A 46,468-nucleotide genomic window follows, 5' to 3' on the forward strand; every position below is an offset into this window, starting at 1 on the left:
GGATCGAAGGGATTTCGATGGCATAGTCCCGCTCGCCACACCCAAGCAGATAGACCTCGGGCTCGGGATTTTGAAGTATGGTGAAGCCCGCGCTTCGAAGCATCGCTTCCGCTGCCGCCTTGTTCGGAATGAACCAGTTTGTCGGGTCGCCCGCATAGCGGCTCTCGATGAAGAACAGCTTCGGATAATCGGGCCGGTCGAAGATACTGCGCTCGGAAAAATCGTAATCGTTCGCCAGTTCCGGAATTGTTTCTGCACCGCGCTGCATGCACTGAAAGAGCATGAGATCGCGGACGACGTGCTCACGAAGCAGGTCCAAAGCAAGAAGAGGATGGCGCAGGTGATAAAGGACACCCATGAAAATCACGAGATCGAATTTTTCCTTGAGCTGGGCGATGTCGTAGACCGACATCTGGCGAAGTTCGATATCGACGCCACTTTGGGCCGCCACGAACTCCGCCTGGCGGAGATAATGCGGATCGGTATCGATCGCGACCACACGGTCGGCGTTGCGCCGCTTCATTTCCAATGAGTAAAAGCCTGCATTGCAGCCGATATCGAGAACGCTCCAGCCTTTGAGATCTGCCGGCACCACGTCTTTGAAATGCCGCCACTTGAAACTCGGATAATCGCCAAGAAAATGGTCGGGCGCGGTCTCGATGCCTTCGATCCGAAGGTTGTGAAACCAGGGGCCGAGTTCCGCAATTCGTCGGCGCAAATCTCCGTGCTTTTCCGCCTCGATGGTCATCGTCACGCTCCGAGCGTTAATCCAGTCGAATCCTTGATCGCCATGCGCCGACGGTTTGCGCGCTGAACGACCGGCTTTTCGGCAAGCGTGTGGCTGAACCAGGCGATCGTATGCGCCAAGCCCTCGGCCAGGGCAACTTTCGGCTCCCAATGCAACAACTGCTTCGCCCGTGAAATGTCCGGACGCCGCCGCTGCGGATCGTCCTGGGGCAGCGGCCTGTGAACGATCGTCGAACGGGTCGGCACCATCGTCAGGACCATTTCCGCCAGTTCGGCAATGGTGAATTCGCCGGGATTGCCGAGATTGACCGGCAGGCCGGCATTCGGTTGGACATTCATCAGCCGTATCAGCCCGTCGACGAGATCGGAGACATAGCAGAAGGATCGGGTCTGCGCCCCGTCCCCATAGATCGTCAAAGGCTCGTTGCGCAGCGCTTGCACTATGAGATTGGAAACGATGCGTCCGTCATTGGGCTGCATGCGCGGACCGTAGGTATTGAAGATGCGGACGACGCGCGCATCCACCTGGCCCGTGCGAAGGCTATCGAAGCAGAGCGTCTCGGCCGCCCGCTTTCCTTCGTCGTAGCAGGCGCGGGGTCCGATGCAATTGACATGGCCCCAATAGTCTTCCCGCTGCGGATGCTCCTCCGGGTCGCCGTAAACCTCGCTCGTGGACGCCTGCAGAAACGACGCGCCGTGACGCGCTGCGAGCCGCAGCAGATTGCCGGTGCCGGTAACGCTCGTCATCATGGTGTGGATCGGGTCTGCCTGATAAAAAGGCGGAGATGCCGGGCAAGCCAGATTATAGATCTGGTCGATCGGTTGGCGAATATCCAGCTCATCGCAGATATCCTGCTTGATGAAGGTGAAATCCGGATGGTTCTGCAGCGCCAGTATATTGTCGGGCGAACCCGTCAGGAAGCTGTCGACACAGATTACCTTGTCGCCACTGGCAAGCAGCGCATCGCAAAGATGCGAGCCGACAAATCCCGCACCACCGGCAACGAGAATGTTTCTTTTGGTCCCATGCCGCATGCGATTTCTCCTTTGTACCGTTACGCGGAAATACCTTGGGCCGACCGATCGGCTCGCTGGCGGCTAATGACGAGCGCCGAGACCAATTGCCTTGCCCTGGCGCGACCCGTGTGGTGGTCATGCACAATCCGATAGGCGGCATCCGCCATTCGCTGCCGCTTTTCGGCTGGCAGGCAAATCAAGGCTTCGACGACCTCGGAAGCGTCACGAGCGATGATGATGGCTTCGTCTTTCGCAAACAGCTCATCCAGGCCTCTCCAAAAATCGCTGATAATCGGAGTGCGGCAGGCGGCGGCTTCGAAGAGGCGAACGCTCGGCGACCAGCCGGCTGCGGTCATCACGGCACGCGTCAAATTGAGCGTGAATCGCTGTCGGCTGTAGAAGGAGGGATGATCAGCCGGCGGAAGATGCTCGATACGGGCAACATTGGCGGGCCATTCGATATAATCCGGATATTGCGGGCCTGCAACGACGAAACGCATCATCGGCAGTTGACGTGCCGGCTCGATCAGCAATCTTTCGAGCATGGGCTGGCGGTCCGCACTATAGGTGCCGAGGTAACCGAGGTCCCATTCGAGGTCTTCGCGCGTATTTCTATAGCGCTCCGCATCGACGGAGCAATAAAGGGCTGTGCCCTGCGACACGCCGTAGCGCGTTTCAAGCCGGTCGATCACCTCTCCGCCGGAGAAAGAGAAGTAGATATCGAACAACGACATCTGGCGGAGCGCGACATATTCCTCATCGTTTCGATCGAGTTTTGCGAGCGTCACCGGCGTGTCGATGTCATAGAAACATAAAAGACGGGGGCGCAGAGCGGCGACGGCATCGATGACCGCAACGCCCTCCGGCACGTAGGAGCCGATGATGACGGCATCGGCCGACGTCAGGCGGCGCCGGTAGCGCGCAATGAGCTCGTCGACGGCATGATAATATGAAAGCTCGCAGAAATCCGGATCCGGCAGGTCGCGCTCCGCCGCATACCAGGGAACATCGCGTTCGAGGAAGAGGACTTTATGGCCCTCCTCCTGCAAACCTCTCAAAAGCGCGCGGAAGGTGGTGGCATGACCATTGCCCCACGAGGAAGACAGCGAAAGGCCGAGAACGACGATATCGAGAGGCCGGTTCATTCCGCCGCTTCCTTCCTGCCCGAATGCGACCGGAACAGGCGGTCCACTTCGACGGCGCGATGCTGATAGGTATGTTCACGAAGGACCCTTTGAAGCGCGCTCCTGCCGATGTCAGCCGCACGCTCGATTGTCAAACTGGCGAGGATGTCTTGGACATCCCGTCCATCCCGGGCGACCAGGATCTCCTCGTCCGGCTTCAGGAAATGATCGATGCCTTCCCAATGGTCCGTGATCAAACAAGCGCCGGCACCGGCGGCCTCGAAGACGCGGGTAGCAGGTGAAAAACCGTTCTGGGCCATGCTCTCGCGGGAAATGTTGAGGACGGCCTTCGGGGTCACATTGAAAGCATTGTGATCCCGCGTCGAGACGTGGCCGATATAGTTGACGTTCGGCGTCATCGGCTTGTCCTGCCATCCCGAGCCGCCAAGGAGGAAGCGAAGGTCGCTTGAGTTTGCGGCCGGTTGAAGAAAGAAGGTTTCGACCCGCGCTTCGCGATCGGGAAGCCGATTGCCGAGAAAGCCGAGATCCGCTTCGAAACGGCGATCGCTGGCAACGGGATGATGGGTTTCCGGATCGAGCGCATTGTAGATTGGTACACAGCTTGCCGCTCCGATCGCGCGATAGGCCGCGACAACGGGATCGCCGCCGCCATAGGTCAGAACTAGGTCGAGATCGGCAAGCGCTTTTCGCAGGGGATGTTCGGAGGATTCCTTCAGTTCGGCCAGCGTTGCCGGCGCGTCGACATCCCAGAATATCTTGAGCGCCTCGGGGCGGGTCGCCTTCATCACCTGCTGCAGGAGCAGGTCGTCCTCAAAGCCGACGCCGCTTGCCTTAACAACGATATCCGCAAGTGCTGCCTCGGCGGCGACGTTTTTCAGCGCTTCAACCGTGCCTTGATAGACCACCACATTGCACCACTCCGGCGGATCGATGTCACGATTTTGCTGCCGCTGATAGACATCCGGCTCGTAGAAGGTGATCTGATAGCCTCTTTGCGCAAGGGCGCGCAGCAGGCCCCGATAATATGTTGCCGCGCCGTTCCAATAGGCGGAGAGGAGGCTGGATCCATAGAAGGCGATCTTCATTCCGCCACCTCCCTCTGACCGAGCACGCCATGCCGCTCGAGGATGCCGAACAGTTCATCGACGCGATGACGGCAGGTATGGCGCGTGCGAATGGTCTCCAGTCCGCTAGCTGCGAGGTCCGACGCGAAGGATTGGTCGGAAAGAACCTCGCGCAGCAAGCGCGTCATCTCATTGCCATCCCTGGCAAAGAGGAAATCCTTGCCGGCCCGGAACAGGCCTTCGACGTCATTCCATGGCGCCGATATCAAAGGGATGCCGCAGGCGAGCGCCTCGAACATCCGGATGGTGGGTATGCCGGGCAATGCCTCGACATAAGGCCGCCTCGGAATATGCATGGTGACCCGATTTTCCGCGAAAGCGCGCGGCACCTCTGCATTGGCGATCCAGCCGCCATAATTTATGCCGGCTTTCTGAAGAGCTTCCAGTGCCAGCGCGGGATAGCGCACTCCGCGAACGGTCGTGACGGTATTCGGTCCAAGACGGCGGCTCGGATCGATCAAGAAAGATGCGATCTCAGCGCTGCGCTCGCCGTCACCCCAATTGCCGATCCAGATCAGATCGCCCTTCTTCTCGACATCGGGCACGGGCTTGAAGAGCGCATCGTCCGCAGCCTCATGCCAGGTGAAGACATTGCGCCCCCACCCGGCCCGCAGATAACGTTCTCTCAGCGTCTCGCCGAAGGTCAGGACAATGTCGTAGTCCTCGAGAGCGAGGGCTGCTATGTCTCCTCGCGCCGACACCGCCCGATGATGCGTATCGTGAAAGACGAGAGCGAACCTGCCGCCTTGCCGTCTCGCCTTGCCCAAGCGTGCAACCAGCGCCGGATCGGTCCATTCATGCACGACGACGACATCGGCCGCGCCGACCGCCGACTCGTGGTCGAAGCCGTCGTCATACGAAGTCGAATGCAGCCGCGGAAAGGCGCGGTGGAAAGCCACGATCGCGCCCTGCCCCTGGTCTCTCAACAGGTTGGCTCGGCTCCACGATCCCGCCGGTTCCAGCGCGACGGTATCATGGCCGCGCCTGATGAGATCGCGCATGACCCCACGCAGAAAATGTGCGTTGCCGTGATTCCAGTCGGACACGAGAGAATGAGTATAGAAAAGAAACTTCATAGTTTGCCCCTTTGCCGCAGGCCGCAGGATCGCTGCATGGCGCGCGAATAGACATTCAGAAGCGACAGGCATTGCGCTTCGACGGAAAAGTCGCGCGAGCGCCGCTGCGCGAGGCCGCCAAGGGCAGTTCGCATCGCGGCATCATCCATGAGCCTGTTGATCGCATCCGCAAATGATTGCGGATTATGCGGATCGGCAAAAAGCGCCGCGCCGTTCCAAATCTCGCGGTAGGTGGGAATATCGGCCAGGACCAGCGCGGCGCCGGCGCGTGCTCCTTCGAGGGCGGCAAGGCCGAATGGTTCATAAATGGAGGGAGAGACAACGATCGCGGCTTTTGCCATGAGCGCCATTATCTCCTGATGCGGCAGCTCGCCGAGGCAGGTCGCATTGCAGATGGCGATGTGCTGGCCGGCGGGTCCGTCGGGCGGCCCCGCCATTAGCACGCGGGCGCGACAGAGGCTCGCGGCTTGATCCAGAACGGCGCCGTTCTTGCCTTCGTCCCACCACCGGCCGGCAGCCAGAACGAACTCCTCTTTCGGCACCGGCATTGGTTCGAAACGGCAGGAATTGTAGACGATCTCGATATTGTCGATCGGCCCGTAGCTGCGGCGAAGAGCGTCCGCATGGCTGCGGCTCGGCGCCATGGCGGCATCGGCACGATCGAACCCAAGCCTGTTCCGGCGCTCCTGCCAGAGCCAACCGGCGGGAACATTGCAAGCCCTGACAGTCTCGAACCAGGTAACGACGCAGGAATGCGAGACTACGATCACCGGCAAATCGATATTCAGGCCTGCCGCCTGCGACGGCAAATTGAGATGGAGCAAGTCGATGGAATGCTCCGCCGCAAGCCCCGCCAGGAGATCGGGGATGACATCGAGCCGCTCTTCACTCTCCGTCGTCCAATCGAGCGGAACGTTAAGCCACGTCAAGGTTCCGGTCTCGCAGGCTTCCCGCGATCGCTCGGCGGATGGTGGCGGTCCGAGACCGGCAAAGACCGTCTGCACACCGCAATGTCTGAGGGCCCCGGCGAGATCCATCGCATAGCGCCAGACTCCACCGACGGCGTCGAGTGTCATCAGAACGTTGCGCGGCCGGCTGACTTGAGTTTGAAAAGAAGCCGGCAGCGAAAGGCGATCCTGGTTCACTCCGAGCGCGCCGTTCATGCCGTCACCCTCCTCGGCTGGCGAACCTGGGAAGCTGCAAAACGATTTTCGACCAGCCAATCATGCAGGTCGCGGATACCGTCGCGCCAGCTTATTTGAGGCACCCATCCGACGGCGCTTTGCAGCGCTCGCGTATCGGCGACGAAATAAAGCTGGTCGCCGGCTCGCCAGTCGCCCTTTGCCGTTTCGACAGCGCGGCCGGTCAATCGGTGGATCTCGTGCAGCGCCATGTTGATACTGATTGCGTTTTGCGGACCGCCACCGAGGTTGAAGGCCTTGCCCTTCAGGCTATCGATCGACCGCATGACGGCTCGGTAGGCCGCGACGGCATCGTTCACGTGCAGAATGTCGCGGACCTGTTTTCCGTCGCCATAGATCGAGATTCTTATGCCTTGCAATGCACAGGTGAGAAAATGGGCAACCCAGCCCTGGTCCTCGGTGCCGAACTGCCGTGGGCCATATATGCAGCTCATTCTAAGCGCCGCCGTCGGCATGCCGAAGGACTTGGCATAGTCCAACACATATTGATCGGCGACCCCTTTCGAGCAGCCATAGGGTGTGCAGAAATTCAGTTTCCGCCTTTCGTCGAAGCCATGCATACGCAGCATCTCGTCGGCCGGAACGTACCGGTCATCGAGGTCTTGCATGGAAATGTCCTCGATATCGCCATACACTTTGTTGGTGCTTGCAAAGACCAGCGGCGCATTGCGTCCCGCCTTGCGCACTGCCTCCAGGACGTTGATCGTTCCGCGCGCATTGGTTTCGAAATCATCGATCGGATGAACGAGGCTCGTCGTCACCGCTGTCTGAGCAGCAAGATGAAAGACCGCCTTCGCATCCGAAAAAACCGGCTCTATGGCGCTGAGGTCGCGGATATCAGCGAGCACCGGATGAACGCGCTCTCCGTGATTTGCCTTGAGCCACCGGAGGTTCGCGTCGACTCCGGGACGGCTGAGATTGTCGAGAATGACGACCTCCTCGCCATCCTTCAGATAGCTGTCGGCGAGATTGCTGCCGATGAAGCCGCTGCCTCCGACGACAACGATGGGCGCGCTTGCCGGTCTCATGACATAAGCCCTCGCTCTTGAAGGTGCTTCGTCATCTCGGCGTTCCGGTCAACCGCGCCGGTGGCGAGAACCCATTCGGCAAACGGGGCGAGCGAATTGTCGAGACGGTGCCGCGGTTCAAAGCCAAGCAGTTCCCGGGCCTTGGAAATATCGGCGAAACAATGCCGGATGTCGCCGGAACGGGCTTTGCCGGTGATGTCGGGTCTGATGTGGCCAAGGCCCATCGACTCCGCCAGCAGCATGGCCACCTGGGAAATTGTATAGGCCTGGCCGCTGCCGATATTGATGACATGACCGGGAGCCCGAGGCTGCTCCAGGGCAAGGCGGAAGGCACGCGCGACGTCGCGCACATGCACGAAATCCCGGCGCTGCTCGCCATCCTCGAAGATCATCGGCGGGTGGCCGTTGGCGAGGCGGGAGGCGAAATTCGCAAGGACGCCGGTATAGGGATTGGAGAGCGCCTGGCCGGCGCCGAAGACGTTGAAAAGCCGCAGTGCCACGGCTTCTACGCCGTAAGCCTCGCCGAAGATGAGGAACTGACGCTCCTGTGCGAATTTAGTGAGCGCGTATATCGATGCGAGATCGACCGGCTTTTCCTCATCGGTCGGAGCCGGAACAAGCGCCTCACCATCCGGACTCAGCGGATCCCATTGTCCTTGTCTGATGCGAGTGCCGTTGCGGCGTATGAAGCCGAAATGCTCTCCCGCGCGCGATGCATACATCCCCTCGCCGTAGACGCTCATAGAAGAGGCAACGACGGCACGCTTGATCGGAAGGCCGATCATCGCTTCAAGGAGAACCGCAGTGCCGAGATCGTTGCCGCCGACATAGCGAGCGATCTCGTACATGGACTGTCCGACGCCGACCTCGGCGGCGAGATGGACGACGCCATCGACATCCTGCAGCGCCTCCCGCACGGCGTGTTTGTCGCGCACATCACCACGGATAAGCTCTGCAGCGCTGGACAGATGAACTTCAGCGTCGCCATGCACCTGATCGATCAACGCATCGAGGACGCGGACCTCATATCCATTTTCGAGAAGTTCTTCCGTAACGTGACGGCCAATGAAGCCGCAACCACCGGTAACAAGAATACGTGACATCATTCACCTTGAGCTGTAGATTGGATCGCCTTTGATCGCCTCCGAACCATGAGCCCTAAGGAATGTTCCTCAAGCTATGACATCTTTGTCTCCTGTGACATCATCAATGATGCCGCCATGCAGTGCACCACAGCGGTGCCCTTCTTCATCAACAACTTCTTCAGGAACAAGCCTGTTCCAATAAAGTTAGGCGAGCTTCGAGGCGCTGCTGGCGTGGGGCGCTTGATCGGCGACACCTGCAGGAGGAAGCAATGAACCTACTCACACCGGTGGAAATAGGAACCATGAGGGCCGCCATCGTAACCGGAGCCGGACGGCTGCGCGTGGAAGACATACCCGTTCCGCAACCTGGTCCGGGGCAGCTCCGCGTCAAGCTCGAAGGTTGCGGGGTCTGCGCGTCCAATTTGACGCCATGGGCAGGTCCCGAATGGATGCGATTTCCGACAGAACCAGGAGGGCTCGGTCACGAAGGCTGGGGTGTGGTCGATGCCGTCGGAGAGAATGTTCAAAGCGTCGCCATCGGCGACCGCGTGGCGTCTCTCGGTCAGCACGCCTATGCCACCCATGATATTGCCGATGAAAATGCCGTCGTCCGTCTGCCCCCTGAATTCGACGGCGAACCCTTTCCTGGAGAACCGCTGGGCTGCGCCCTGAATATCTTCAAGCGCAGCGACATCGTTGCCGGGCAGACTGTCGCGATCGTCGGCATCGGCTTTCTCGGCGCCCTGCTGACGCAGCTCTGCGTGGCGGCCGGTGCGCACGTCATCGCCCTTTCCCGCCGGCCATTTTCGCTCGACCTCGCAAGGCGTTCGGGTGCGAGCGAGACGATTCCCCTGGATGATCACTGGCGGATCATCGAGCATGTTAAGCAGATCACCAATGGGCGCTTCTGCGACAGGGTCATCGAGGCTGTCGGCAAGCAATGGCCTCTCGATCTCGCCGCCGAACTGACCCGTGAACGTGGCCGCCTCATTGTCGCCGGCTACCACCAGGATGGGCCGAGGCAGATCAATATGCAATTGTGGAACTGGCGCGGTCTCGATGTCGTCAACGCGCATGAGCGCGATCCCGCCATCTATATCGAAGGCATTCGCGATGCTGTCACGGCGATCCGCGCTGGCCGCCTCGATCCATCGCCGCTTTATACTCACCGCTTCCCCTTGGAGCGCCTCGATGACGCTCTGAACATGACGCGAGACCGCCCCGATGGTTTTGTCAAAGCTTTGATTGTCTACCCATGAGCGAACTTGATCTCGACATTGGAGAGCACAGCGTCCTCCGTCCTCCCCGGATCGGTTTCCTGGGTGTGGGCTGGATCGGGCGGCACCGGATGAAAGCCGTTTTGGACACGGGGCTGGTCGAAGCGGCTGTTATCTGCGATCCGTCGCCGGACATGGCGGAGGCAGCGCGCGAACTCGCGCCCGGAGCGGCCGTCGTGGCCTCCTTCGAGGCGCTGTTGAAGGAGGACCTTGACGGCATCGTCATTGCGACCCCCAGCGCATTGCATGCGCAGCAATCAATCGAGGCCCTGAAGCGCGGCATTGCGGTTTTCTGCCAAAAGCCGCTGGGCCGCACGCGGCGGGAAGTCGACCGCGTCGTCGAAGCAGCTCGGGCAGCAGACAAGCTCCTGGGTGTCGATCTTTCCTACCGCCAAACAAAGGGCATGCGCAGCATCCGCGATCTCGTCCGCAGCGGCGAACTCGGCAATATCTTCGCGGTGGACATGGTGTTTCACAACGCCTACGGACCGGATAAGGCCTGGTTCTACGACAAGGCCCTCTCGGGCGGGGGATGTGTCATGGACCTCGGCATTCATCTGGCGGACCTTGCGCTCTGGGCGCTCGACTTTCCGGCCGTGACGAAGATGGAAAGCAGCCTCTTTCGGCAAGGCGCTCCGGTTCGGGCCGACAGCAACGAGGTCGAAGATTTCGCTGTCGCAACAGCCACCCTGTCGACCGGCACCGTCTTGCGGCTGACGTGCTCATGGCGGCTGAATGCGGGTTGCGATGCCATCATCAGCGCGGACTTCTATGGAAACGAGGGCGGCGCGACTATGCGCAACGTCAATGGATCGTTTTACGATTTCATCGCCGAGCGCCATCGCGGAACCCGGACGGGGGTGCTTGCGACGCCGCCGGATGAATGGGGCGGTCGCGCCGCCGCCGAATGGGCGACGCGCCTCGCCGCCGGCGAAACCTACGATCCCGAATGCGAGACGTTGATTGCTTCGGCAGCATTACTCGATGCCATCTACGATCGCTGAAATCCCTGTTTGCGCGTCTCGTGGACTACACCTGTTACCATTTGATGCGATAGTCGACCCGCACATCGCCTGCCGGCGTCAACGTCAGGGGATCGGTAAATGAAGCGGTGAAATTGAGATTGGGCGCGATCGCTTGGTTGAAGGCAAACGTGCTCGAGAAGGCGCTGGTCGTGTCCGTCAGCTCTCCGCTCGCCGAGATCGACGTTCCAGTCCAAGGAAAGATCATCTTTACCCCATGCGAGGCGGTGATGGAGGCCGGCGCGGTCTGCGTCGTCTCATAGCTGACGTTCAACGATCGCAACGTCTGGATATCGAGATCATTCGAGAGGCTCCAGTTTCGCGACCGACCAAGATACAACATTCCGCTGCCCGTCAGCGTGTTCAGCCGCACCGCAACTTCGCGCCTTGAACTGCTCGCAAAATTGCTGCGATCGTCCACCGCTCTTCCCCAAAGCGTGGCGAGTTCGGAACCGCTCAGGATCGTTCCGCCGGGTGCGCTACCAAGACCGATATCCGCACCCGCGCTCATTTCCCACGCCATGGGCAGCCGAAAGCCGATCGTCGTGTGATAGGTCTGGGGGGCAACCTTGACTGGCGACCAGATTACTAGATCGCCGGCATAAGCCTTATGCGAAAGCGGCACAGCACCTGCGAGGACCCCAAGAAAAATACCTGTTGAAACGAATCTCATCACAAAAGCCCAATTGCATTTGCACCGAGGCCAGCGCGCCAGAGCGCTGCATCGTCAGCCGAAGCCAATGCGAAAACGCATTTTGGCCTCAGATTGATTTGGTTGGTAAGAGCCAATCCAACGATGCGTTGCCTGTCATTTTGACAACCGCACCACTGTCACGAGGCAACGCGCTGCGCGCCTCAAAACAACTCTCGATGAGCAGAGTCCCATTCAAGGAACTGCTTGTAAACCCCTCGGACCGAAGTTTTTTGCTGCGATGCACATGTGCCGCACCTCTGCCCGTCGATCAGCCTCTGACGGGAACAACTCCGACCGGTTGAGGTTCGGAGCTACCAACCTATGGAGGACACCATGGCAGACAACGAAATCCGCGACGTCTTTATCGCCGGTCTCAGAAATGCACACGCGATGGAAAATCAGGCGCTCAGCATTATGAAGCCGCAACTGTCGCGCATCGAAAACTATCCGGAAGTGGCCGCGAAACTCGAACAGCACATTCGGGAAACCGAGGGCCAGATCACACGCCTTGAGGAAGTTCTCGACGGGCTGGACGAAGACCATTCGACATTGAAGGATATGGCTTTGTCGTTCACCGGTGCGATGGCGGCCATGGGCCACACGATGGCGGGGGATGAGATCCTGAAGAATTCCTTTGCCAACTTCGCATTCGAAAACTTTGAGATCGCCGCCTACAAATCCCTGTTGACCGTCGCCGACGCCGGCGGCTTTGCTGCCGCCACGACCGCCCTGCAGTCCAATCTTGCCGAAGAGCAGGCAATGGCAAAATGGCTCGACACCAATCTAGCCGCTGTCACCCAGAAATTCCTGCTGCTGCGGGAAGGTGGAGCGACCGCCAAGGTCTGACGGAACCGTCCTATGCGATCGATAGCGGACAATCTCGGGAAGGTCATTCGCAAAAAGGAACGGATGGCCCGATTGTCAGTTCTATGGGAGCGCCACAACTCAAGCTCCGCCGGATCGGTCGATAGAACCATGCGCATTCTGATTTGGCTGTGCATCGCCGCCGCAGTGGCTGTCGCCGCGATCTGGTTCTTGACAAAACCGACCGTACCTTTTGCTGCGAATGATCCGCGCCTTCAAGGCAACGGCGATCCGGCGCGGGGGCAGCTTATCTTTGCCGCCGGCGACTGCGCCTCCTGTCACGCCACTCCTGGCCAGCAGGACCGGCTAAGCTTGGGCGGCGGCATCGCGCTCCCATCCCCCTTCGGCACGTTCCGTGCACCTAATATCTCATCCGATCCCGTCGATGGCATAGGCGCCTGGAGCACGGTCGATCTCGCCAATGCCATGATCGGCGGCGTTTCTCCTCGCCATCAGCACTATTATCCCGTGTTTCCCTATACGAACTATACCGGCATGCGGATTGAGGACATCAAGGATCTAAGGGCCTATCTGAAAACATTGCCTCCGGTTTCCGGCCGTCCGCCCCCGCATGACCTGTCTCTTCTGTTCCGTGTACGCCGCATGTTGGGCTTGTGGAAGCTCCTGTTCTTCCGGGTAGGGCAGACGCAGGCGCCCCTCACTGCCGATCCCGTCCTCGCCCGCGGCGGCTATCTGGTCGAGACCGTTGGCCATTGTGCGGAATGCCATTCGTCACGCAATTTCTTCGGTGCCATCAAGGCCGAAACGCGGTTTGCCGGCGGCATCGACCCTGAGGGCACAGGCTTCGTTCCCAACATCACACCGAGCCGGATTGGACATTGGTCCGAAGCCGACATCGCGGAAGTGTTGAAGAGCGGCAACACACCGGATCACGGCCGCGTCGGCTCGTCCATGGCCGAGGTCGTCACCAACATGGCGATGCTGCCGCAGAGCGATCGCGAAGCTATCGCCCACTACATCAAGACGCTACCCGCCCGTCCGACGCCGCGCCCTTGAACAGATTAATGCGTGTAAAGATAGGCGGCGACATCGCGCGCCTCGGCCTCCGAAATCCCGGTTCTCGGCATGGCGGACCTGGGCGAGAAATCCTGCGGCGACACGATCCAATGCACGAGATTGTCGCCTGTGTTGTTGACCACGCCCGCGATATAGACCCGCTGTTGAAGACCCGACAAGGCGCCGCCCACTTGACCGTCCGCTCCGGGAATTCCGGGGATTTGATGGCATCCGGTGCAGCCGTATCGGCGGAAGATCGGCGGCGCGCGGGAGGGATCGCCGCCTCCGGCGAGCACGCGCGCAGCCTCTCGGCGCTCCTCCGAGTTCTTTGCCATGTTCGTGCCGATCAGAGCGCAGAGCAACGCGATGGCTGCTGCGCCCACCCAGGCATTGCGATATCTATGAAGGGCGGATGCGCTGAACATGCTCCACTCCCCGGCCGGCATTCGCGATCCACAGCGCAGCCATTGCGAGTGCCGCACCGGCATAAATCGTCCCGGCTGGAATCCACATAACCATGCCGGCGAGCTGCTGGTCCTCCAGCGGCGTGAGCCACCATGTTGCCGCAGCATGCGTCTGCTCGACATAAAGGACGCGCGGCGCAAGCGCCATAAGGGCGCCGAGAGCGCCGGTGTGTAGCATGGTCAGGAAAAGATGCCACGCCGCGACGCCGTGATTGCTGCGCCAGAAGATCGACCACCAGAACAGGACGGCAGTGGCGAAAAAGCTCAGGTGCTGCAGACGATGCAACGTGACATCGCTGACGGCGGCATCGAACAGGACCGGCGCGTGCCACGCCCATATAGCGACGGCATGCAGCAATGTGGCGTTAGTTCCTCCGCTCAGCCAGCGCCAGGTGCTCCGCACGGAGCTTCTTCTCATCGTCCTCCCCGTCGAGCGCCTCAATCGGTCCGGCAGGCCCCACAGGAATATGCCGGCGGGTCGCGCGATGACAATCATCGGGGCGGAGATCGCCATGATGATTTCATGCTCGATCATGTGAAACGTAAAAAGTTGCTCTCCGAGCCAGTGCAGCGGAGATATGAGTGCGCCGGCGAGCGTCAGCCAGCCCGCCCAGTAGCAGAGGGCGCGCTTCGCCACAACGGGCCGGCTCGTTCGGGCGCGTCGCCACAGTCTCCAGGAACCTCGGCCATAAAGAAGAGCAGCGATCGTCAAGGGCGTGACAATCCACGGATCGATCGTCCATTCCGAATGAAATAGATGTGCCTCTGCGCCGTGCGCAGCAGCCTGTTCGGCCGTCATCAGCAGAAATATGAAGGCGCCTAGTGTTCGCATGCGTTCAAGAGCCATGTGGCTCCCCCCTGCAGCAGGAGCGCGAAGGCAAAGACGAGCCCGACCAGGACGCTGAGATGGCGGATGAACAGTCCCGTTCGGGCCTCCTCCGGCGTGGAACCGGCCTGCGGCACCACTGCACTGGCGACTGCAAGCACGATAGCAACGGCAGATGTGAGAAGCGACCAATAGGTGCGACGGCTACAATCGACATAGGGCAGGATTTGGCCGAGCTGGGTGTTGATGGCCCATATAAGAGGGGCAAGGATCAATCCCCCATATTTTGTCGCCGCGGTCATCATAGGCGTGGTACCCAGTAAATGCATGCGTATAAGGGAATCCAAGCCACGACGACAAAGTTCCAGTACATCGCATTATCCTGCACATCGCCGAAGCGGCGCGGATTGTCGGCATGCCCCGTGAACATCAGACAGGTCAGAACTATCGTATCTATCAGGTCCGTGATGATGTGGGTCGTATGAAGACCCAACATGGTCCATATGATCGTGCCATAGGCATTGTCGTCCCAGCGCACGTGAAGGACTGTGAATTCGAAAGCGCGCAGGACCAGCGGTACCGCCCCGAGCACCGACATGACGATCAGCCCGATCCGCACCTTCAGCAGATCTCTTTGCCGCGCCCAGCGAGACAAAAAGATATTCGGCACGACACTTACCAACAATATAGCTGTCAGGGCCGTTCCGGGAACAAGCCCCGGCGCTGGCGCTTTGATAGGCCATTGCGGGGCGATGCTCATCAGGTAAAAATACACTGCGATCGCCAATGCGAAGCCCGAACCTTCGATGAGCATGAAGGCGCAGGTTCCCCACCAGGTCGGGCTCGCCGTACCCATGCCATGGGGCGGCAGCCTTGAAACATCGAGTACGACGCGCTCCTTCACGACTCATCCTCCGGCGTTTGTTTCGGCCAGAACCAACCCGTCAACGTGATGCCGATCGGGATCGATCCCCATACGACGGCCCATGGCGAGAAGATCGACCAGATCAGCATCACAGTGGTGGCAAGAGCCGCTAAGAGCGGCCAGATCGAATTTCGCGGCGATGACTCACTGGCTTCCGGTTGCGCCTCGACGACGCTGCTGACGATCAATTCTCGCCGGTCGGTGCGCAAGCCGGCCGCCACCGTGAGCTCATCCGGCTGCGCCCACAATGGATCGCGGGCGCCGACCACCGGAATGCGGCGGAAATTGAAGCATGGCGGCGGTGACGATGTCGCCCATTCGAGCGTCGAGGCGCCCCAGGGGTTCTCGCTTGCGATCTGGCCGGATCGAGCGCTGCGGAGGACATCGATGAAGAAGACCAGGAAGCCCAGCGAAAGGATAACGGCGCTCAGGCTGACGAACATATTTATGCCGGCCCAGGGCATTTCCGGCTGATAGGTGTAGATGCGCCGCGGCATGCCCTCGAGCCCTAGAATATGCATCGGAAAGAATGTCAGATTGAAGCCGATGAAGATCAGCCCGAACGCCCAGCGGCCAAGCGTCTCGCTCATCATCCGGCCGGTCATCTTGGGAAACCAGTAATAGATGGCGCCGAGCAAGGGAAAGACGGCGCCGCCGACCAGGACGTAGTGGAAATGCGCGACGACGAAATAGGTGTCGTGCACCTGGGTATCGAACGGCACCGACGCAACCATCACTCCCGTCAGGCCGCCAATGACAAAGGTCACCAGGAAGCCGAGGACGAACAGCATCGGCGTCTTGAATATGGGTTGCCCGCCCCACAGCGTCGCCAGCCAGCAAAATATCTGGACGCCGGCGGGAATGGCGATCGCCATGCTGGATGCGGTAAAGAAGCTTTCGCCGAGCCGCGGCAGCCCGACGACGAACATGTGATGAACCCAGAGGCCAAAAGCCAGTATCCCCGTGGCGATCAGCGCCATTACCAGCGGAAGATACCCGAATGCGGGCCGGCGCGAGAAGGTCGCGACGATCGTCGAGACCATGCCGACGGCCGGGAGGAAGATGATATAGACCTCGGGATGGCCGAAGAACCAGAACAGATGCTGCCACAGCAACACATCACCGCCCTCGGCCGGATTGTAGAACTGTGTTCCGATCAGGCGGTCCATGATCAGCGATGAGCTGGCGAGCATGATTGCCGGCATGGCCATGATGACGAGGAAAGCCGTGACGACCATCGACCAGACAAACAACGGAATGCGGTCCAGAGACATGCCGGGCGCACGCTGCTTGAAGACGGTAACGACAATTTCCACCGCAACAGCCAATGCCGAAACCTCGGTGAAGGTGATCATCTGCGCCCAAAGGTCGGCGCGTTTGCCGGCGCCATATTGCGGTCCGGACAGGGGCACATAAGCGAACCATCCGACATCGGGCGCGGTATCCAGGGCAAACGAGATCCATAACAGCAGGCCGCCCGCCAGAAAGATCCAATAGGAAAAGGCGTTCAAGCGCGGAAAGGCGATGTTGCGCGTGCCGACCATGAGCGGCACGAGATATACCGCCATGGCTTCCATGACGGGCACGGCAAACAGGAACATCATGTTCGCGCCATGCATCGTGAATATCTGGTTGTAGCGATCCGGACCGATGAAGCGCGCCTCCGGCCGCGCCAGTTGCAGCCGCATCGCGAGCGCCAGCAGACCGCCCATGGCGAGAAAGACGAAAGCGGTGGCGATGTAGCGGCGGCCGATGATCTTGTGATCGACGGTGGTGAAAGCTCCCCAGACGCCGGCTGGCGTCATCCAGGTCCGCGCCAGCCGCCGTTCGAGCTCGTCGTCCCCCAGCATCAAATCCGTCGGTTGCGTCGGTTTGCCGTCCTTCGTCATCGCAGGCTTTCCATATAGGCGGAAAGCTGCCGCAACTCGTCGCTGGAGAGCGGCACCATCGGCATGTTGTTTCCGGGTTTCAGCGTCTGGGGATCGGCGATCCATGCGGCAAGCGAACCGCGGGTATTGTCAAGCAGGCCGGCCGCAATCGTCTCGCGGCTGCCGACATGAGTCAAATCCGGCCCCGTCGACCCCGATGCCTCAGTGCCGCGTATGGTGTGACAGGCGGCGCAGGGCTTACGCATGAAGAGAGCCTTGCCAGCAATCGCTTCCGGGTCCCCCGGCGATGCACTGTTGGCCCGCTGTGCGGCAGCCCAGCGCTGGTAGTCGGCCATGTCCTCGGCAACGACGAACAGCGCCATGTGACTGTGCTGCAGCCCACAGAATTCCGCGCATTGACCGCGATAAACACCCGGACGGTCCGCGCGGATGGTTATGGTGTTCTGCCGGCCGGGAATGAGGTCGCGTTTGCCGGCGAGGCTCGGCACCCAGAAGGAATGAATGACATCGATACTTTCGAGCTGGATGCGAACATCCACGCCGACCGGAATGTGCATCTCATTGGCCGTCTGAAACGCCTTGGCCGGGTCGGCCTCGTTATAGAAGAATTGCCACCACCATTGCTGGCCGCGCACCTTGATCGTCAGATCGGCATCCTGAGCCGCGCTGAGACCACGGGTCGCATAGAAGCTCGCAATCGTCAGGCCGGCAATGATCAGCACGGTCGCTGCCACCGCCGCGGTCACGATCTTTCCCATTCGCCGCTCGCTCTCGGGGCTTGGATTTTGCCGCGGCGTTCTGGATCGCAGCAATGCCAGGACCAGAACGATCATGACCGCTGCCCAAACCACAGAGCAGACGATCACGATTCCGATGATGAGATGTTTGAGCTGAACGGCCGAAGCACCCTCGGCATTCAGAGCCGACTGTGCGCCATTGCATCCTGCAATCAGGATTGCGGACAGGGACAAGAAAACGGCAGCACCCGCTTTCAAGGCGACGGCCCCTGCTCGGGGTTCATCCCGACAGGGCCTTCTTCGAATAGGATTGCCGCCGGCGCGCGGTTCTCCGCCGGGCGCGTATGCGTGTCGTCATTGCGGCTTGGCGCGGTGGTTTTGGCCTTATATGCACCGATCGTCTGGACATAGCCCGCAAGCTGCCAGATCTCATCGATTGTCATCTTGTCGCGAAAAGCCGGCATTCCATGCGGGCGGCCATCGCGGATGGAGGCTGCGATCGACACCATCTCCGGGCCATAAAGCCACCAGCCATCGAGGAAGGAAGGACCGACCCCGCCGCGCCCGTCGCCGTGGCATGCCCCACAGCCGAACGAAGAATAGAGCCTCTTACCCTGGCTGAGATCATAAGCGGTTTTCTCGTAAGGCTTGCCGAGGGCGAAGTAGATTTCCGGGGGCGTGCCGCTGATACCGTTCGGCATCAGGCGGAGCTCGTCCAGGGCGGCCCCGACCGGGGGATCGGTTCGATATTGTCGCGCTTCGCGGGCACTGCCGACGAGGGCGGCCGCGCCAAGGGCCACCAGAAAGGCGCCGATTAGGAATGCGCGATCAAAGGCTTCTCTTCCTACCTCCCACGACATGTCGATGTTCCAACCTGTGCGGGCTTCAATGAGCGGTGGCTACGCCAGAGCGGACAAGACGCACCGGCAGCAGCTTGTAGGATGGCGTTTTTGCCTTGGTGTCATGATGATCCAATGGAAACAGGGGATTGGCTTCCGGATAATAGGCGCAGCAACATCCTTCCGGAAGGTCGTAGGCCGTGATTGTGAAGCCTGAAACCCGGCGCTCCGTATCCGGATCGATTGCCGTCACCAGATCGACGGCTTCACCGTTGCTGAAACCCAGGCGTGCAATGTCGGCCGTATTGACGAAAACAACGCGCCTCGTTCCTTCGACACCACGATAGCGGTCGCTGTAGCCATAGATCGTCGTGTTGAACTGATCGTTGGAACGCAAGGTGGTGAGATGAAGGACATCTGCGCTTTGTGCATCCACAGAAAACTCTGGAAACAGGCGGTCAGGGGTGATGAAATTGGCCTTGCCGTTGCGAGTGACCCACTTGCGCTCCCGTGCCGGCAGCGGCCTTGGAATGCCCCCGGGATGGAACATGCGCTTGTTGAAGTCCTTGAATGTCTCCGGATAGGTTTGCTCGATAGCGTCGCGGATCGTCGAATAGTCATCCACCCAGCGATCCCATGGCACGACCCCATTGGTGAGCGTCGCCTTTGCCAGGCCGGCGATGATTGCCGGCTCCGAAAGCAATTCCGGACTGGCGGGCTTGGCCCTTCCGCGCGAGCCGTGAAAATGCGCGACAGAGCTTTCCATCGACACAGCCTGTGGTCCGCTCGCCTGTTCGTCGATTTCAATGCGGCCAAGACATGGCAGGAGATAGGCGATTTGCCCGTGAATGACGTGGCTGCGATTGAGCTTAGTGGCGATCTGGACGGTCAGGCGCAGGTTTCGCCATGCATTCTCCATCGCAACGGTTTCGGGGATAGCCCGCAGGAAATTTCCGCCGAGGCTGACGAATGCCCGTGTCTCGCCCTTAAGGATCGCTTTGCATGTCTCGACCGTGGTGTGGCCGATCCATTCCGGGGGTTCGAATTGATAAAGCGTGGCTAGCTTGTCCAGCGGCACGAGACCCGGCTTTTCGGTGATCCCGACCGTGCGTTGGCCCTGAACATTCGAATGGCCGCGCACGGCGCAAATATTGGCTCCCGGCTTGCCAATGTTGCCGCGAAGAAGCGCAAGATTGACGACCATGTGGACATTCTGAACGCCCATGACATGCTGAGTAAGACCCATGCCGTAGACCATCAGAACCGCATTCGAGTTGGCATAGGTCGAAGCAGCCTGCTGCATCTGGGCCCGCGTCAGGCCGGAGACACGCTCCAGCTCGGCCCAATCGTATTTTCGTGCGGCCGCAGCGAATTCCTCGAAACCCGCGGTATGCTCACGGATGAAATCGTGATCGAGGACATGCTTTTTGTCGGCGGCCGCCATCGCTGCGGCAAAGGCAACCGTGCCGGCATCCGAAATATCGTCCGGGATCGCGTCCGCTCCCGCAACCTTGCTGATCCCCGATGCCTTCAGTGCATCGTCAGCCTCGATCAGCGCCTTGCACACGCCGAAAAGCGCTGCGATATCGCCACCATTCTTGACCTGGTAGTATTCCGACGAGATCGGCGTGTCCTTGCCGGTGAGCATCTGGCCCGGCAACTGAGGATTGACGAAATGCTGCAGCCCCGGCTCGTGAAGGGGGTTGAAGGTGACGACCTTGACGCCCCGGTTGACGGCGTCCTGCAGGTCGTGAAGCATTCTCGGCGAAGACGTGCCGACGTTCTGCGCAAGATAGAAGATGCAGTCGCAATTTTGGAAATCGGACAGAATGGCCGTGCCGATCGAAGCGCCAATGCTTTCCGGCAGTGCGACCGATGTGCTCTCGTGGCACATGTTCGACGAATCCGGCAGATTGTTGCTGCCGAATATGCGTGCGAACAACTGATACATATAGGCCGTTTCGAGTGATGCTCGGCCGGAGGTATAGAAGTCGACCTTCTCAGGAGCTACCGCCCTCAATTCGCGGCCGATTTCTTCGAAGGCGTTCTGCCAGTTGACAGGCACGTATTTGTCCGTTTCGGCATCCCAGCGCATGGGATGCGTCAGACGTCCCTGCTCTTCGAGATCATGATCAGGCCAGGTTTCGAGTTCGGTGAGCGTATGTGCGGCGAAGAAGGCGCGATCCGCCCGCCGATTTGTCACCTCCCAGCTAGTAGCCTTGGCGCCGTTTTCGCAAAATTCCAAAGGATGGGGCTTGGCAGGCTTGCCCCACGCGCAACTCACGCACATGTAACCATCGGGCTTGTTCTGATGCGCCAGGAGGGATGGGCCTGCGATCGGAATATGCTCCCGGAGCAGAATCTTACTCACCGATTTTGCGGAACCCCATCCACCTGCCGTGGTTTTGCGGGATGTATTCGCTGGTTCGTTTGTCGGTTGTGTAGCCATGATGAAGATCCTCGATTCCCACAAAGAACCAACAACAAGCTCTTCTGTTCCCTGTCGGTAGTGACAGCCGTCCTTAGCCGAGACCGTCGCTAAAGTTCGATGAGCGCGTAAGGCTTGCCGGTTGGTTTTTCGATATGGGCGGCGACATTGAAAACCGGTGCCCCGGCAGGAGTGCGGCCCTCATAACTGCCTCGATGCGCGTGTCCATGGACGACCGCATCGACCTTGAAACGGTCGATCGTCTCGGCAAGACGCGATGAGCCGAGGAAGGGAAAGATTTCCGGCGGTTCGCCGACGACCGTCTCGGTGATCGGCGCATAATGCAGAACGACCATGGAGCGGCTGGCGCGGACCTGACGCATGGCGTTTTCCAGCCGCATCGTTTCGTCGACGCTTTCGGCAACCATCGCCTTGATGGCAGGCTCTCCGAAGGAACTCAGCATGTAGCGGCCGAACCCTCCGGCAAACCCCTTTACACCGACGAAACCAACGTCTTCGATCTCCACGGCCCGGCCGTTTAAAAGCTTCACGCCAACATCGGTCAGAATGGCCGTCACTTCTTCGACGGCGCCGCTTTCATAATCATGATTGCCGAGCACCGCCACGACCGGCACCGTGCAGTTGCGCAGGTCGGCGGCGAGCAATTCAGCCTCTTTCGGCTTACCGAGGTCCGTCAGATCGCCGGCGATAACTAACACGTCGGCCACCGCACAGATGTCGGCGAAGAGCGCTTTGTAGGATTGTTCGCGATCTTCCTTGACATGAAGATCGGCAACGGCGGCAATTCTCAACTTACGTCGTTGATCATTGGCCATGCTTATTCTCCTCTTTGGTGCGCAATTCCCCGTCGCCGCTTACGTCGGCAAAGCCCCATTCCTCCACGTCAATTTCGAAGTCGATCCGCGAATACATCCGGCCGCGGCATATCTTCATCTGTGGCAGGGGCAGGTCGCGCTGTGCGCTCAGGCGGTCGAGCAGTTCATCCATCAGCCAATCCGGAATCTTGTCGCGCTCGGAGGGATAGATCCAGCGGAAGTTGAGAAGCTGGATCAGCAGCACTTCCCAGTGCACCTCCAAATATCCCAAGAGTTTGCGCCAATTGATCTTATCGTGCGCCTTCAGGATTACATGCGCGATATCGGCGCCATCATAGCGGTGCCGAAGCTGGACGAAGCATTTCGACCAAATCAGCTCCGTTGGTCCGACAATTCGGACGGAGCGGCCGCACATCTCGAGCTGCCGGGCATCCTCGAACCACTCATCGCCGACCGGCATCGTGCCGTTCGATGACGCAAAGATCACGTCGAAGAAGTGCCTGCCTTTCCAGATCTTCCCCAGCCAGCGTTCGTCCTCGACCTCCACTGCATAGCCCTTCTTCTGGAAATGCGCGAGGATGCGCGCATAGTCACCCGCCTTGCAGAAGACGTCGAAATCCTTGGTGGGACGGGAAATTCCGGTATAGGCGCTGACCGCGTAGGTGCCGGCGACGAGAAATGGGATCTGCGACTCCGCCAGATCGTTGACGGCAGCGGCGACAAACGGCTCCGCATCCGGATCGATCAATTGAGGCACAGCCTTCGCTTTCATCGGCAAGTTGCCTGTGCCGCCTCGATCCATATCCGTCGGAGCAATCATCTGATCACCGCTTCGCAGAAACATACAGGGATCAACACCGTCAGCAGACGGTTGTTCCATCATGCTCTCCACGGCCCGGATGACGATTTCAAATCATCGCCATCACAGGCCGTCGTGTGTCGGAGCACATGCTGCCGCGTCAGCTCTTGGACCTTGCGACGCGGTTGTTTTCCGCGGCAGAACTGGAAAGCGGGGCACGCTGGCGCTTCGCGCCCGCCTGATTGTTCGACAGAGCCGGGGGCGCCTCCGGTGTCCGCACGGCCTGCGTCGCCGATTCCGTTTCCTCGGTGTCTGAGGGTCTCGAATCCTGCTCGGCTTGCGTCTGGTATTGCTCTTGCTCGATCTCGCTATCGGCACGATGCCAATGGTCGATATCCTTGCCTTCCGGCCGTCCTTCCTGCTCCCAAATCTGGTAGGCACGAAGGCGGATTTTCTCGTCCCTTGAGTCTTGCATGTTCTTCTCCATCACTAGGTTCTTCCGGAAAATCAGTTCTTGGCAGAGCCTGGCTCGGCCATTCGGGCGTGTCGATGCGCCAGTATGCTGGCCGGCGTCACATTGGCGACGGCGGCTTGCAACTTGTTTTTCCAACCGCTGACCACATCTCCTTCGCCGTCGATCATCGCATCGAAGCCGATGCGCGCGACTTCGGCGGGATCGTCCTTTTTGGCCTGTCCGATCGCCGTATCCATAAGGCCAGCGCGCTTGAAGAATTCTGTTTCGGTGGCACCCGGCATCAGGCAGCTCACCGACACCCCGGTTCCCTTCAGCTCCTCGCGCAATGCAAACGAGAAGCTGTTGATGAAGGCTTTCGTGCCGTTATACACCGCCTGATAGGCGCCGGGCATGAAGCCGGCAATCGAACCCGTCAGCAGGATGCGGCCCTCGCCGCGGCTGCGCATCTGGCTCCCGATCTGCTGAATGAGGTAAAGAGTGCCTACAATGTTGGTATCGAGGACCTTCCTCGCCGCTGCGAAATCCTGATCGAGGAAATCCCCTCCGAGACCGCGTCCGACATTCGCCATGAGCAGGTCGACGGAGCGGCCCGACGCCGCTATGCGCTCGGTCAGCAGGTCGACGCCCGCCGTCGTCGACAGATCCGCTTCGACCGCTTCGACATTAACGCCGAATTCCATCAAACTGGCCGCCGCATCCCTGATGCGGCTCTCGTCGGCGGCGATGATCAGATCATAACCCTCTTGAGCGGAACACTTTGCCAACTCATATCCGATGCCGCTCGAAGCTCCCGTGACCACGGCAAGGCCTTTGCCAATCGCAGTTTTGGCCATCAATGCCTCCTTCAAGGTTTCAGGACGACTTTCACGCAGCCATCCTCTTTGTCGCGAAACATCTTGTAGAGATCCGGACCGTCTTCGAGTGTTCCCCGGTGGGTGATGACGAAGGACGGATCGATCTCGCCTTTCCGAATGCGTTCCATGAGCAGCGGCAGGTAGCGCTGCACGGGAGTCTGCGCCATCTTGAAGGTGAGACCGCGATTGATCGCGGAACCCATGGGTATCTTGTCGAGAAAACCGCCGTAGACGCCGACGATCGACACCGTGCCGAAATTGCGGCAGCAGTGGATTGCCTGGCGCAGCACATGCGGTCGATCGGTACCCATGAAGGTCGCGACCTTGATCCGATCCATCCGAGAATCCCAGCTTGCCGATGCATTCGCCTCGGTTCCCACGGCATCGATGCATGAGTCGGCGCCGCGGCCAGACGTCATCTCCATGATCCGGTCGTAAATATCCTCTTTCAGGAAATCGAGCGTCTCCGCGCCACCGGATTTGGCCAATGACAGACGCTCTGGAACGGTGTCGATCGCGATGACGCGTTCGGCGCCGAGGAGGAAAGCCGATCTGATAGCCATCTGCCCGACAGGGCCGCAGCCCCAGATGGCGATCGTGTCACCCGGCTGAATATTGCAAAACTCGGCCGCCATGTATCCGGTGGGAAAAATATCCGACAGGAACAGGACCTGTTCGTCGCTAAGATCCTCGGGAACTTTTACGGGACCGACATCGGCATAGGGTACGCGCAGATATTCGGCCTGCCCGCCGCTATAGCCGCCCAGCAAATGGGAATAACCGAAGAGACCGGCAGGCGAGTTCCCCCACAGCTTCGTCACCTTGCTGCGGTCGGGATTGCTGCGCTCGCAGCCGGAGAAAAAGCCGCGTTTGCAGAAGAAACACTCACCGCAGGAGATGGTAAAAGGAACGACGACCCGATCGCCAACCTTGAGCTTGCCGTTGTCCTTGCCGACTTCGACAACCTCGCCCATTGTTTCGTGGCCCATGATGTCGCCACTTTCCATGGAAGGCATGACACCGTCATAGAGATGGAGATCGGAGCCGCAAATCGCGCATGCCGTAACCTTGATGATCGCGTCGCGCCCATCCTGGATCTGCGGATCGGCAACGCTTTCGCAGCGGATATCGTGTTTGCCGTGCCATGTTAGCGCTCTCACAACAGTTCTCCCGATTGGCCGACGAGCGACCTAGAACCATCGCATCCGGCGAATGTTCCCACCTTCTTTGATTGCTGGAGTTTTTTCTTCACATGCCTTTGCGGCCGGCGCGTTCACTGCGACATTGCGTCATTCGGGATTAAATGCGAATCCTGACACGCTCTGACAAAAGCCTCGCGCGCAGCCTCGACGGTCACCTGATGCGAGACGGCGGCAAAGCATTTTTCCTTGGCCCGTGCATGGGACGCGCCTCTTTCGGACGGCCACTCGACACACAGGTAGTGGATCGCGTCTTCCGGACCGTGCACGAATGAGGCGAACCGATCGCCTGTTGTAACGCAAACCGGTGCGTTCCAGAGCACGTTGAATTTGACATCAATGATTTCGTTCATCTGCTCCTCCTTGGCTATCGGCGAGGCGAGGTTTGGCAGGCAAAATGGAGTGTGTGAGGGCGTTTTGCGCCAGTCGTTTCTGAGGATGGAGAGGTGGCTATTTCGGCGATATCAGCCGAAGTCCTCATCGAGCTGGGCGGCGAGCTGCTGGCGAGCGCGATTGATGCGACTCTTGACCGTGCCGATCGCACAGCCGAACTTTTCCGCCGCATCGTCGTAGGAGCGACCCTCGATGACTACATATTCCAGCACCGCACGATAGGGCTCCGGCAACAGGTTGCAGGCCCGTTCTAGTTCTTTCGCGCGGATCGTCCATTCTTGCGATGGCGCCTCCACCCCGAAGCCGGAGACGCATTTCTTGACGCCGGGGGACTCGCGCTTGGCTATGCGGAACTTCGTGCAGAACGTGTTGCGCATGATGGTGAAGAGCCAGGATTTTAGCCGTGTCCCCGGATCGAACTGTCCAAGATTGGCAAGCGCCTTTGTCAAGGTCTCCTGAACCAGGTCATCGGCGTCGGCAGAGTTCCTATGGAAGGTTCTTGCGAAGGCGCGAAGAGCCGGAATGAGATTCACGATTTCAGCCTGTAGGTCGGCGGATCGGGACATGTCGTGCACAACGCTCTCCTTCTAGCCGCGTCATTCGCGATTGACGCAACGTCGCACCGCCCCGCGAGTGCAAACGCCACGACCATCGTAATCGATATCCCTGCGGATGCCGATCGGATCATTCCACCAATATTGAGCGAGTTGCCGCGATTGCGCCTGAACTCCCTTCAGACTTTATCAAGCGCTCTCCGCATCCCCTAAGGAACGAACCCAGTTGCAGCTTGTTCCGTCCGGTTTCAGAAATTTCTTCGACATAACCTGAAGGCGAGAGAGGTGGACCGCGCGAGTGGCGACAGGGGCCAAGCAGGAAGGGACGAATTACACGCGATCCAGCTTCCGAACCGACATCCCGTGCTTAAGTTCCCGATCAGCTAAAATACACAGTCACCCCCGATATTTACCTTCGTTCATATCGGCAGGATCGTAGTTGAGATCCCAGTCTTTGTCCGGTTTCTTCTGGCCAGGCGGCCTCTTGTTCACCGTTGCGTCGTCCGACCCGGTAATCACCTTCGGCTTGGCGCTGGCGACGCCGTTGTTATCGCTCTTCTTGATGAGCCTGCGATATTGGCCTTTCGCATCCTTATGGATATCGGCCGCGTCTTTTCCGCCAGGATTGTCCGATTTCGACATGTCTCGTCTCCTATCGCTGAGGTTCGTTGTGACGAGGTGGGCGGCCGTTCAGCATCAAACATTCTATCCGCACCTCTTGAGCAAAGCGTTTCGCACCGATTGGTTCCGAGGCTTTTGAAGATTTCGAGGGCAGTCAGGATGATTGGAGCGATTGCGAGCACCCAAACAATCCGGCAATTGGGGAACATTTTCCGCCGCGAGGCGTTCCCTGCCGCTTCAAGGGCACGCCATTCGCGACGAGCGGATCATCGCCGCCGATTAAACTTCTGCCTGAAAATACCGCACTTAAGCTCTTGTTCCGGAGATAAAATAGGCCGGCTTGCCTAGTGTACTCCCCACGTCATGACGGCAGCCAGAAGGATTTGACCGATGGCTCTTATGCACGATGGCTCTTATGCACCATGCGAAGGATCGAGACTTCACGTCTTTTGTCGCAGTGGGTGCCGTTGCGGCGGAGCTCGCCATTATTTTCATCGGCGCAACTTTGCCGACGCCGCTTTATCCTCTCTATCGGACGGCATTTTCGTTTTCCGGCCTTGTCCTAACCCTGATTTATGCAGTCTATGTTTTCGGAAATCTGGTGGCGTTGCTGATCCTTGGCCGCCTGTCAGATCAGATCGGACGCAAAAGCATCACCCTGCCAGCGATTGCGTTCGGCATTGCAAGTACGATCCTCTTTGCCTTTGCGAGCAGCGTGACATGGCTCTTTGCTGCCCGGATCCTCAGCGGAATTGCCACCGGCCTTGCCGCAGGTGCGGCAACCGCATGGATTGCTGAACTATCGGCGGGCAAGAACAAGCTCCCCACCGCGAAAATAGCCTCTGCAGCCAATTTTGCCGGCCTGGCCGTGGCACCCCTTGCCTCCGGACTGCGGAGTTCGCCCCCTGGCCGCTCCGCCTATCCTATGTCCTATACCTCGTTCTCCTGGTCGGGATTGCTGGAGTCATTACCTTTGTGCCCGAAACCGTGGCAAATCCAAAACAGCGTCTGCGCGACATCTCGGTGAAGCCGAGACTCGGACTGCCGCAGGAGATCAGGTCGAAATTCGTGTCTCCGGCTCTAACCGGATTTGTCATATTCGCGTTGATCGGCTTTTACGCCGCCTTGATCCCGAGCCTGTTGTCGGAAAGCTTGCATCAGACCTCGCCTGCTGTATCCGGCGCTATGGTTTTCCAGCTATTTGCGGTGGCGGTCATTGCAGTCGGGGTAACCGGAAGGTTGGCTATCCGGGCGGCCATGCTGACCGCATTGTTGCTGCTGCCTGCCGGCACGTGGCTGCTCGTCACGGCACAATTGATGAAATCCTTGCCACTCCTGTTCGTCGCCACGACGCTCGGCGGCATTGCAGGGGCGCTGGGGTATCGCGGCAGCCTCGATCTGGTCAATGCGATCGCGCCTGCCAATCAGCGCAGTGAGGTTGTCTCAAGCTACCTTATCGCTGTCTACAGCGGGAACGCTCTTCCGGTTATCGGCATCGGATTGCTCTCCACTCTCACGAGTTCGATGTTCGCACACATCGCCTTCGCCGCAGTGATCACCGTTCTTGCCGTGATTGCGCTGGTGGCTGAAAAGAGGTCGTTAACCAGGGTCGAAACGCGCCAGGATCAATAGACCGGCGCTTTTTCCCCAATTCGATAGTAGCAATGGCCGCGTCCGCTCCGGCAGTGACGAATGGAACAAAGTCTGCCGCCGCTTGTTCGTTCTTCATGCGAGGGTGTGATGGCTAATCGCGATATCATCGTCATCGGCGGATCGGCGGGATCGTCGGATCCTCTAAGGACTATTCTAGCCGCCCTGCCCCGCAATTTCGAGGCAGCAGTGTTTGTAGTTGTCCATGTCCCCGCAAACAGCGCCGGCATATTCAGGTCAGTGGCTTCCGCGTCCAGCAATTTGCCCGTGAAGCAGGCCGGGGACGGCGATGTCATTCGGCCCGGCCAAATCTATATCGCTCCCCCCAACCACCATTTATTATTGACAAAGGAAAAGCTCGTCCTGGGAAATGGGCCTCGCGAAAATCTAGCTCGCCCCGCGATCGACTCGCTCTTCCGCTCGGCGGCTCTTTCCTGTGGTCCCAGAACGATCGGTGTCCTTCTCAGCGGCAAGATGAACGACGGCGCATCCGGCTTGGCAGTAATAAAGCAAGCCGGGGGCATCGCCGTTGTTCAAGCGCCGACGGATGCGATCGCGCCTGAGATGCCGATGTCGGCATTGGAAGCTACACCCGTCGATCTCAGCGCGACGTCCGTGGAGTTGGCACAGGCGATCCTTCGCTTCGCGTCGGAGCCACCGGGCCCGGCGCGGCCATTGCCGGCCAACATCAAGATTGAAGTAGAGATCGCGGCAGGCGGCCGCGCGGACACATCGAGCATCAAGGAACTAGCCGACCCTTCCCCGTTGACGTGCCCGGATTGCGGCGGGGTCTTGTCGGAGGTGCGGCATTCGCAACCGCTGCGATTTCGCTGCCAGATAGGACATGCCTATACCGCGAAGGCGTTGATTGCCAAGCAGCGCGATTTCGTGGAGGTCGCCATGCAGGTGGCCTTGCGAACCCTCGAAGAACGCGCCACTCTAGTCAGCCGCATGGCAAAGGAAGCGAGAGAGGCCAACCGCTTGAGCATGGCGCAAATGCATGAAGAGCGGGCCATGGAATACCGAAAGCACGCAGATGTCTTGCGCAAGGCCCTTCTTCAGGGCATGGAAGATGAGGCTCCTCACGAGAGCGGGTCAGAGGTCATTGACCTGGAAATGCGTACGGGAACGAAGCCGAAATCGTAATCGGCCGTCTCGGCGGCTTAAGAGCACGGAATGCCAGACGTGACAAAGAAATCTCGGGGTAAAAAGAGTGACGAGCTTTTGACGGAAGCCGAAGTTGAGACCGGGGAAGGATCTGGCTTGCGGTCACCGATCATAGTGGGGATCGGAGCTTCCGTGATGGAGACCGGCAGTCTCGAAGTGTTTTTCGAGCATATGCACTCTTCTCCCGGGGCGGCATTCGTCGTCCTGATGCAATATCGCGACGACTTCGATCTGGAATCATTCCAAGCCCGTCTGGCGACGGTCAGCGGCCGTACCGTACGGTCGGCTGCGAACGGCGAATCGATGGAGTCCGAGCGCATCTATATTGTTCCCGCCGGTATGACCGCCACCTTGAAAAACGATCGGCTGCTGACGCATCACACTCCCGACACATCCGGTGAACGCGGGACCATGGATAGCTTCCTGGTCTCGCTGGCCGAGCAGGAGCAAAAGCGAGCCATCGGGCTCGTCATGAGCGGCTGCGGCACGGACGGAACCCTTGGTATTATAGCCGTCAAGGAGCACGGCGGATTGGCGCTTGCCGAAAGCGGCCCGGAATCTGTGGATATTTCGAATCCGTCCTCACAACCGAAGAGTGCGGCTGCGGTGGCGGATTTGATATTGCCCGCCGAGGAATTGGCAATCCGTATCAAGGCGCAGATCCGCAGCCTTCAACGCCAGACGCTGGCGCAGGATTTTGACGAACTGGTCGTCCAAGCCGGCCCGCAATTGACCCGGATTGCCGCCGTACTTCGCAACCGGACAGGTCACGATTTTCACGGCTACAAACCCAATACGTTCTTGAGGCGCGTGCAACGCCGCATTCAGGTAACGCAGACCGATACGATCGAAAATTATCTGGAATACTTGCGTACCGACGCCGACGAGGCGAACAGCCTGTTCAACGACCTGTTGATCGGCGTGACGCATTTCTTCCGGGATACGAAGGAGTTCGAATATCTCGAACGGGAAATCATCCCCAAACTCTTCGAAGGCAAGGGAGCGGGCGATCACATCCGTGTCTGGGTGCTTGGCTGTGCCACGGGTGAAGAAGCCTATTCGATCGCCATTCTGTTGCGCGAACAGATGGCGAGACTCGACATCGTGCCGCATATCCAGATATTTGCGACCGACATCGACAACCGCGCGCTGGCGCAGGCGCGTGTCGGACGCTATGCGGCCTCCGCCATCAAGGACGTTACCCCAGAGCGATTGGCCCGTTGGTTCGTCAAAGAGGGCGAAACCTATTCCGTGGTCAAGGAATTGCGGGAATTGTGCTTGTTTTCGCAGCACAATCTCATCAAGGACGCACCCTTCTCAAGGCTCGACATGGTTTCGTGCCGCAACCTTCTGATCTATCTCGGGGCCGAACTTCAGAACAGAGTCATTCCGCTTTTCCATTTCGCCCTGCGGCCGGGCGGCTACCTGTTCCTTGGAAATTCCGAGAATGTCAGCCGTCATGGGAAGCTTTTTACGCCGGTGGATCGCCGCTTCCGAATATTCCGTCAGATCGAAACCATGACGCGTCTGCTGCCGGATTTCCCGTTGTCGGCGGCAACCGAGCGCAACGGATCGCCCTATATGCCGTCCGGGGTCCGCCCCGCCGTCAACAATGTATCCGTGCTGACGAAGCAGGCCGAGCGGATCATGGAGCGTTATGCGCCCGCCTACATGATCGTCGATGAAAACCACGACGTGCTGCATTTTTCCGGGCGCACCGGCAAGTTCATCGATCCGCCTTCGGGCCATGCCAGCCTCAATGTCTTCAGCTTAATCCATCGCGATCTGCGTATAGATCTCCGCGCAGCGCTCCATAAGGCAGAGACGGAAAAGGCAACCGTCAAGGTCGGCGGTTTGAAGGTGGGTCAAAACGGCAGCGCCCTGGTGGTCACCATGTCGATCGAACCGATCGACCCCGCCCCCGGGCAGCCGAGGCGTTTCATGGTGATCCTTCAGGACGGTCAAGTAGTCGGTGAGGACGATGCCGGCAGCGTCATTCCATCCGCCGGTCAGGAAGAACATGTGCGGCGTTTGGAAGACGAGCTTCGCCAGGCGCGCGACCGGTTGCAAGCAACAGTCGAAGAGCTGGAAAGCACCAACGAAGAATTGAAGGCTTCGAACGAGGAATATCAATCCGTCAACGAAGAGCTTCAATCGTCGAACGAAGAACTCGAGACGTCCAAGGAGGAGCTCCAATCCCTCAACGAAGAGCTTCAGACCGTCAATGGCGAACTGGCCCATCGCGTGGAAGAGCTGGCACGCGCCAATTCCGATCTGAGAAATCTGCTCGACAGCACTCAGATTGCCGCCGTCTTCCTCGACAATGACCTGCGCATCAAAAGCTTCACGCCCGCGATCACCGACATATTCCATCTCATCGACACCGATCTCGGCAGGCCGATCCATCACATAGCCACCAGAATCGCCTATGACGATCTCGAGCAAGACGTCCGACGCGTTATCCGGACGCTGAGCAGCATCGAGCGGGAAACGAAAAACCCGCAGAGCGGATCGCAATATCTTATCCGCGTGCTTCCCTATCGCAGCGTCGATAATGTGATCGAGGGCGCCGTTTTGACCTTCCTGGACGTGACGGCCCTTGTCAGGGCAGAGGAGCGCCTGCGGGATCGCGAGGCACTTCTGCGCTCCGTCGTCGAAGGCATCCCGCAACTCGTCTGGCGCGCCGCGGCGGAGGGGAATTGGACCTGGAGCAGCCCGCAATGGACGGCTTTCACCGGCCAGACCGAAGCGGCATCGCGCGGCAGAGGCTGGCTTGAACCCATACATCCCGATGACCGCAAGAAGGTCATGGAAGCCTGGAGGGAAGCCGAAAGCACCGGATTGCTCGAGTTGGAGCATCGCCTCTTCAATGCCGAAAGGAATGCATACAGGACAGTGCATCTTCGGGCTCGGCCAGTAAAGAACGATGCCGGCAAGGTGCTCGAATGGTTCGGCACGGCGACCGATGTGCACGAAATGCAGCTTCTTCAAGAGCATCAGCAGATTTTGCTGCATGAGCTCCAGCACCGAGTGCGCAACACGCTCGCGATCATCCGTTCGATCGCCGCCCATACCGCGGAAACGAGTGAGACGGTGGAAGATTACGCCCATCATCTGGAAGGCCGTATCAATGCAATGGCGAGAACGCAGACTTTGTTGACCAGCGCGCCGGATGCCGCAATGGACCTCAAAGGGCTGATCGAAAGCGAAATATCCGCGCAGACCGGCGGGGATGAAAATCCGGTCACGATCACGGGTCCGAACGCGGCCCTGTTCGGGAAAGCCGCGGAGAGCATGAGCCTCGCGATCCATGAACTGACCAGCAATGCCGTGAAATATGGGGCATTGTCGCGAGACGGTGGAAAGTTGAACATATCCTTCCATAATCACGGTGAGGGCAACAAGCGCTCTTTGAAGCTGGTCTGGCAAGAGACAGGGCTGATAGGAGTGCCGGAGAAGCCGGCCCGGCGCGGATTTGGGTCCGAGCTGATTGAGAACGTAGTACCCTATCAGTTCGGCGGCAGCGGACGGCTTGAATTTACGCCTGAAGGATTGATCTGCACCATCGAACTGCCTCTTTCCGAGAAGATCAAACTGCATGAGGCGAGCCATTGAAATGTAAACCCGCCACTGAGCCTATGTCCGAAGACCTTTGCGCCCCCACAATTCAACAACAATCGGTCTGACGAGATGAGCCAGAGCTACAGCCAGTTCTTTTCCGGCCGACGGGTTTTGATCGTGGAAGATGAGTATCTACTCGCAAACGAGGCGCGCCGACAATTGCTGAAGCTTGGGGCTATAGTCGTCGGGCCAACCGCAAGGGTCGAGCAGGCTCTCGAATTGATCCAGGATCAAGGTGTCGATGCGGCGATCCTCGATGTCCACCTCGACGGCGAAATGGTGTTTCCCGTCGCCGAGAGGCTAGATGAACTGAATATTCCTTATGTCTTTGCCACCGGTTATGATCCGTCGATCATTCCCGCGCATTTCACCGGCTTTGTTCTTTGCGAAAAGCCGATCGAGATCGAGCATATCGCGCGAGCCCTTTTTGGTCCACGGCGGCAGGATTCTTGACGAACATCGTGAGCAGGCATTCCGAGGAAAGGCGAAACGCAAAAGGTGGGGAGGTTCTGAAAAGCTGAACCGCTTTACGCATGCCCGCGCTTGACACAGTGGTCATGCGCCAGAGCAGAGATTTCCATCGTCACGCGTTCGATATCGAGCGGCTTCGAATAGACCTCGATACCTGTGAATCGTTCGCCAAAAACAGATTGTTCATATCCGGTGGTAAATACGAACGGTATTCCCCGCTTTGACAGCGCCTCGGCCACGGGAAAAACCATCTCCCCATTGACACTGACATCGAGAATGGCGCAATCGATCCCATCCGTCTCAGCAATAAGAGATAAAGCTTGAGCGATGGTAGGCGCTGGCCCGAGGACAATAAGGTCATGATCGCCGAGTGACTCGGCCAGATCGAAGGCGAGCAGATACTCATCTTCCACTACCAAAACCACTGGCTGCTCCGAGTGCTCTTTACGCATGATATCCGGACGTCCTAGATCAATTTGCCGGTGGCCTTGGACCGTGCCTGACGCGCCAACTTTTTGAGGTGCCGTTCCTCGTCGAGTTCAACTTCGATGATATGCAGGTGACCTCTCATCAGATTCAGGGTGATGTTGAAGGTGTCCAGCAATTCCACAGCCTGTTCGCTGGGATGACCGCCCACCTGCAACCTGCCAATAAGCGCTTCTTGCCTCAGAACGCGTTTTTCACCATCGCGCACATGGCCGACTGCCATTGCAAGTTCCTCGCGTCTGCGCATGGTTTCCTCCTGAAGGAGATTTCCTGCGCATCATGAACCCAGTTATGGCTCAAATCCAGCCGCTTCCATTGCGTGAACGGCAGATACGCAATTTCTTTGGCTTTCTGGCGCAGATTACTCATTCTCTGAAGCTCATGCGGTCTCCTTGGCGGAGATTGCCTTCATTCCTCGCGGATCTTTACTCCGAAATCTCGAATTTTCGACGAAAACTGTCGTACATCGTCGCAAACATCCACCACTCGAGCGAAATGCGTTCGGGAAACTGATCCAGGCTTGCGAGCGTCGCCGCCACCGTCTCTTGCACGAGATCCTCCGCATCGGTCGGATTCCTGCAGATCGCTTCCGCCAATGACCGCATCGCCGGCATAAGCCCCTCGATTTCAGCTCGTAATCGATGGTGTCGGGAAATATCCGTCACGATTTCTCTTTCACTAACTCATACGATTGTTCCGTCTATCTCCATCGGAAGGCATCCAAGCGCTCCGATATTTTTTAACGGGTATGATCCTCGGCTTGTTCCTGCTTGGCGTCAGAAATCTGGAGATCGACTGTCTTCTTAGACCTGGACTAGTACTCTGCCGATCTTCTTCGAAGGCCATGGAGTTTAAGGTCGCAATGCCCGGAGATGCTCGGGCGTCACGGCTTGGAACTTACCTACCCTCACTTGATTATATTGGAGATATCGAGCCCGGGAGGCATCCGTGAGGAGTCTGTTGTGAAAGTTTTCATCATGGCCCTACTGCTCGTGAGCATGACCTCCTGCTCGGACGGACAGCAGCAGATCAAACGCCAAATTCAGGCGGTGCTCTCCTGGAGCGCAACGGCAGACATGGCCTTGGACGCACGGGCCAAAATGCTGGTAACAGACAGCTTTACCGCACTCACCATGGAGCGATGCGGCAAGGAGATCGCGAGTCTGTCGAAGGAACTTCCGACATCTCCCCAGAATCTAGTGGGCCGTCTCACCACAACCATCGGTGCCGCGCATGACGATATCGTCAGTGGCCGAACGGGTATGGTTTCGCAGCATCTGCAGGATTTGCGGGGGCTCGAAGCCGAGTTGAAAGCCAGCTCCGGAGCGGCACAATGAAAAAATTGCTGCAGATATCGCTTGGCGTCGTCACCAGCATCGGCGGCTTTCTTGAAACGGGGAATATTGCAACGGCGAGTCAGGCCGGGGCGGCCTATCAATTCACCCCTCTCTGGGCCATCGTGCTCGGCACCGTCTGCGTGACTTTTCTGGTTGAAATGTCGGGGCGCTTCGCCATTGCGAGCCATTACACGATCGCCGACGGAATTCGAGCCAGGTTCGGTGCCAACATCTTTCTTCTGACGGTAGCCATCGCATTCCTCGTCAACCTTCTCGTTCTTGCGGCGGAGATCGGCGGCGTATCGCTTGCGCTGCAGTTTCTGACCGGCGTGAAATTTCAATGGTGGTCACTGCCGGTGACATTTGTTGTCTGGCTCTTGCTCTGGCGAGGCACGTTCGGCCTGATCGAGAACGGCATATCGTCTTTGGGGCTGATCGCGCTCTCTTTCGTCTTTGCGGTCTTCGTCATGGGTCCGCCATGGGAGCAAGTCGCAAAAGGCCTGGTGCCGACACTGCCCAGCGAAGACCCACTGCACTACAGCTTCATCGTCGTCGGAATATTGGGTGCCCTCATTTCCCCCTATCTATTCTATTTCTATTCGTCTGGTGCCATCGAGGACAAATGGGACAAGAGCTACTTCGGCGCCAACCGCGCCATCGCAATCCTTGGCATGAGTTTCGGCGCGATCATCACCGCCGCCATCATGGTGCTGGCTGCAATGATCTATCCTGTAAGGGGGATCGAAGACATCGAAGGATATGAGCAAATTGCCATGATCCTCATCCCCGCCTTCGGAAAATGGGGGTTTTATCTCTTTGCAACGTCACTCGGGATCACCTGCTTGGGCGCAATCCTCGAGGTGGGTCTAGCGCAGGCCTATCTGGTTGCGCAGGGCTTCGGGTGGAATTGGTCGGAAAACACAAAACCGAGAAATAATCCCGCCTTCTGCCTTGTCTATACGGTTTCGCTTCTGATCGCCACGATCCCGATAGCCCTCGGCATCGATCCACTCAAACTCACCATCTTTTCGATGGCGATCACCGCCATCAGCCTGCCGTTTGGCGTCGTTCCTTTCCTCATCCTGATGAACGATCCGGCCTATGTGGGAGAGCACCGAAATGGATGGATCGGCAATGCCGCCGTGATCTTTATCGTCGCCATGGCGTTCGTACTTTCGATTGTAACCACACCCCTGGAAATCTTCGGAGGCTGACATGCATCTTGTCCATGATGTTCTGGATAAGCAGGTCGTCGATCGCCGGCAGGCTCGTATCGGAAAAGTCGACGGGATCGTACTCACGGCCGAGAATGGCGGTCAGCTCAAGGTCGCCTTCATCGAAATAGGCAGCTCGACGCTGGTACGAAGACTGAGCCGGCGCCTCCATGGCTGGATACTCCGCTTTTCCCAGCGAAGGGGCCGGCCTGACAGTTGGCGTCCTTATCGGATCCCATGGTCGAAAATCACGGATGTCGGCCTCAATATCGAAGCCGATATCGACGACAGCGAGACACCATTCGGACAGACGCAGGAATGGTTGAGGCAACATGTCCTCCGCTACATTCCGGGAGGTCTGTCGTGACGGAGATTCACCTGGAACTCCTGCTTGGAGCGCAGGTTTACGATATCAACGATCAGCCGATCGGGCGCTTGGAAGAGATCCAAGCGGAAGCTGCCGACGAAGATTACGTCGTGGTCGAATATCATCTCGGCGCGCTTGGCTTGCTCGAAAGGCTATCGGCAACGACGATCGGTCACGCCATTCTGCGGCCTTTCGGCTTCAAGGACCAGCCAAGCGGTCACATCGTGCCATGGGACAAGCTCGATTTGACGGATCTCGACCATTTGAAACTCCGCTGCAGCGTCGCCGAGCTTGACGCGAGAGCTCGATGAGCGCGCGCATCGCCGCCGGTACTGGCAGCCGCTGTTTGAACCTTTTCCTTACCAAAGATACCGTCTCGTAGAGCGGTGGTTTGACCATTGCCACATCGCAAGGGCGCAGGTCAGTCCAACGAGCGCCAAGCCCGCTACGGCCAGCGCCGGGGCCATGGTAGCGTTCGAAGAGCGCAAGCCACCGTCGATGCCACCCGGAACTGACGGCGGCCGGTAAAGGTTGCCGTTGCTCATTTGGACGCGAGGGGCTCGTTCAAAATAGGCTCTCATCAACCGCCCCGCCATCCGGGTTGAGAAATTTGGAGCGATAAGATGAGCCAATCTGGCGGCATTGGTCATCACACCGACGGTTGTTGTCGGCCGCGGCCATCTTGCGATATTGACGATGGTACGGGCAACGCGTCTTGCGTCGATAATAGGTGGCGGCGCAGTCAGCTTTCGGCCAACGTAATTTGCCCCGTGGCCAATGCCGGGCGTATCAACGAAAGATGGATAGATGTCGCAGATGTGGATGCCGGGATAGTCGGCGAGTTCCGCCCGCAGCGACTCCGAAAATCCGCGTAACCCGAATTTGCTGGCGCTGTAAGCGGCGGCGAACGGGGCCGCAACGAAGCCGCCGATCGAGATGACGTTGATGAAAACGCCCTCGCCCTGTTCAAGGAACATCGGAAGCACCGCGTGGGCATCGTTCAAATGACCTATCAAATTGGCACGGATAGTCTGCTCATGGGCCTCCACGGGTGTCTCATGAAAGCGACCAACAGCACCGACACCGACATTGCTGACCCAAACATCGATGCTGCCGAAGCTCATCGCCTTTGCAGCCAGATTTTTGACAGCGGCAGCATCGGTGACATCGGTGGGCGCAACCAGAACATCGCAGCCCTTATCTCGGCAGCTCTTTGCCACCGCTTGCAGGGCGCTTGCATCGCGTGCGGCAAGAACGAGCCTGGCTCCCTTTGCTGCAAATGCCTCCGCTGTCGCCTCGCCAATCCCGCTTGAAGCGCCGGTAATGACAACGACAGCGCCGCGTAGTTGTCCTGGCACGTTACGCATCATGAAAACCTCCCCGCATCTGAATTCCAGTAACCACAGGTTCTCTGAAATGTTCCCAACGACGGAGGGGGGCCACAGCCGCGCCGGGAACTTCCAGCGCTCTCCACGGTTTAGCCGGATGATCTTCAATTTTGAGGACACTGCGATGCGCGCAGCGGCAGGGATGCCGGGTCTCACCATTCCGACGACCGCCCGGCTCATCTTCGCCATGAAGCCTGCACTGCCATGTTGCAGGGGAATAACCGACGAGGTGCCAATGTCATCAACAACCCCCCTGGATCGTGCCATCGAAATTGCGACCAAAGCGCATGCCGGCCAGACCGATAAGCTTGGCAATCCTTATGTGCAGCATTGTCGTCGCGTGGCTTTTGCGGTTTCGGGCCAGGACAAGAAGATCGTGGCCTATCTGCATGACGTCGTAGAAAAAGGCCCCGGCTGGACCATCGGCCGCCTCGGGGAGGAAGGTTTTTCTCCGGCCGTCCTCGCAGCCGTCGATGCCCTCACCAAACGCCCGGACGAGGAGGAGGATGCCTTTGTTCGCCGCGCAATCGCAAATCCCCTCGCAAGGCCGGTGAAGAAGGCCGATCTCGAAGACAATCTGTGGCAGCAACAGCAGCTTGGCGGTGATACCGACAAGTACCGGCACGGCCTCGAAATCATTCGGGAACAAGGTCATCGCGGAAGATGACGTTGAGCGATTCTGAAAGGATGAGCATGTCAGCGGCTATTCGTCTTTTTGCATTCGGGACGCTGAAAAGGGGATGTTCCTTGCATGAGCGGGGACTGGCCCGTGCGCAATACCGCGGCCTCTTCAAAACGCGCAGGCCCTACCCCATGCTGATTGCCGGTCGCTGGTTTGCACCCATGATGTTCGACGAGCCAGGAAACGGTATGATCGTCAGAGGAGAGCTTTATGACGTCGACGATCAGACCCTGCGGCATCTCGATCTCATGGAATTGATCGGCAAGCCCGGACATTTTCGCGGATTGATCGAACTGGAGCCGGTGGCCGGCGGTGATTCCTGCATTGCATTCGCCTATTTCAAGTCGCGAAGCTTAGCAAAGCGCATCCATTCGGACTATCTTTCCACATACGACGATCGCCGCTTCGTTCCACCGGAACAACGCATCGAAAGATCGCAGGATCAGAGCCGCGGGACATATTCCAAAGATGCAAGGCTGCGGTGACTGCCGACCTATTCATTAGTCCCTGAGCAACGGATTCGGAATTCGCTGCGCCCGACACGGTCCCCGGAACATTTGTCACCGGACACGGTTTAGGTCAGCGATCTCAGCATTTGCCGGGGATCGAACGGCGCATAATGCGAGCAGCATCCTTTCGACCCTCGGGGGGTCCGGGAGAGCTGGCATCGGACGCCGGCTCGGCGGCATGTCGCCCAACGTCGGATGCCCGAACGTGATTGATCTCTGGTATAAGAATTGTGTCATCTACAGCCTCAATGTCGGCACCTTCATGGACAGTGACGGCGACGGAATTGGCGATTTCAAAGGTCTGACCGATCAGCTCGATTATATCGCACGGCTCGGTGTCACCTGCCTGTGGTTGCTACCATTTTATCCCAGTCCCGGGATGGACTACGGCTACGATGTTACCGATTATTATAACATTGCCCCTGAGCTCGGAACGCTTGGCGATTTTGTGGAATTCAGCCATCAGGCGCGGTTGCGGGGCCTGAAGCTCATCGTCGATCTGCCGATCAATCATACGTCCGAGCAGCACCCCTGGTTTCAAGAGGCGCGCTCCGACCCTCGCTCGCCTTTCCGCGACTACTACAACTGGTCCAAGACCAAGCCGGCAAACGTCAACCATGGCATGGCCTTTCCCGGCCACCAATCAAGCGTATGGACCTACGATCCGCTGGCCAGGGCCTGGTACTATCATCGCTTCTATCCCCACCAGCCGGACCTCAACATCAGCAACCCGGCGGTCCGGGAAGAAATTTTTAAGATCGTCGGTTTTTGGCTCGAGCTCGGCGTGTCGGGATTTCGCATAGACGCAGCACCCTTCCTCGTCGAGGAAATCAGCCCCGACCGGGCTGCGTCACGGGACTATGAATTTTTCGGCGAGTTGCGCGATTTTCTATCCTGGCGGCGCGGCGACGCGGTTTTGATTGCCGAGGCAAATGTGCCTCCGAAGGAGATGCCGCAGTTCTTCGGCGGCGGTTCCCGCCTTCACATGCTTTTTGCTTTTCTTGCAAATCAATATCTGTTTTTAGCCCTGGCGAGCAATTCCGCCGAGCCTCTCGCGCGGGGGCTCGCCCGGTTGCCGAAATTGCCGCAGCTTTGCCAATGGGTGCAGTTCCTGCGGAATCATGATGAACTTGATCTCGGCCGCCTTACGGAAAAGGAGCGGAACGAGGTCTATACTGATTTTGCCCCCGATACCGATATGCGCCTTTATGGCCGCGGCATTCGCCGCCGGCTGGCGCCGATGCTCCGCAATGAACGCAGGAGGATCGAAATGGCGTTCAGCCTGATGTTCAGCCTTCCCGGCATACCCGTCATTTACTACGGCGACGAACTTGGGCTTGGCGACGAGCTTTGCCTGCCGGAACGCTGGCCGGTGCGAACCTGCATGCAATGGTCCGACAACGGGAATGCGGGCTTCTCCACCTGCGCGGAGGAATATCTTATCCATCCCGTCATCATGACCGGCGATCACGGCGCCGATAAGGTCAACGTCGAGACGCAGCAACGTGACCCCACGTCATTGCTCAACTGGGTACGGCGACTTGTCGACACGCGACAGTCCTGTCCCGAAGTCGGCTGGGGCAAATGGAGCTGCCTTGAAACTGATAACCCGGCCGTTTTCGCTCAGAAGTTTACGTGGGAGCAAGGCACGGTCCTAATCGTTCACAACCTTGCACCGCGAAATTGCCGCGTGAAATTGGATCTCGGTGAGGACGAGGCGGAACAGCTTGCCGAATTGTTGGGCAACAGGGTCTACCCCGAAAAGAAAGGCAGAGGTACGACGATTGAGCTTGATGCCTATGGATATCGTTGGTTCAGGAGCACCCCATCGGCGGAGGCATGAACAACTCTCTCCTAAAAAACGGGAGATTGGCGCCCGACGCGGAACCTATGCGCGCCGCGGCGGTTGTGGGCTAATCCATACCGCCGAAGGTGCCGATATGGCACCAGAGAAGGACGCGCTTGCCGCGACAATCCATGAGGCTCCCATGACCGCCAAACCAGCCACCGAATGGTGGCATGCCAAGACGGCCTATCAGATCTATCCACGCAGCTTCTTCGACAGCAATGGAGACGGCATCGGAGACATTCCAGGCATAACCTCCCGGCTCGACTATCTCCACTCCCTCGGAATTGGATTGGTCTGGCTTTCGCCGATCTACAAGTCGCCGATGGACGACAACGGTTACGACATCTCGGATTATCAGGATATCGCGCCGGAATTTGGAACGCTTGCGGATTTCGACGAACTGCTTGCGGAGGCACGCAAACGGGCGATCGGCATCATTCTCGATCTTGTCGTCAATCACACCTCCGATGAGCACCCCTGGTTCCTCGATGCCCGCGCATCGAAGGACAGCCCCTATCGTGATTTCTATATTTGGCGCTCTCCCAACGCGGACGGCACTCTCCCGAACGACCTTCTCTCCGTGTTCGGAGGGCCGGCCTGGACGTTCGAGGCCGCGACCGGTCAATATTTCTTCCATCAATTCTCCCACCGCCAGCCCGATCTCAACTGGCACAATCCGAGCGTTCGGCAGGAAATCTACAAGATGATGAACTGGTGGCTGGACCGTGGCATCGCCGGTTTCCGCATGGACGTCATCGACCGCATCGCCAAGGATGTCGATCGGGGGATCACGGCCGACGGCCCATGCCTTCACGACTACCTTCAGGAGATGCACCGGGAGACACTGAGCGGCCGCGATGTCTTGACGGTCGGCGAAGCCTGGAGCGCGACGCCGGGCTCAGCTCTCTTATACTCCGGCTCGCAGCGCGGAGAGTTATCGATGGTCTTCCAGTTCGAGCACGTGCTTCAACAATGGGACAAGGTTTATGGCAAATGGCGGCCAAAGCCGTTCGATCTCGTCGGTTTGAAGGCGGTCCTCAGCAAATGGCAATATGCGCTATCGGACGATGGGTGGAATTCCCTCTTCTGGGGTAATCATGATCTGCCGCGTGCCGTTTCGACCTATGGCGACTCCACCGGTTACCACCGAGAATCGGCGACGATGCTGGCAACTGCCCTGCATTTCCTGAAAGGCACGCCTTTCATCTACCAGGGCGAAGAAATCGGCATGACGAACGCCACCTTCACGTCCATCGATCAATATAGGGACATCGAAACTCTCAACATGCATCGCCTGCATGTCGAGGCGGGGCTTTCATCGGAGGAATTCATCGCCGTCGCCAACCGGAATGCACGCGACAATGCCCGTACCCCCATGCAATGGAGCACGGCGCCGCATGGCGGCTTCACGACGGGCGTTCCGTGGATACAGACGAACCCGAATTTCAGCCGAATCAATGCGGCGCAGAACATGGGTGATGACCGCTCGATCTGGAATTACTACCGGCGTCTTGTTACGCTGCGCGCCAACCATCCCGTCATCGTCTACGGCACCTATCAATCCTATTTCGATCAACATCCGCAGATCTTCGCCTATACAAGGACATTCGAGGGTCAGCAGGTGATCGTGCTCGCAAATTTCTCGGTGGAAACCGTAGCTCTGCCGCTTCCCGACGAGTTGCAGGTGGAAGGTCGATGCTTGATTGCCAATTATCAGCCCGTCAGCCGGTTGAGCGAGACGATCGAACTCAAGCCATATGAGACTTTGGCAATCCTTCATAAGATCGAAATGCCAAAGGAAAATGCAGCCGAGGCATCGACGGGGACAACAGCGCCAGAGTCGCGTACCACGTGACGACCAAGCGGCGACGCTCCTTGTCGGCACATCGTCAAACCGCCCCGTCGAATCTTGGGTCAGCCGCCACCCTTTTTCTCGGCATCGTGGCTGTGATGACTGTCGCGCTCACCGCCGCCGCCGGAAACCTTGCTACGGCTGCGGCGGTCGGGTTCGGCTGGTGGCTTGCGGATTTTCAGGGGCGCTTTGGCATTCTCATGGGAAGCGCCTGGGCCGCCTTGGCGGATGCTGGCCGGCGTCTTTGTGGACGTGGACATAAGATCCTCCTTACCGGTCCTGCTGATTGCCTGGATGGACCGTGTTGATTTTGCTGTTTCCTTGCTGACCTTTCTTGTCCGGGTTGACCGACGTGTCGGACTTGTGCGGATCGGATGTCGATGTCCTCGAACGATCGCCCGTCCCCTTGTCGGTTCTGTTTTCCGGTGGCACCGGTGGTGGTCTGCTGGTCATCATTTTGCTCCTCGTTCAAATGCCGATTGCGTCCGGCCCAAGCGAAGGATGATCGGCCGTATCAGGTGGTCTCATCCCTGCTTGCTAACTAGGCCGCGGGGACGATGTTCCACAGCGCGTATATCGGTCGTCGACGGTTTACGGGCTCTTTGGCGATGTAGCGCTGGTGGCGCTGGGACCTGGCTCGCCAGGATGAATGGTGATGGCAAAATACGTGGCGACACAGCAGGCGATGATGAAGATCGCGGCGACGAAAATCATCATGCGGTATCGCGCTTGGGTCTGAGGCGCCATTTCCCATCCTCGCTGCGGTTTCACTAGCCAGGGGGCTGCAGGCAATTCACCTGCAGCACTGATCTCGGGCGAACGCGCCCGGACGCGTCGTTAAACCTCGTCTTGTCGATAATGTTCCGCAAAGCAGGATTGCCGGGCCGACGCGCAGAACACCGTTCCCATCCAGTTTCAACGACGATCTTCGAAGGTATCTAGCCGCGCATTTGCAAGGGAACCGTCGCCGTCATTCATGAGTTGACCTTGTGGGTGCAGACGAGGCGGGCGAGCCAGCGATTTCGTTTCCGGAAGGAGATTTGTCATGGTTACTAAGGCAAATGGCGACCCGCGCCACCACACGCAAAAGATACAGGCGCGGCTGAAAGAAACGATGGACCACCTGCGCCAGGACATCGAAAAGGTCGATGAGCCGCAACTCAAGGCAATGTTCGAGACCGCGGCGGAGGTACTTGGGGGATTGAGAAAAGCCTTCAGCGACTATGAGAAGAAGAATGAAAGCGCATGGTGATAAAGGCAGCGTTTGAGGCAGCTTTGAGTAAAAAAGCCGCGCCGGGCTGAACCTTTTCATTGCTCATTTGTTCGGCCCCAAGAACCTATTGCCACGACCGGTAGCGGGACTTTTCTATCCGCACAAGATGGAGGCTTCCTTGGTCACTCTTTCGCGAGCACGCGACAATATGGTCGAATATCAACTTCAACGAAGAGGCATTTCGGACCGAACCGTTACGAAAGCGATGAGGACCGTGCCGCGGGAAGTTTTCGTTAATCCAGGTTTCGAGGAATTCGCTTACGAAGATACGCCGCTGGCGATCAACGAAGGACAGACGATCTCGCAGCCCTTCATCGTCGCTCTGATGATCGAGAAGGCCGATATCGAGCCGAATGACAGGGTGCTCGAAATCGGTACCGGCTCAGGTTATGCGGCGGCGGTGATGAGCCGGATCGCCAGACACGTCTATACGGTCGAGCGGCATGCCGCCCTTGCCGAAGAAGCCAAGCAGCGCTTCCAAAGGCTCGGCTATCGCAATGTCGAGGTGCGCGTCGGGGACGGATCAAAAGGGTGGCCCAAGGCCGCGCCCTTCGATGCCATCGTCGTGACGGCCGGTGGCCCATCGGTGCCGCAGTCCCTGAAGGATCAACTGGACCTCGGCGGTCGGCTGATCATCCCCGTAGGCGGGGAAAGCGAACAGCGGCTCCTGCGCGTCACACGCACCGGTGCAGACACCTTTGAGGAAGATGATCTTGGCGGCGTGCGGTTCGTACCGCTGATCGGTGCCGAGGGATGGACGGCGGAACACTCTCTCTACACCCGCGCCGCAGCAGAAAAGTCTGTCGAAAAACTCAGTCTTCCCGAACTCATCGCGAAGGTTGCGGAGGACCTGCCGCCCATCGAGGATCCGGCATTCGGCAGATTGTTCGACCGCTATAGCGACAGGCGCGTGGTCTTGCTTGGGGAGGCGACGCACGGCACATCGGAATTCTATCAGGCCAGAGCTGCCATCACACGCCACCTCATTGAGCATCACGGCTTCAACATCGTCGCCGTGGAGGCGGACTGGCCGGATGCCGCCGCCATCGATCGCTATATTCGCCAGCGCTCGGCGCAGAATACGGCGGAGATTTTCCAGCGATTTCCGCGTTGGATGTGGCGAAATGCCGAGTTCAGCGCATTTGTCGCCTGGATGCGCGAATCCAATAGCCGAAAAGCTGACCCAGCTCAGCAAACCGCCTTCTATGGTCTGGACCTCTCTTATGTTCGTTTGCAAGGTCTTTAGTCATGACTGTTTCCTTTCCGGTCTTGACGACGAAAGCACATGCGTGGAGCTGTTGAACAAAGGAGGAGACAGGGCATTTTGACGACGGCTGGCATACTCTTATGCGCGGATTGGGTACCGCATTTCCGTGTGTTCGTCTGGGGCTGCCTCTGTCTAATTTCGGGCTTGGAATTATCCGCCACATAGGGTCCGCGAGGGTTCCCCACCGGAGCCCTGTCT

At 58.7% G+C, this 46,468-nt stretch carries 50 protein-coding genes and 1 pseudogene (1 of these 51 cut by a window edge); 19 read left to right on the plus strand and 32 right to left on the minus strand.

What is annotated here, in order from left to right; translation table 11 throughout:
• The 8 genes from QDY28_RS19930 to QDY28_RS19965 form a co-directional block, all read right to left on the minus strand.
• Window positions 1–748, minus strand: partial view of a TIGR04290 family methyltransferase gene (locus tag QDY28_RS19930; protein ID WP_331383383.1) — the 5' portion only. 23 nt of this gene lie to the left of the window's left edge; only the first 748 of its 771 coding nucleotides appear in the window; its start codon is at window positions 746–748; its stop codon lies off the left edge, out of view.
• A 2-nt stretch (window positions 749–750) separates the two neighbouring features.
• Window positions 751–1,782, minus strand: coding sequence for a UDP-glucuronic acid decarboxylase family protein (locus tag QDY28_RS19935; RefSeq protein ID WP_331383384.1), 1,032 nt, complete (start codon window positions 1,780–1,782; stop codon window positions 751–753).
• Window positions 1,783–1,802: 20 nt separating this feature from the next.
• Window positions 1,803–2,909 (minus strand): CgeB family protein, encoded by a 1,107-nt coding sequence (locus tag QDY28_RS19940; RefSeq protein ID WP_331383385.1) that lies wholly within the window; start codon window positions 2,907–2,909, stop codon window positions 1,803–1,805.
• Entirely contained in the window at window positions 2,906–3,994 is a 1,089-nt protein-coding gene (locus QDY28_RS19945) for a CgeB family protein (protein ID WP_331383386.1), read from the minus strand. Before QDY28_RS19945 ends, QDY28_RS19940 begins: the two co-directional genes overlap by 4 nt.
• The gene (locus QDY28_RS19950) at window positions 3,991–5,109 is read right to left on the minus strand and encodes a CgeB family protein (protein ID WP_331383387.1); all 1,119 of its coding nucleotides are present in this window, start codon (window positions 5,107–5,109) and stop codon (window positions 3,991–3,993) included. The genes QDY28_RS19945 and QDY28_RS19950 overlap by 4 nt, the downstream gene beginning before the upstream one ends.
• Window positions 5,106–6,185: a glycosyltransferase family 4 protein gene (locus QDY28_RS19955; RefSeq protein ID WP_331383432.1), complete on the minus strand. Its 1,080-nt coding sequence runs from the start codon at window positions 6,183–6,185 to the stop codon at window positions 5,106–5,108. Before QDY28_RS19955 ends, QDY28_RS19950 begins: the two co-directional genes overlap by 4 nt.
• 83 nt (window positions 6,186–6,268) lie before the next feature.
• Entirely contained in the window at window positions 6,269–7,339 is a 1,071-nt protein-coding gene (locus tag QDY28_RS19960; RefSeq protein ID WP_331383388.1) for an NAD-dependent epimerase/dehydratase family protein, read from the minus strand.
• A complete protein-coding gene (locus QDY28_RS19965) occupies window positions 7,336–8,442 on the minus strand; it encodes an NAD-dependent epimerase/dehydratase family protein (RefSeq protein WP_331383389.1) in 1,107 nt (368 codons plus the stop codon). Before QDY28_RS19965 ends, QDY28_RS19960 begins: the two co-directional genes overlap by 4 nt.
• Before the next feature lie 251 nt (window positions 8,443–8,693).
• On the opposite strand from QDY28_RS19965, the gene QDY28_RS19970 reads away from it, so the two are divergent.
• Together QDY28_RS19970 and QDY28_RS19975 are read left to right on the plus strand one after the other, a co-directional pair.
• Complete coding sequence (locus QDY28_RS19970) at window positions 8,694–9,683, plus strand: MDR/zinc-dependent alcohol dehydrogenase-like family protein (protein WP_331383390.1); 990 nt, start codon at window positions 8,694–8,696, stop codon at window positions 9,681–9,683.
• Window positions 9,680–10,705 (plus strand): Gfo/Idh/MocA family protein, encoded by a 1,026-nt coding sequence (locus QDY28_RS19975; RefSeq protein ID WP_331383391.1) that lies wholly within the window; start codon window positions 9,680–9,682, stop codon window positions 10,703–10,705. Before QDY28_RS19970 ends, QDY28_RS19975 begins: the two co-directional genes overlap by 4 nt.
• A 34-nt stretch (window positions 10,706–10,739) precedes the next feature.
• Here QDY28_RS19975 and QDY28_RS19980 read toward each other — a convergent pair whose 3' ends face one another.
• Window positions 10,740–11,396, minus strand: a complete 657-nt coding sequence (locus QDY28_RS19980; RefSeq protein ID WP_331383392.1) for a hypothetical protein — start codon at window positions 11,394–11,396, stop codon at window positions 10,740–10,742.
• A 354-nt stretch (window positions 11,397–11,750) separates the two neighbouring features.
• On the opposite strand from QDY28_RS19980, the gene QDY28_RS19985 reads away from it, so the two are divergent.
• Window positions 11,751–12,263, plus strand: coding sequence for a ferritin-like domain-containing protein (locus tag QDY28_RS19985; protein ID WP_331383393.1), 513 nt, complete (start codon window positions 11,751–11,753; stop codon window positions 12,261–12,263).
• Window positions 12,264–12,392: 129 nt separating this feature from the next.
• A complete protein-coding gene (locus QDY28_RS19990; protein ID WP_331383394.1) occupies window positions 12,393–13,298 on the plus strand; it encodes a c-type cytochrome in 906 nt (301 codons plus the stop codon).
• Window positions 13,299–13,303: 5 nt separating this feature from the next.
• Here QDY28_RS19990 and QDY28_RS19995 read toward each other — a convergent pair whose 3' ends face one another.
• From QDY28_RS19995 to QDY28_RS20070, 16 genes are all read right to left on the minus strand, one after another.
• A complete protein-coding gene (locus QDY28_RS19995; protein WP_442967564.1) occupies window positions 13,304–13,633 on the minus strand; it encodes a c-type cytochrome in 330 nt (109 codons plus the stop codon).
• 64 nt (window positions 13,634–13,697) lie between these two features.
• The gene (locus QDY28_RS20000; RefSeq protein ID WP_442967565.1) at window positions 13,698–14,594 is read right to left on the minus strand and encodes a cytochrome c oxidase assembly protein; all 897 of its coding nucleotides are present in this window, start codon (window positions 14,592–14,594) and stop codon (window positions 13,698–13,700) included.
• Complete coding sequence (locus tag QDY28_RS20005) at window positions 14,582–14,890, minus strand: hypothetical protein (RefSeq protein WP_331383396.1); 309 nt, start codon at window positions 14,888–14,890, stop codon at window positions 14,582–14,584. The genes QDY28_RS20000 and QDY28_RS20005 overlap by 13 nt, the downstream gene beginning before the upstream one ends.
• Window positions 14,890–15,492 (minus strand): cytochrome c oxidase subunit 3, encoded by a 603-nt coding sequence (locus QDY28_RS20010; RefSeq protein WP_331383397.1) that lies wholly within the window; start codon window positions 15,490–15,492, stop codon window positions 14,890–14,892. Before QDY28_RS20010 ends, QDY28_RS20005 begins: the two co-directional genes overlap by 1 nt.
• Window positions 15,489–17,402: a cytochrome c oxidase subunit I gene (gene ctaD, locus QDY28_RS20015; RefSeq protein WP_331383398.1), complete on the minus strand. Its 1,914-nt coding sequence runs from the start codon at window positions 17,400–17,402 to the stop codon at window positions 15,489–15,491. The genes QDY28_RS20010 and ctaD overlap by 4 nt, the downstream gene beginning before the upstream one ends.
• Complete coding sequence (gene coxB / locus QDY28_RS20020) at window positions 17,399–18,397, minus strand: cytochrome c oxidase subunit II (protein WP_331383399.1); 999 nt, start codon at window positions 18,395–18,397, stop codon at window positions 17,399–17,401. Before coxB ends, ctaD begins: the two co-directional genes overlap by 4 nt.
• Complete coding sequence (locus tag QDY28_RS20025) at window positions 18,394–18,999, minus strand: c-type cytochrome (RefSeq protein ID WP_331383400.1); 606 nt, start codon at window positions 18,997–18,999, stop codon at window positions 18,394–18,396. Before QDY28_RS20025 ends, coxB begins: the two co-directional genes overlap by 4 nt.
• Before the next feature lie 25 nt (window positions 19,000–19,024).
• Window positions 19,025–21,427 (minus strand): FdhF/YdeP family oxidoreductase, encoded by a 2,403-nt coding sequence (locus QDY28_RS20030; protein ID WP_331383401.1) that lies wholly within the window; start codon window positions 21,425–21,427, stop codon window positions 19,025–19,027.
• Window positions 21,428–21,516: 89 nt separating this feature from the next.
• Window positions 21,517–22,242 carry a metallophosphoesterase family protein gene (locus QDY28_RS20035; RefSeq protein ID WP_331383402.1) on the minus strand — a complete coding sequence of 242 codons (726 nt, stop codon included), beginning with the start codon at window positions 22,240–22,242 and terminating at the stop codon, window positions 21,517–21,519.
• Window positions 22,232–23,014: a hypothetical protein gene (locus QDY28_RS20040; RefSeq protein WP_331383403.1), complete on the minus strand. Its 783-nt coding sequence runs from the start codon at window positions 23,012–23,014 to the stop codon at window positions 22,232–22,234. Before QDY28_RS20040 ends, QDY28_RS20035 begins: the two co-directional genes overlap by 11 nt.
• Window positions 23,015–23,201: 187 nt before the next feature.
• A complete protein-coding gene (locus tag QDY28_RS20045) occupies window positions 23,202–23,516 on the minus strand; it encodes a DUF2934 domain-containing protein (RefSeq protein ID WP_331383404.1) in 315 nt (104 codons plus the stop codon).
• 32 nt (window positions 23,517–23,548) lie between these two features.
• The gene (locus QDY28_RS20050; protein ID WP_331383405.1) at window positions 23,549–24,349 is read right to left on the minus strand and encodes an SDR family NAD(P)-dependent oxidoreductase; all 801 of its coding nucleotides are present in this window, start codon (window positions 24,347–24,349) and stop codon (window positions 23,549–23,551) included.
• Between the two features lie 11 nt (window positions 24,350–24,360).
• Window positions 24,361–25,530, minus strand: a complete 1,170-nt coding sequence (locus QDY28_RS20055) for a zinc-dependent alcohol dehydrogenase (protein ID WP_331383406.1) — start codon at window positions 25,528–25,530, stop codon at window positions 24,361–24,363.
• A 113-nt stretch (window positions 25,531–25,643) separates the two neighbouring features.
• A complete protein-coding gene (locus tag QDY28_RS20060; RefSeq protein ID WP_331383407.1) occupies window positions 25,644–25,922 on the minus strand; it encodes a DUF982 domain-containing protein in 279 nt (92 codons plus the stop codon).
• 111 nt (window positions 25,923–26,033) lie between these two features.
• Window positions 26,034–26,528 carry a sigma-70 family RNA polymerase sigma factor gene (locus QDY28_RS20065; protein ID WP_331383434.1) on the minus strand — a complete coding sequence of 165 codons (495 nt, stop codon included), beginning with the start codon at window positions 26,526–26,528 and terminating at the stop codon, window positions 26,034–26,036.
• 384 nt (window positions 26,529–26,912) lie between these two features.
• The gene (locus QDY28_RS20070) at window positions 26,913–27,158 is read right to left on the minus strand and encodes a hypothetical protein (protein WP_331383408.1); all 246 of its coding nucleotides are present in this window, start codon (window positions 27,156–27,158) and stop codon (window positions 26,913–26,915) included.
• A gap of 394 nt (window positions 27,159–27,552) precedes the next feature.
• Here QDY28_RS20070 and QDY28_RS20075 point away from each other — a divergent pair, with 394 nt between their 5' ends.
• The 5 genes from QDY28_RS20075 (at window position 27,553) to QDY28_RS20095 (ending at window position 34,028) form a co-directional block, all read left to right on the plus strand.
• The gene (locus QDY28_RS20075) at window positions 27,553–28,164 is read left to right on the plus strand and encodes an MFS transporter (protein WP_331383409.1); all 612 of its coding nucleotides are present in this window, start codon (window positions 27,553–27,555) and stop codon (window positions 28,162–28,164) included.
• Window positions 28,161–28,769 carry a hypothetical protein gene (locus tag QDY28_RS20080; RefSeq protein ID WP_331383410.1) on the plus strand — a complete coding sequence of 203 codons (609 nt, stop codon included), beginning with the start codon at window positions 28,161–28,163 and terminating at the stop codon, window positions 28,767–28,769. The genes QDY28_RS20075 and QDY28_RS20080 overlap by 4 nt, the downstream gene beginning before the upstream one ends.
• 60 nt (window positions 28,770–28,829) lie before the next feature.
• Window positions 28,830–29,933 (plus strand): chemotaxis protein CheB, encoded by a 1,104-nt coding sequence (locus QDY28_RS20085; protein ID WP_331383411.1) that lies wholly within the window; start codon window positions 28,830–28,832, stop codon window positions 29,931–29,933.
• Window positions 29,934–29,963: 30 nt separating this feature from the next.
• A complete protein-coding gene (locus tag QDY28_RS20090) occupies window positions 29,964–33,569 on the plus strand; it encodes a CheR family methyltransferase (RefSeq protein WP_331383412.1) in 3,606 nt (1,201 codons plus the stop codon).
• A 75-nt stretch (window positions 33,570–33,644) separates the two neighbouring features.
• Window positions 33,645–34,028: a response regulator gene (locus tag QDY28_RS20095; protein WP_331383413.1), complete on the plus strand. Its 384-nt coding sequence runs from the start codon at window positions 33,645–33,647 to the stop codon at window positions 34,026–34,028.
• Between the two features lie 74 nt (window positions 34,029–34,102).
• Here the strand turns inward: QDY28_RS20095 and QDY28_RS20100 are convergent, their stop codons facing one another.
• The 3 genes from QDY28_RS20100 to QDY28_RS20110 all read right to left on the minus strand — a co-directional run bounded on the left by QDY28_RS20100 (window position 34,103) and on the right by QDY28_RS20110 (window position 35,197).
• Complete coding sequence (locus tag QDY28_RS20100; RefSeq protein ID WP_331383414.1) at window positions 34,103–34,498, minus strand: response regulator; 396 nt, start codon at window positions 34,496–34,498, stop codon at window positions 34,103–34,105.
• Between the two features lie 14 nt (window positions 34,499–34,512).
• Window positions 34,513–34,755 carry a hypothetical protein gene (locus QDY28_RS20105; protein WP_331383415.1) on the minus strand — a complete coding sequence of 81 codons (243 nt, stop codon included), beginning with the start codon at window positions 34,753–34,755 and terminating at the stop codon, window positions 34,513–34,515.
• A gap of 202 nt (window positions 34,756–34,957) precedes the next feature.
• On the minus strand, window positions 34,958–35,197 hold the full coding sequence (locus tag QDY28_RS20110) for a sigma factor (RefSeq protein WP_331383416.1): 240 nt from the start codon (window positions 35,195–35,197) through the stop codon (window positions 34,958–34,960).
• A gap of 297 nt (window positions 35,198–35,494) precedes the next feature.
• On the opposite strand from QDY28_RS20110, the gene QDY28_RS20115 reads away from it, so the two are divergent.
• From QDY28_RS20115 to QDY28_RS20130, 4 genes are read left to right on the plus strand one after another with little or no spacing between them, the layout of a single operon-like run.
• A complete protein-coding gene (locus QDY28_RS20115) occupies window positions 35,495–35,869 on the plus strand; it encodes a hypothetical protein (RefSeq protein ID WP_331383417.1) in 375 nt (124 codons plus the stop codon).
• Window positions 35,866–37,083 carry an Nramp family divalent metal transporter gene (locus QDY28_RS20120; RefSeq protein WP_331383418.1) on the plus strand — a complete coding sequence of 406 codons (1,218 nt, stop codon included), beginning with the start codon at window positions 35,866–35,868 and terminating at the stop codon, window positions 37,081–37,083. Before QDY28_RS20115 ends, QDY28_RS20120 begins: the two co-directional genes overlap by 4 nt.
• 1 nt (window position 37,084) lies before the next feature.
• Entirely contained in the window at window positions 37,085–37,450 is a 366-nt protein-coding gene (locus QDY28_RS20125; protein ID WP_331383419.1) for a hypothetical protein, read from the plus strand.
• Window positions 37,447–37,761, plus strand: a complete 315-nt coding sequence (locus tag QDY28_RS20130; RefSeq protein ID WP_331383421.1) for a PRC-barrel domain containing protein — start codon at window positions 37,447–37,449, stop codon at window positions 37,759–37,761. The genes QDY28_RS20125 and QDY28_RS20130 overlap by 4 nt, the downstream gene beginning before the upstream one ends.
• Window positions 37,762–37,809: 48 nt before the next feature.
• Here QDY28_RS20130 and QDY28_RS20135 read toward each other — a convergent pair whose 3' ends face one another.
• Window positions 37,810–38,820, minus strand: coding sequence for an SDR family oxidoreductase (locus QDY28_RS20135; RefSeq protein WP_331383422.1), 1,011 nt, complete (start codon window positions 38,818–38,820; stop codon window positions 37,810–37,812).
• A 253-nt stretch (window positions 38,821–39,073) separates the two neighbouring features.
• Between QDY28_RS20135 and QDY28_RS20140 the strand changes: the two genes are divergently transcribed.
• From QDY28_RS20140 to QDY28_RS20155, 4 genes are all read left to right on the plus strand, one after another.
• A complete protein-coding gene (locus QDY28_RS20140; protein ID WP_331383423.1) occupies window positions 39,074–39,505 on the plus strand; it encodes a metal-dependent phosphohydrolase in 432 nt (143 codons plus the stop codon).
• Between the two features lie 26 nt (window positions 39,506–39,531).
• On the plus strand, window positions 39,532–40,005 hold the full coding sequence (locus QDY28_RS20145) for a gamma-glutamylcyclotransferase family protein (RefSeq protein WP_331383424.1): 474 nt from the start codon (window positions 39,532–39,534) through the stop codon (window positions 40,003–40,005).
• Window positions 40,006–40,291: 286 nt separating this feature from the next.
• A complete protein-coding gene (locus QDY28_RS20150) occupies window positions 40,292–41,872 on the plus strand; it encodes an alpha-amylase family protein (RefSeq protein ID WP_331383435.1) in 1,581 nt (526 codons plus the stop codon).
• A gap of 145 nt (window positions 41,873–42,017) precedes the next feature.
• Entirely contained in the window at window positions 42,018–43,733 is a 1,716-nt protein-coding gene (locus QDY28_RS20155) for a glycoside hydrolase family 13 protein (protein WP_331383425.1), read from the plus strand.
• 59 nt (window positions 43,734–43,792) lie between these two features.
• Here the strand turns inward: QDY28_RS20155 and QDY28_RS20160 are convergent, their stop codons facing one another.
• From QDY28_RS20160 to QDY28_RS20170, 3 genes are all read right to left on the minus strand, one after another.
• Entirely contained in the window at window positions 43,793–43,990 is a 198-nt protein-coding gene (locus tag QDY28_RS20160; RefSeq protein ID WP_331383426.1) for a hypothetical protein, read from the minus strand.
• A 10-nt stretch (window positions 43,991–44,000) separates the two neighbouring features.
• Complete coding sequence (locus tag QDY28_RS20165; protein ID WP_331383427.1) at window positions 44,001–44,183, minus strand: hypothetical protein; 183 nt, start codon at window positions 44,181–44,183, stop codon at window positions 44,001–44,003.
• A gap of 138 nt (window positions 44,184–44,321) precedes the next feature.
• Complete coding sequence (locus tag QDY28_RS20170) at window positions 44,322–44,477, minus strand: hypothetical protein (RefSeq protein WP_331383428.1); 156 nt, start codon at window positions 44,475–44,477, stop codon at window positions 44,322–44,324.
• A 298-nt stretch (window positions 44,478–44,775) separates the two neighbouring features.
• Here QDY28_RS20170 and QDY28_RS20175 point away from each other — a divergent pair, with 298 nt between their 5' ends.
• Window positions 44,776–44,982 carry a hypothetical protein gene (locus QDY28_RS20175; RefSeq protein WP_331383429.1) on the plus strand — a complete coding sequence of 69 codons (207 nt, stop codon included), beginning with the start codon at window positions 44,776–44,778 and terminating at the stop codon, window positions 44,980–44,982.
• A gap of 139 nt (window positions 44,983–45,121) precedes the next feature.
• Window positions 45,122–46,234 (plus strand): annotated as a pseudogene (locus QDY28_RS20180) (protein-L-isoaspartate(D-aspartate) O-methyltransferase); the annotation flags it as partial.
• Between the last annotated feature and the right edge of the window lie 234 nt (window positions 46,235–46,468).

Source organism: Rhizobium sp. BR 362, assembly GCF_036528765.1.
Lineage (GTDB): Bacteria > Pseudomonadota > Alphaproteobacteria > Rhizobiales > Rhizobiaceae > Rhizobium.

What these genes read in the sequence shown, in the direction of transcription:
- QDY28_RS20140 (WP_331383423.1), top strand. Translation starts at nt 39,074, where the DNA reads ATGTCATCAACAACCCCCCTGGATCGTGCCATCGAAATTGCGACCAAA.
- QDY28_RS20100 (WP_331383414.1), bottom strand. Translation starts at nt 34,498, where the DNA reads ATGCGTAAAGAGCACTCGGAGCAGCCAGTGGTTTTGGTAGTGGAAGAT.
- QDY28_RS19990 (WP_331383394.1), top strand. Translation starts at nt 12,393, where the DNA reads ATGCGCATTCTGATTTGGCTGTGCATCGCCGCCGCAGTGGCTGTCGCC.
- QDY28_RS20105 (WP_331383415.1), bottom strand. Translation starts at nt 34,755, where the DNA reads ATGGCAGTCGGCCATGTGCGCGATGGTGAAAAACGCGTTCTGAGGCAA.
- QDY28_RS20150 (WP_331383435.1), top strand. Translation starts at nt 40,292, where the DNA reads ATGGACAGTGACGGCGACGGAATTGGCGATTTCAAAGGTCTGACCGAT.
- QDY28_RS20035 (WP_331383402.1), bottom strand. Translation starts at nt 22,242, where the DNA reads ATGGCCAATGATCAACGACGTAAGTTGAGAATTGCCGCCGTTGCCGAT.
- QDY28_RS19940 (WP_331383385.1), bottom strand. Translation starts at nt 2,909, where the DNA reads ATGAACCGGCCTCTCGATATCGTCGTTCTCGGCCTTTCGCTGTCTTCC.
- QDY28_RS20165 (WP_331383427.1), bottom strand. Translation starts at nt 44,183, where the DNA reads ATGACCAGCAGACCACCACCGGTGCCACCGGAAAACAGAACCGACAAG.
- QDY28_RS20040 (WP_331383403.1), bottom strand. Translation starts at nt 23,014, where the DNA reads ATGAAAGCGAAGGCTGTGCCTCAATTGATCGATCCGGATGCGGAGCCG.
- ctaD (WP_331383398.1), bottom strand. Translation starts at nt 17,402, where the DNA reads ATGACGAAGGACGGCAAACCGACGCAACCGACGGATTTGATGCTGGGG.
- QDY28_RS20120 (WP_331383418.1), top strand. Translation starts at nt 35,866, where the DNA reads ATGAAAAAATTGCTGCAGATATCGCTTGGCGTCGTCACCAGCATCGGC.
- QDY28_RS20085 (WP_331383411.1), top strand. Translation starts at nt 28,830, where the DNA reads ATGGAACAAAGTCTGCCGCCGCTTGTTCGTTCTTCATGCGAGGGTGTG.
- QDY28_RS19945 (WP_331383386.1), bottom strand. Translation starts at nt 3,994, where the DNA reads ATGAAGATCGCCTTCTATGGATCCAGCCTCCTCTCCGCCTATTGGAAC.
- QDY28_RS20160 (WP_331383426.1), bottom strand. Translation starts at nt 43,990, where the DNA reads ATGTCCACGTCCACAAAGACGCCGGCCAGCATCCGCCAAGGCGGCCCA.
- QDY28_RS20095 (WP_331383413.1), top strand. Translation starts at nt 33,645, where the DNA reads ATGAGCCAGAGCTACAGCCAGTTCTTTTCCGGCCGACGGGTTTTGATC.
- QDY28_RS20065 (WP_331383434.1), bottom strand. Translation starts at nt 26,528, where the DNA reads ATGTCCCGATCCGCCGACCTACAGGCTGAAATCGTGAATCTCATTCCG.
- QDY28_RS19955 (WP_331383432.1), bottom strand. Translation starts at nt 6,185, where the DNA reads ATGACACTCGACGCCGTCGGTGGAGTCTGGCGCTATGCGATGGATCTC.
- QDY28_RS20170 (WP_331383428.1), bottom strand. Translation starts at nt 44,477, where the DNA reads ATGGCGCCTCAGACCCAAGCGCGATACCGCATGATGATTTTCGTCGCC.
- QDY28_RS20075 (WP_331383409.1), top strand. Translation starts at nt 27,553, where the DNA reads ATGCACCATGCGAAGGATCGAGACTTCACGTCTTTTGTCGCAGTGGGT.
- QDY28_RS19980 (WP_331383392.1), bottom strand. Translation starts at nt 11,396, where the DNA reads ATGAGATTCGTTTCAACAGGTATTTTTCTTGGGGTCCTCGCAGGTGCT.
- QDY28_RS19950 (WP_331383387.1), bottom strand. Translation starts at nt 5,109, where the DNA reads ATGAAGTTTCTTTTCTATACTCATTCTCTCGTGTCCGACTGGAATCAC.
- QDY28_RS19960 (WP_331383388.1), bottom strand. Translation starts at nt 7,339, where the DNA reads ATGAGACCGGCAAGCGCGCCCATCGTTGTCGTCGGAGGCAGCGGCTTC.
- QDY28_RS20050 (WP_331383405.1), bottom strand. Translation starts at nt 24,349, where the DNA reads ATGGCCAAAACTGCGATTGGCAAAGGCCTTGCCGTGGTCACGGGAGCT.
- QDY28_RS19985 (WP_331383393.1), top strand. Translation starts at nt 11,751, where the DNA reads ATGGCAGACAACGAAATCCGCGACGTCTTTATCGCCGGTCTCAGAAAT.
- QDY28_RS20070 (WP_331383408.1), bottom strand. Translation starts at nt 27,158, where the DNA reads ATGTCGAAATCGGACAATCCTGGCGGAAAAGACGCGGCCGATATCCAT.
- QDY28_RS19970 (WP_331383390.1), top strand. Translation starts at nt 8,694, where the DNA reads ATGAACCTACTCACACCGGTGGAAATAGGAACCATGAGGGCCGCCATC.
- QDY28_RS19995 (WP_442967564.1), bottom strand. Translation starts at nt 13,633, where the DNA reads ATGGCAAAGAACTCGGAGGAGCGCCGAGAGGCTGCGCGCGTGCTCGCC.
- QDY28_RS20025 (WP_331383400.1), bottom strand. Translation starts at nt 18,999, where the DNA reads ATGTCGTGGGAGGTAGGAAGAGAAGCCTTTGATCGCGCATTCCTAATC.
- QDY28_RS20135 (WP_331383422.1), bottom strand. Translation starts at nt 38,820, where the DNA reads ATGATGCGTAACGTGCCAGGACAACTACGCGGCGCTGTCGTTGTCATT.
- QDY28_RS19935 (WP_331383384.1), bottom strand. Translation starts at nt 1,782, where the DNA reads ATGCGGCATGGGACCAAAAGAAACATTCTCGTTGCCGGTGGTGCGGGA.
- QDY28_RS20000 (WP_442967565.1), bottom strand. Translation starts at nt 14,594, where the DNA reads ATGCGAACACTAGGCGCCTTCATATTTCTGCTGATGACGGCCGAACAG.
- QDY28_RS20145 (WP_331383424.1), top strand. Translation starts at nt 39,532, where the DNA reads ATGTCAGCGGCTATTCGTCTTTTTGCATTCGGGACGCTGAAAAGGGGA.
- QDY28_RS20005 (WP_331383396.1), bottom strand. Translation starts at nt 14,890, where the DNA reads ATGACCGCGGCGACAAAATATGGGGGATTGATCCTTGCCCCTCTTATA.
- QDY28_RS20155 (WP_331383425.1), top strand. Translation starts at nt 42,018, where the DNA reads ATGACCGCCAAACCAGCCACCGAATGGTGGCATGCCAAGACGGCCTAT.
- QDY28_RS20045 (WP_331383404.1), bottom strand. Translation starts at nt 23,516, where the DNA reads ATGCAAGACTCAAGGGACGAGAAAATCCGCCTTCGTGCCTACCAGATT.
- QDY28_RS20060 (WP_331383407.1), bottom strand. Translation starts at nt 25,922, where the DNA reads ATGAACGAAATCATTGATGTCAAATTCAACGTGCTCTGGAACGCACCG.
- QDY28_RS19965 (WP_331383389.1), bottom strand. Translation starts at nt 8,442, where the DNA reads ATGTCACGTATTCTTGTTACCGGTGGTTGCGGCTTCATTGGCCGTCAC.
- QDY28_RS20175 (WP_331383429.1), top strand. Translation starts at nt 44,776, where the DNA reads ATGGTTACTAAGGCAAATGGCGACCCGCGCCACCACACGCAAAAGATA.
- QDY28_RS19975 (WP_331383391.1), top strand. Translation starts at nt 9,680, where the DNA reads ATGAGCGAACTTGATCTCGACATTGGAGAGCACAGCGTCCTCCGTCCT.
- QDY28_RS20125 (WP_331383419.1), top strand. Translation starts at nt 37,085, where the DNA reads ATGCATCTTGTCCATGATGTTCTGGATAAGCAGGTCGTCGATCGCCGG.
- QDY28_RS20090 (WP_331383412.1), top strand. Translation starts at nt 29,964, where the DNA reads ATGCCAGACGTGACAAAGAAATCTCGGGGTAAAAAGAGTGACGAGCTT.
- QDY28_RS20030 (WP_331383401.1), bottom strand. Translation starts at nt 21,427, where the DNA reads ATGGCTACACAACCGACAAACGAACCAGCGAATACATCCCGCAAAACC.